Source organism: Fructobacillus tropaeoli (genome assembly GCF_001047135.2).
GTDB lineage: Bacteria > Bacillota > Bacilli > Lactobacillales > Lactobacillaceae > Fructobacillus > Fructobacillus tropaeoli.
In genome coordinates this window covers 73,678-127,645 of sequence record NZ_DF968079.1, presented here as the reverse complement: position 1 = coordinate 127,645, position 53,968 = coordinate 73,678, and the positions used below count along the sequence as shown (strand labels likewise).

Sequence of the window (53,968 nt, the reverse complement as noted above, 5' to 3'; positions counted from 1 at the left end):
CCCTTTTGGTTTGTCTTATATTAGCAGTTATCAACGTGGATCGACCAATATGTTAAATGCACCGAGAGGGAGTCGAACCCACGACCTGCCGGGTAGAAACCGGCTGCTCTATCCAGCTGAGCTACCGATGCAAAAGATAGAAAACTAACACTATTAAGAATAGCAAAAAATAGACAAAATTACTATTAAAAATTTGTGGCAACAAAGAAGTTGGGGAAAGCCCGTTCGCCTATTGTTACAAGGAAATCCTTGTTATCTAGAGGTTCATCACTGATAATTGTGGGTACAGACATAAAAGGAGATAGAAATGTTAACTTATTTTTATTTGGCCGTGGCCATTATCGCTGAAACGACTGGTACGACTTTGATTGGCAGTACGGCTGGTTTTACAAAATTGTTACCAACAATTTTGACTCTTAGCTGCTATGCCCTATCCTTCTACCTTTTGGCGCTTGTCGTCAAATCGATGCCCGTTTACCTCGCTTATGCAATCTGGTCTGCAAGTGGTATACTAGTTGTCACGTGCTTAAGTGTTGTCTTGTTCAACGTGCATTTGAACTGGCAAACAATCGTTGGCCTGACCTTTTTGGTCCTAGGGGTGGTTTTGGTTAACATCTTTGGCAACGTACATTAAAAATGTTCGGGGAAGACTGTCCCTGAGCCGTTGGAGGAGATTTATGAGTAACGAACAATCGACGTCTGGTTATACTTGGCAGGACGTAAAGACGAACATGAAACAGATTTTCACCTGGTCTTATTATAAAGAGGGATTTTCTGGTTGGGATAAGCAATCTTACATCTGGTTGGAAATTGGTCTAGTAGTCATCTTGGCTACCGGTTTCCCACATGGCTTGGAAACTTTGTCGATTTTGTCCATGATTGGTGGAGCAATCGGTTTCGCTTGTACTTTGGCTATTACGGCCAACAAGCGAATTAACGGCCTGCTTGGTTTTATCTCAGCAATTTTGATCTCTATTGTCGCCTTTCACTCAAAAAACTACTCTGATATCGTGATGCAGATGGTTTATGTGGTGTCATTGGATTTGAATTTCATGTTTTTTGGTAACGCTTGGCAAAATCGGAAGATTAAGGCAATGAACACGAACGGTTGGCTTTTGGCTTTGGTAACGTTCGTAGTGGCGTTCTTCTTGCTCTTCATGATGGATACGCACTTGCTGATTTCCCCACGGCCATGGCTTGATGCTTTCACTGCTGCGATTGGTGTAACAGGGGCTGCATTAACAATTGCTAAGTTCCACTCACAGTATTGGATGTGGACACTGCAAGGCTTAATGTCAGTGACTCTTTGGGGAGTAACGGCATTGCAGGGGGACGCCAACTGGGTCTTGTTTGCAACTTATATCCTTTATTTAGGAAACGATGTGATTGGCTTGTTCTTCTCGCCATGGTCACGAGCTACAAAGGCAGCTGATGCTAAATAAGGCTTGGTAGCGGTCATATTTTTACCAACGAAAAAGGTCGATAATTGTCGTTTAGGACAATTATTCGACCTTTTGTGTTAATCTGCTTGATATTTAAGTCAATTTAATTCTTTGTTGTTATAATCAAGACAAGTTGAATCGCTTTATCCTTTTAAAGATTGGAGAAGTTACATGACTAAGAAGTTAACGGATGCTCGTGTCTTACGTTCAAGGCAGGTTCTTCGTTCAGCAGCGATTGAATTATTATCAAGAACAGATCGTTTCTCAATTGCCGAATTACTGTTGAAGGGTCGCGTGACTCGCGGAACCTTTTACCGACACTATAATAATAAGGCGGACTTGATCAATGATGTCAATCGGGAACTTATTCGTCAGTTTACGGAAAAGACTGAAGGAAAGTTTCGTGTACGTGAAGTGTTGGAAGTTATTTCAGAGCAAGGAATATTCTATAATGCCGTTTTGAATAACGGTCAGGATAAGTCTTTAATGGTTGATTTAATGGCTGCACTACGCGAACAACGTGATCGAGCCTTGGCTGATGTAAGTGATGAAAAATTAAAGAAACACTTGATTTATCAATGGGAAATCATTGTCGCTGGTTTTTGGGCTTGTGTGTCTTTGTGGCTACAAGATTCGATGGCGCTGACCTATGATGAAATTCTCGAAGAATTTCGTGAAATTTGGCGGGTAACGATGACAAGGACGAAAAAGACGGGACTATTACTTTTTGATTTTGACGTTTAGTTGCTAATGATGCAAAATTAAGCAAATCTAAATTAGTGGAGTCGCATTGGAATCATTGCTTCGATTATGCGTCAAAACGGCTAAAAATAAAGATTTCCTTGATAAAACGAGGGAACTTTGATAAACTTAATTAGTTGTTAGCGCAGCTACAACCACACATCTCAGGTTCAAGAAGCTAGCGATAGCCGCCTCGAGATGGTGAGTCTAAGTATAAAAGGAGAATTCAATAATGGCCTACGCAATTATTGTTACTGGCGGCAAGCAATACAAAGTCGCTGAAGGCGATACCATCTTTGTTGAAAAGTTGGACGCACAAGAAGGGGACAAGGTTTTTTTCGACCAAGTCGTCTTGACTGACTCAAAGATCGGTACCCCATTTGTTGATGGTGCTAAGGTTTCTGGAACTGTTGAAAAGCAGGGTAAGGAAAAGAAGGTTGTTACTTTCAAGTACCGTCCTAAGAAGCATTCCCACACAAAGCAGGGACACCGCCAACCATATACACGCGTGAAGATTGATTCCATCGCGTAATCATCACTGTTAAAGGAGAATAGACTTATGTTGATGAATCAAGATAACTTGCAACTCTTTGCCCACCACAAGGGGGGTGGATCATCTGCCAACGGTCGTGACTCAGCTGGTCGTCGTTTAGGTACGAAGGTCGCTGATGGACAAGCCTTGACTGCTGGTTCAATCATTTACCGCCAACGTGGAACGCACATCTACCCAGGTCAAAACGTTAAAAAGGGTGGCGATGACACACTTTTTGCTTTGACTGACGGTGTTGTTAAGTTCGAACGCAAGGGTCGCGACAAGCGCCAAGTTTCCGTTTATACTCGGGAAGAATACAATCAGTTACTTGCTAACGCCTAACTAATTGGGAAAAACAGCTTCGGCTGTTTTTTTTTGCCCAAATTTTGCTTTATTCGGTCTTTTGAAACATTGGACGAGCATTTTGTATTTCTTAAAATAAAATGAGAACTTTCTTTTAGAGAGCTTCAAACTTATGGTACAATAACCGCAAGATATATTAAAATTTGGAGGGTCATACCGTGGGATTTTATGAAGAACGTTTGAACAAGTTTCAAAAGCTGTTGAAGAAGTTGGACTTGCAGGGAATGATTATTTCCAATGCCTCGAACTTGAACTACCTGATTGGTTTTGGTGGGGTTCCTGGTGACGGTGTCTTGGTTGTATCATTGGCCGATGCCGCTTTCATTACCGATGCTCGTTACGAAAACGAGTATGTTGGTACGTTACCACAGGGTGTTTCACTGAAGGTTACGCGTCAATACTACGAAAAGGCTGTGGAAGTTGTTCGCGAATTCGGGATTGAGAAGCTCGGCTTCGAATCTGATTTGCCATATGCTTTCTATGAAGAGTTGGATGACTTGTTACCAGCCAATGTAAGTTTTGACGCCGTTCCAGGTGCTGTTGAAGCGTTGCGTGAAACAAAGGATGACCAAGAAGCTGATGCCTTGCGTAAGGCTGCTCAAGCATCAATCAAGGCCTTCAATGCTTTGTTGAAGGAAGTTAAGGTTGGGATGACTGAAAAGGAAGTTGCCAACCGTTTGGATGTCTTGCAAAAGGAATTTGGGGCGGAAAAGCCTTCCTTTGAAACGATTGTCGCTTCTGGCTACCGTTCAGCGATGCCACACGGAATGGCCAGCGATAAGAAGTTGGAAGCTGGTGAATTGGTCACTGTTGACTTCGGTTACTACGTTTATGGCTATACTTCTGACGTTACCCGGACGTTTGCCTTGGGCGAAGTTGATCCTGAATTGAAGAAGATTTATGAAATCGTCAAGGAAGCCAACGAAAACACGATTGATGTTTTGAAGGCTGGCATTTCAGCTTCTGAAGTTGACCGCGTTGCCCGTGACTTTATCACGGAAAAGGGGTACGGCGAAGAATTCCAACACTCAACTGGCCACGGTGCTGGTTTGGATATTCACGAAGGTCCTTACCTTTCATCACGGTCAAGTGATGAAGTTCAGGTTGGTAACCTTTTGACGGTTGAACCTGGAATTTATTTGGCCGGCAAGGGTGGTGTCCGGATTGAAGACGATGTCTTGATTACAAAGGATGGCCATGAAGTTTTGACTGCTGATTTGCCAAAGGACTTGATTGTTTTACCAGTTGACTAATTGTATAAGTGATTTCAATAAAGACCGAACTCGGATGTGTTCGGCCTTTTTAATTTTGGAAAATAACTTAGTGATTTAATTCGACTAGGCGATGAGGTTATTTAATTTTTATCAAAGAAGGCGTTTTGCTATTCGACGATTTAGACCTTATTTTTTGTGGATACTTTTTTAATAAAAGCTTTCTGAAAAACGTCCTTTAATGATAAGATAAGATGAACGGGGGTAAGCTATGGAAGCCATACAATTACGACACACCAATGATTTGCATTCGCACTTTGAGGCCTGGCCACGCATACATCGCTTTTTGCTAGCTGAAAAGACTGCGGATACAACTTTTAACTTCGATATTGGTGATGCTATTGACCGCTTTCATCCGCTAACCGACGCTACTTTGGGCAAGGCGAATGTCGACTTGATGAATGCTGCTCATTATGACGCTGTTACGATTGGTAATAATGAAGGTTTGGGCATGGCCCATGCTGATTTGAATCATTTATATAATCAAGCAAATTATCCGGTGACTCTGGCGAACTTGAAGGAATTGCCAGGGGGAAATCAGCCTGCCTGGGCAGAACCTTACAAGATATTGACCACTAACAATCAAACGAAGGTGGCTGTTATTGGTTTGACGGCTCCCTATCAAATGACTTACCGGTCACTGGACTGGCAACCGCTACCGGTTGAAGACGTTTTGGACGACTTGGTACCAAAACTGCGAAAAGTGGCTGACTTGGTGATCTTGCTTTCGCACTTGGGCTTACCAACCGACCGTGATTTGGCTGAAAAATACGATTTAGACGTGATTATTGGGGCACATACGCACCATGTTTTGCCTGATGGTGAAATGAATCACGGTACGTTGTTGGCGGCTGCAGGACGTTACGGTGACTATGCTGGCCAAATTGATTTGGTTGTAGACGACCAGCATCATGTGGTTTCGAAACAGGCACGAGCCATTCCGCTCGGTGAATTAGCAACCGAACCTGGTGATTTAGCCGAGATTCAGGCTCTTCATGATCAAGGGGCAGAACTGGAAGAAGAAAAGAAAATTGTTCATTTTAACCAGGAACAAACAGTTTTTGATCAGGGACAGGCCTGTTTGGCTGCCTTGAAGGAGACGACGGGCTTGCCCGTTGCCTTTTGTTCTTCTGGCCTGTTCTTACAGGATTTGCCGGAAGGAACGGATACGGCTGAAGACTTCCTAGAATCCATGCCACATGCGATTCACCCAATGGTGACGACTTTAACTGGGGCGGAATTGATGGCCTTGGCCGCTGAGTTCCAAGAGCGGCGCACTGATTTGGTCGATCAAAAGATGAAGGGGTCTGGTTTCCGCGGTAAGGTCTTTGGCCACCTATTGATTGATGGCCTTGACCGTAATGATGACGGCCAATTGCGGTATGCGGGTCGGGTAGTTGAACCGGAAAAAGCTTATCAAATTGCAACCTTGGACCATTATCGCTGGATTAACTTTTTTCAAGTGTTGGATGAGGCGCCCGCTAAAATCAATCAAAAAATCTTTCTGCGAGAATTACTCGCACAATATTATCAAAAACATGCCCAGTAGATTGAAGAGCTACTAGTGGCTGAAGAGGAATTATGGACCACGAAAGTCTTAAAGAACGGACAATTACCCAACAAGCTGAGCGTGAAAAAGAATTTCAGGTCAGCGTTTTTGGGGATGAAATTACTATTGATGGCTTGAAATTGACTTTGCAGGAAAACTTCAAGGATGCCTTTGATGCGAGCAAATTAGCAATCCGCTATACCCCACTTTTAAAGCAGTATGACTACATTGTTGGTGACATTTCAGCCGACCAACTGCGTCTGCGTGGTTTTTACCAAGAAGACCGGGAAGTGACTGCTGACCAAAAAATCAGTGCCTTGGCTGATTATCTGTATGAATATGTTAATTTCGGTGCCCCTTACTTTGTCTTATCGAATGCTGCTCCGGCCTTCCGTCCCGTTAGGGTTCATGATTTCTTAGCCGACTGGGAGGCTGCTAACCCTAAGAAGCCGGCACGCAAGCCATCAAGTCCAAAGAAACCCACTAATGGCCGTAAAACTGCTAAGGTTTCTAATGGTCGTAACCAACGCCCAAGTAACAGGGATGGACAGGATAGTGACCAAAGAAAGAATAGCAGTGGTTCGGCTAAGCGTGGTCAAAACGGAAACGGCTCAAGGCGGAATAATAATCAACATCGCTTTAAAAAAATTGAGCGGAATACTAATAAGGCGGTTCAAGAATCATCTAATCAGAAGCAGGGGGGAGAAACTGCTAGTCAAGACTTGGCTAAGAAGGAGTCGACAGTTAATAACCGTCACCGCAATCAACAGCAGAAGGCCAACCAGGCCGGTGGACCAAAACGCCGGCGTCAAGGAACGAAGGGCGGTCAAGGTAGCGGTCAACGCCAAAAGTCGAAGACTCAAGGTCAAAACCGTCAGGATGGATTCAACCAGAAGAACACTCGCCAAGGTCAAAGTACCAAGGCGGGCCAGGCTGGTAAGAATTCAAAGTTGCAACGGGCAAAGCAAGGCAATAACATGTCACCTAATTCGCCAAAGCAAACTTCTGTCCCTTCAAAGGGTAAAAATACACAATCTCGGGCAAAATCAGCCAATAATAAGCGTTCCTTTACGATTAAGGAACGGCAATAATAAGTATAAAATCAGTAATCGATTACGATTACTGGTTTTATTTTGACAATCGAAGTATTTCTTGCTAATATTTTAGTTACCTAGTCGAATTAAATAGGGTTACTAAAAAAGAGGAGCATGTTGATGACAACAACATCACGTTTACAAGACTTAACGAAAGGCGCTGTTTTTGTTGCGCTATTAATTGTTTTTGCAATGATTCCAGGAATTCCGCTAGGCTTCCTACCGGTACCAATCGTACTCCAGAACTTAGCCGTTATGCTGGTGGTCCTTATCTTAGGGCCGAAACGAGGAACGATGGTAATGACCGTTTTCTTGCTTTTGGCAGCAGTCGGTTTGCCTGTCCTTTCCGGTGGTCGAGGTGGTTTAGCTGTCTTGATTGGTCCAACAGCTGGTTATATCTGGGCTTGGTTGCTTTTCCCGGCCGTTTACTGGGGTTTGAATCGCTTGGTTTTTGGTCATCGAAACTTAGCCCAACCGGCTTGGTGGCAGAGTGTTATTTTACTAATCATCGTTGATTTGATTTTGGACTTTGGCATGGGAGCCGCTTGGCTGCACTTTAACCAGGGGCTTGGCTTCTGGTCTGCCTACTGGGCAAACATGGCCTTTGTACCTGGTGATTTACTGAAAATTGCTCTAGCAGTCTTCTTAGAACAGGCTCTTTGGCAGGCGAGTCAGCATTAAGGTTTTAGCGGTTGCGATGAGGCTGCTTTGCGGCCGTACTAGTCGGTGACGATTGGAAGGAAGACTTGATGAAGAAACAGGAATTCAGTACCAAAAATCGAGTTTTAGCTATTTTATTAACGCAACCTGGTGTTTATTTTTCTGGCGACAGCTTGGCCCAGTCCTTGGATTTATCACGTGAATCAATCTGGAAGGCCGTGCGGTCGTTAAAGGCTGACGGCCATCAAATTGCGAGTCGCAAGAAGGCTGGCTATGCTTACTTACGCAGTCAGCAAGTGGATGCTCTCGTGCTAAATCAGTGGCTGCATCTTTTGGGTTCTGATTTGGTTGAAAATCAGCAGCCAGAGGTGCAAGTTTTTGAACAAATTGATTCTACCCAGGCCTATGCTAAGGACATGGTTGCCAAGCAGCCGTTGATAAGACCGGCCTTGTTGGTGGCTAGAGAGCAAAGTGGTGGCTATGGTCGCCAGGGTAGAACGTTTTATTCGCCAAAGGACCGCGGGTTATACGTTTCGTTAGCAATGCCTGTACCGGTTGGCACACAATTAGCACCGAGTCTCTTAACGACATCAGCAGCCGTTGCCCTCGTTCAGGGGTTGCAAACTTTTTTCCCGAATGCCCCTTTCCAACTAAAATGGGTCAACGACCTGATTTTACATGACCATAAAATTGGTGGCGTGATTACGGAGGGGATTTTTGACTTTGAGAGCCAACAATATTCGGCTGTGATCCTTGGCTTTGCCATTAACCTAATGCCAGGTGCTTTTCCAGATGGACTCGAGTCCAAGGCGGGGACAGTACTGGCAGATGGCGAAGCTGATTTGGACTTAAATGTGATTTTGGCTCAATTGATTGTTAACCTCATAAAAATGACGGATACCTACCAAAGTGGTGCGTATCTGCCGGCGTATCGAGAGCTTTCCTTATTGATTGGTCACACTATAACTGTTAAGGTTGGTACAGATGAAAAAACTGGGATAGTGACCGGTATTAGCGACCAGGGTGGTTTAATCATGGTCGAGGATGCTACGGGTCAACAGCAGACGCTTTATGCGGGTGAGGTGACCAAGGTTAAACTCCTGGAAAACTTAAATTTGTAGGAAAGAGAACTGCCGACATGGACTTTGTATTTGCTTCGAATAATTCTGCTAAGACTAAGGAAATGGCCGTTTTGGCTCAAGAAATGGGTCATAGCGTGACCAATTATCGAGATATTTTGGGAAAAGAATTGGCTTTTCCGGAGGAAACGACCGATTCACAGTTAGAGAATGCAAAGGCCAAAGCAACTTTTATTCACCAGTATTTACCGGATGATTGGATTTTAGCCGATGACACCGGTCTATACTTGCATGCTTTTCCCGACCGTTTTGGTGTGACCTCTTCGCGTGAATTTAAGAGCTTGAATGTGATTGGTAAGGAAGCCGAGATCGACTATATTTTGAGCCTTTATGATCAAGGGCAGGATCGGTCGGCCTACCTTTTGGCTGTTTTGGCCGCTTGCAGCCCGTCCGGTCAACTGTATACTGGTGCCGGCAAGGGTGGCGTTAAGATTGCTACGGAGGCACGACGTGGGGACTTAATTGGCGGATTGGATGACATTATGGAGGCCGAAAATGGGCTGACTTTGTCCGAAATGACCCTGTCCGAATTAGTTACCTATCACGACCGTGCCCGAGCTTTGGCTCAGGTTTTACAGGAAATTAAAACGGCAGAATAACCGAACTCTTTTTAAAAATCAGAAAGTAACACTGGACCGATTGCCACTGTGTTGATACGAACGATGAAATTTGATGAACAAGTTTCGGAAGTCATATCTATGGTGGTGTCGGTTTTTTCTTTTGGTAGATTTCGTGGAAGATTTTCATTGAAGACCTCGATTTTTGAAAAAGACAGCTAATCATGCTAAAATAGTAAGGTTGATTTTACTGGGCTTTTAAAAAGCCGAAAGGAGGGCTTATGACAACTGCTAAGAGTGCATTTTGGCAAAAGATTGTAGATGAAGCCAAAGATGAAAACGGGAACAAGCGACCATTCTTTTCAATGGCACCAATGGAAGCGGTCACGGATACAATTTTCCGTCGCGTGGTTGCCAAAGCTGGTGGGCCGGATGTGTATTATACGGAGTTCACGAACGCTGCCTCAATGGTTCACCCTGAGGCAAAGTTTTCCGTTCAGGGTCGGTTAGCGGTTGCGCCGGGCGAAAAAATGCCGATTGCTCAAATCTGGGGTTCAAAGCCAGAAGTGATTGCTGGAGCAGCTAAGTTGCTCCCTGAAATGGGTTATGAGGCCGTTGATTTAAACATGGGCTGTCCAGATGGCACGGTTATCAAGAACGATGCCGGGTCTGATTTGATCCGCCATCCGGACCGAGCTAAGGCCTTGATTGCTGCAGCTAAGGAAAGTGGTTTGCCCGTATCTGTGAAGACGCGGTTAGGCTTTTATAAAGTCGAGGAGTACCACGACTGGTTGACGATGATTTTCGAACAAGATGTTCAAGTTCTGACGATTCATTTACGGACTCGAAAGGAAATGTCAAAGGTTGATGCTCACTTTGAGTTAATTGATGACATTATTGCCATGCGTGATCGGTTGGCACCGGATACACTTCTCCAAATCAATGGGGATGTCAAGGACTACGAGCACGGTTTGACTTTGGCAGCCGAACATCCTGGTATTGATGGGGTGATGATTGGACGTGGCGTCTTAAACGACCCATACGCCTTTGAACCAGGCCATCAGGACCACACATTGGCAGAATCAATTGCTCTTTTGGAATTGCAATTGGACTTGTTTGATGAAGTGAATAAGACGGCTTCTATCAAGAACTTTGAAGCATTGAAGCGTTACTTTAAGATTTACCTGCGGGGCTTCCCTCATGCTTCTCAGCTGCGCCAATTGCTGATGGAAACTCACGCAACGGACCAAGTACGTGCTCTATTGGCGGAACACGTTGGTGATCTCTTGCAGACACCTGCACGTTAAGCGATGTCATCATTGTGATTGGTTAACGTGCGTTGAGATAAACCAACAAATTAAGACGTATTATTTGAATAAATCAAAAGGACTGATAACCGATATTTTTCGGTGTCAGTCCTTTTAAGTTGCTTTTAAATTGTGGTAGTGAATTCATTTTTGATGGACTCATTAGGTGTGGTAAATCGGTGCCTTTTTATTTTTGTATGGTATTGAATAAATTGATTATAAATGTCTAAAAATAGCTTTATATCAATGCTTTCGGGGATTTTATGCTATAGTATTTGTATAGCAAACAAGCGTGGATGGTGGCTATCCTTTTTCAAAGGAGGTGGTGCGTATGGTGTCAAAACCAACAATCACATTCTAAGAAAGGAGATGCCAAGGTGTCGGTGACGACTGCCTTACAGTTAATGCTGGCTTTCGGAACTTTTGTTCTGATATTGCTGGGATTAGTGATTGAGCTTATTAAATTAAGCCAAAAAAAATAACCATCACAGCTTTGACACGCTGATGGTTATTTATAACTAATCAGATAGCCACCGTTTTACGGGTTTGCTAGAAGGCGCTGTAGTTGCTGCTACAGCGCTTTTTCTACACCGTCATTATAACACCAAGATGTCCGAGTGCCAACAGGGAGGTTGGGATGCTTGTTAAAATGCACCTGGACACAATGAGTGACTTGAACCCTTGTGTTAGTTGACGATGGGAACACCTGCAATGGTTTAATTATCTGCTCGTTAAGTTTGATTATTAAATTAAGCCAAAAAAATAACCATCACAGCTTTGACACGCTGATGGTTATTTACAATAACTAAAGGTAGCCACCGTTTTACGGGTTTGCTAGAAAGCGTTGGAGTTGCTGCTACAGCGCTTTTTCTACACCATCATTATAACACCAAGATGTCCGAGTGCCAACAGGGAGGTTGGGATGCTTGTTCAAATACACCTGGACGTGGTGATTGATTTGAGTTCTTGTTTTAATTAATGCTATAATAACAGTACTGAATAAAAATTTTGGTTGAGGTCATACTCAAGGCGGAGCCTAACGGGGGAGTTAGGTTCACTTGGAGTGGGCCTTTTTTCTTTGCTCATTTCAAGCTGATCTGGATATAAATGGGGAGGAAGAAAATGACGATTTGGACATTTGGATTGACTTTGTTCGGGGCCTTGACGATGTCTTGGTTAGCGGAGCGCTTGCGCCTGCCAACTGTTGTTGGTCAAATTGGTGCGGGAATTATTTGGGGACCGGCAGGTTCCCACCTGCTGTCTGCTAATCACAGTTTGGCCACGTGGGCAGAGGTCGGGGTTTTGCTCTTGATGTTTTTGGCCGGCATCGAATCTGATTTGGGGCTGTTAAAGCGTCATGCCCGGCAGGCGGTAACGGTCGCTTTAGCCGGAGTGGTCACACCCTTTGTGGTCTTTTTGGTTTTGGGACTGGCCCTGGGGATGACGGATGAAAAGTCTCTTTTTTGGGCGGTGCTCTTCTCGGCCACATCCGTTTCAATTACGGCGCAAATTTTAACTGAGTATCATCAGGTCAAATCAGACGCCGGAGCGACCATCTTGGGAGCAGCCGTTTTAGATGACATTTTGGCGATTTTGATGTGGACGGTCTACCAGACGGTCTTTGGAATTGGCGAGGAGACTCAGCGCCTCCTATGGTTTACCATTTTATTGATGGTCATGTTTTTGCTTGTGTTAGTGGCGATTTTGCTTTACGTATTACCAAAAATATTGCCGGCAATCGGTCGTTTATCACTGCCGGGTGCTGTTTTGACCTTTGCGCTGGACATTGTTTTGCTTAGTGCCACTTTGTCAGAAAAAATTGGCCTTTCAGGAGCCATCGTGGCCTTTGTTGTCGGCGTGCTCTTTTCTCGGCAGAAATCAGCCGCGGCGATTGAACACGGCGTCACTTTAATTGGTCAAACCGTCTTTATTCCGATTTTCTTTGTTAATATCGGGTTAAAGGTTACGCTAGTTGGCCAGTTAGCTAATCTGCCGTTGATTGCACTTTTGACAGTCTTCGCGATTTTGACGAAGTTCTTTGGGGCTTACTTTGGAGCCCGGCTGGTCAAAGTGCCGGTTCGCGATGCTCGGGTTGTCGGTGTTGGGATGGTCTCACGTGGTGAGATGGCCATTGTGATTGCTGATTTGGCACTGTCAGCTCATGCGTTGAGTTCGGGTCATTATGCGATGTTGACGCTCGTCATTTTGTTAACGACAATTTTCACGCCAATCGCCTTAAAATCGGTATTAAGAAAATAAGTGGACTGATAATAAAGACGTCCTTTAATTTATGGGGTTTGAAGTTAGCGAAAACGAAATAAGTTAACTGATAGAAAAAGGTAGGCCCCCCATCTTAGTAATGTAACTGCCAGAAAATGGCTGCATATAAGACCGAGTTTTCTCGGTTTTTTTTGCTAAAAAAGGCTTGGTTTCAGTCTTTTTAAAGGTTCGCTTTTTGTTGGCCTATGCTATAATGAGTCTATGCGATTAACTAGACAAGATGTAACAAAAATTTTACAAAAACACGACCTGCTCGTCAGTGAACCAACTGATGATTTGGTCTTTGACCACCTTCACTATGATACCCGTCAGGTCCAGGACCAGACGCTCTTTGTTGTCAAAGGGGCCTTTAAGGCGGAATACCTTGCCGGGGTCGATGGTGTGACGGCCTTGGTAGCCGACCATGATTTGGGTACTGATTTACCCCAGTGGTTGGTGACTGATAGTCAAAAGGCTTTATCAGTGTTGGCAATGGCCTACTTTGATTACCCGCAAGACCAGCTTTGGATTGGCGCTTTTACGGGAACCAAAGGGAAGACAACGGCTGCCTACTTTGCCTATACGATGCTGAAAGAAGCAACTGCGGGGAAGACGGCGCTGTTTTCAACGGTCGATCGGATTGTTGGCCCAAATCCAGCAGATAAGAAAAAATCAGATTTGACCACGCCCGAATCTTTTGAACTCTTTAAAGACATGCGCCGTGCGGTCGACAATGGGATGACCCACTTGGTGATGGAAGTTTCCTCACAGGCATACTTGCGCAACCGTGTTTATGGTTTGCGCTTTAACGTTGGGGCCTTTTTGAATATTTCACCGGACCATATCGGACCAAACGAGCATCCAACTTTTGCTGATTATTTGGCACATAAGGAAATGCTATTGGATAATTCCGACCACGTGATTTTAAACGCGGGAATGGATCATTACCAAGAAATCTTTGACCGTGCTGCTAGTCGGCATGACCGCGTGTTGACATATGGTCGCGCCGGAACGATGCCTGCAAATGGTCAGCAACCATTAGTGACCTTTACGAGTCAAGAGTCTGCTTTGCATGAGTCACACTTTACGGTGACAGCTGGCACGGCGGTGCCTGATTTACAAGCGATTAGTGGTGGCTACCGCTTGAACCTTCCCGGCGACTTCAACGAGGAAAACGCCGTGGCATCACTGATGATGGTTGGGTTAGCTGGATCTGACCATCAGTCAATGGTGAAGGGGCTGGATGAGGTCACGATTCCAGGCCGGATGCTTTCATTAAAGTTGCCTGGTCATGGGGTCGCCTTTGTCGATTACGCTCACAACTACGTTTCCTTACTATCGCTTTTGGCCTTTGCCAAAGCACAGTCCCCAGATGGACAAGTCATTGTTGTTCTGGGTGCACCAGGAAATAAGGGTGTTTCTCGCCGAGCTGATTTTGCCAAGGTCTTGTCACAAAAGGCTGACCAAGTCTTCTTGACGGCTGACGACCCCCAGTACGAAAGCCCATTGACAATTGCTCAAACGATTGCTGATGGTATCACGAATGACCATGTCCAAGTTCACTTTGAGATGGACCGGATTACCGCTATTCACCAGGCGATTGATTTGGCTGGCGAAAATGACTTGGTTGTGGTTGCCGGCAAGGGTGAGGACCCTTACCAAAAGGTCGATGGCGTTGATACACCCTACATCGGTGACTATGCCGCTGTGAAGCAATGCCAGCAGGCCCTTTTGGCCGGCCAGGGATTACTCGTGGAGGATTAGCCATGACAGCTTTTTACCAAGATAAAAACGTCCTCTTAGCCGTAACGGGCGGCGTCGCAGCCTATAAGGCAGCCGAATTAACGCGGCTATTGATTAAGGCTGGGGCGAACGTCAAAGTGGTGATGACTGATGCGGCTCAAGAATTTTTACCGGCTAAGACTTTGGCGGTGCTTTCGACGCGTCCCGTTTTGACTGATGCAAGTTGGCAAGGCCCTAGCAGCGCTGTTGACCACGTTCACTTAGCGAAGTGGGCTGACTTGATTGTGCTGGCACCTTTGACGGCCAATACCCTGGCTAAATTAGCTTCGGGACTTGCCGACAACGTGTTAACGGCAACGGTCATGGCTAGCGCAGCCCATAAGGTGGCTGTACCCGCGATGAATGACGTGATGTGGAGTAATCCCGCGGTGCAGCGAAATGTTGACCAACTAAAGCAAGACGGTTTTGACTTTATCGGACCGGCTAGTGGTTTCTTGGCCGAAGGCTATGAAGCCAAGGGCAGAATGGTGGAACCAGCTGAAATCGTGAAGGCCGTTGCTGATTTACACTCTGACGACTTCCAAGATGCTGTTTTTGAGGAAAAGCCCCTAGCCGGCAAAAAAGTTGTGATTACCGCGGGTGGAACGCGGGAACCAATTGATCCGGTGCGCTATTTGACCAATAAGTCTTCTGGTAAAATGGGTTATGCCCTAGCCGAAGCGGCCCGCGCAGCTGGTGCGACCGTCACATTGGTGGCGGCCACCTCACGGCAGGTAAGCTCAGCCATTCAGGTTATTTTGGTTGGTGACACGAGAGAGATGTTGGCAGCCGTTCAAAAAGAAATGGCCACAGCTGATGTTTACATCGGCGCTGCAGCGGTATCTGATTTCCGAGTGGCTGAAGTAGCTGATCACAAGGTCAAGAAGCATGGTGATGAGCACATGATTTTAGATTTGGTGCAAAATCCCGACATCTTAAAGACCGTTGGTGAGACGAAAAAGCCGGGACAGGTCGTCGTTGGCTTTGCGGCCGAGACTGAAAATCTGGTCGAAAATGCCCAGGCTAAATTAGTCAAAAAGCATGCCGATTTGATTGTGGCCAATAATGTTTTGGAGGCAGGCGCTGGCTTCAATAAGGACACAAACAAGGTGACGTTGGTCACCGCTGACCAGGAGCCAATCCAGGTAGCGGCCAAATTGAAGACAGAAGTTGCCGAAGACATTATCGCCTTGGTAGCTGATTTACTAACATCTTAAAACTTTATGGTATAATAGTGACCTATATGAAAGTAAGCAGGAGGCTGTGATGAGCAAGGAAGACGAAAAGCAAGAATCCAAGTATCACGTGGGGGATGAGTTGCTCGCCCCAGCATACGGGAACCTTGAAAACCCCTTTACCGGTAAGGTTGAAAAGGTTTACGAAAATGCATTGTTGGTCGAAATCATCGAAAATGATCCAGCCGACCAACCAGCCGTCAATGAAATGAACCACCGCGCTGTTGTTCGAATGGCCGATGTGGAAGTCATCAAGGCAGCACCCCAGGACGAAAAGTCTGAATAAGACATCCTGGTTGTAATTGAAAAAGATAGAAGGCAGGTGCCCAGCTTTGCAGTGACCTTAACGTTAGTGTGAGTTAAGGGCTGGCCCTGGCCCGCGCGGCTTTTTCTGCTCAAAATTTGATAACAAAGTGGCCAGCATGGCTATTAGAGTGGTACCGCGGGCAGGGCTCGTCTCTTTGGTTAATAAGAGACGAGTCCTCTTTTGCAAGATAGTGAAATTTTTAATAAAAGGATAATACAATGGCAACGAATCAAGCAGTGACTTCCGCCTTACAGGCGGTCCTACCTGACATGACAGCTGAAGAAATCGCAAGCAAGGTGGAAGCGCCCAAGGATACTAAGATGGGTGACTTGGCCTTTCCAACTTTTACTTTGGCAAAGGTCTTAAAGAAGGCCCCACAGCAAATTGCGGCCGACCTTGTCGAACAAATCGACCAAAGTGGCTTTGAAAAGGTTGTCGCAACTGGCCCTTACATCAACTTCTTCTTGGATAAGAAGGCGATGACACAAGAGACATTGACCGCTGTTTTGACTGCTGGCGACCAATACGGAAAGAATGACCGAGGTCAGGGGCGAAACATCGCTTTGGATATGTCATCACCAAACATTGCTAAGCCAATGTCAATGGGACACTTGCGTTCAACAGTGATTGGCAATGCTTTGGCGAACTTAGCTGAAGAAAATGGTTACCAGCCAGTTAAAATTAATCATCTTGGTGACTGGGGAACCCAGTTTGGTAAGCTGATTTACGCTTATAAGACATGGGGATCGGAAGAAGAAGTTAAGGCCGACCCAATTGCTACTCTTTTGAAGTACTATGTGGAATTCCACGATAAGGCGAAGGAAGACCCATCATTGGATGATGAGGGTCGTGCTTGGTTTAAAAAGCTTGAAGATGGCGACCCAGAGGCGAAGCGCTTATGGGCCTGGTTCCGTGAGGAATCATTGAAGGAATTTACGGAAATTTATGACCGTTTGGGTATCGAATTTGATTCCTTTAATGGGGAAGCTTTCTACAATGACAAGATGGATAAGGTTGTTGATATGTTGGAAGCAAAGAACCTCTTGCAGGAATCACAAGGGGCGCAAATCGTTGACTTGTCCTCAATCAATGAGAACTTGACCCCAGCGATGATTAAGCGAACTGATGGTGCTACTTTGTACATGACTCGTGATTTGGCAGCGGCCATTTACCGTAAGGAAACTTATGATTTTGCGAAGTCTTTGTATGTCGTTGGTGGCGAACAGCGTGAGCACTTTGTCCAGTTGAAGGCTGTTTTGACTTTGCTTGGCCTACCATGGGCAGATGATGTTGAACACATTTCCTTTGGTTTGATTACCTTTAACGGTAAGAAGATGTCAACTCGTAAGGGTGACGTTGTCTTGCTAAAGGATGTTTTGGATGATGCCCACGAGCTTGCTCTTTCACAAATTAACGAAAAAAATCCTGATTTGGCCAATAAAGACCAGGTTGCCGAAGAAGTCGGTGCTGGAGCGGTGGTCTTCCACGATTTGATGAATGACCGGACCAACAACTTTGACTTTAACCTTGGTGAAGTCGTTCGCTTTGAAGGGGATACCGGACCATACGTGCAGTATACGAATGCACGGGCCCAATCAATCCTCCGGAAGGCTGGCGTTGCCGTTGACGAAGGACAAATCAGCCTTGATGATCCGCAAACATGGGACATTGTCACGACTTTGGCGAACTTCCCTGATACTGTTGCGCGGGCCTTTGACCACCGCGAACCATCAGTGATTGCTAAATATGCATTAACGCTGGCTCGCTCGTTCAATAAGTACTATGCTAATTCTAAGATTTTGGCAGAAGATGAAAACTTGAATGGTCGTCTCGCTTTGGTTAAGGCCGTATCCACGACTTTGACAATTGCACTCTCAATTCTTGGTGTGCAAGCACCAAAGGAAATGTAAAAACTCTTTTTATCGGTGACCACCTGTGCGTTATGCGGCAGGCATGAGCCCTGTTGGTTAAAGGAAAACGGATGAAAGCAAAATTTTCACTTAAAAATACAGCCTTTTGGAAACGAACGGCCCCGACTTGGAACCGCTATCAAATCGGTCGACTTCTGATTCTGATTTTTATGTCGCTGTTCTTAGTGACCTCAGTCTACTTAGTGACGATGGCCAAGACGACGCATGTACAAAAGCTAGAATCATCACTGTCACAAACGACGAATATCTACGATAGTTCGAATAACTACGCTGGGTCGTTGTACTCGCAAAAGGGTACGTATGTTAAATATGATCAGATTTCACAGAACATGCGCGATGCCGTTTTGTCGATTGAAGATCGTAACTTTTATAAGGAACACGGGTTCTCCGTTTCTGGCCTTGGTCGAGCAGCATACTTGTTTGTTCGTAACCGCTTGACCGGTTCACATGTCATCTCTGGTGGTGGGTCAACGATCACTCAGCAACTGGTAAAAAATGCCTATTTGACTCAAGAGCAAACCTTCACTCGAAAGGCCAAAGAAATTTTCTTGTCCATGCAAGTTGAACAGGTTTATTCGAAAAATCAGATTTTGACGATGTACCTGAATAATGCATGGTTTGGTCATGGTGTTTGGGGGGTTGAAGATGCTTCAGAGAAGTACTTCGGTGTTCACGCCAAGGACTTGACAACCGAACAGGCAGCTACTTTGGCCGGTATGCTGACGAATCCATCTGGCTTTAACCCAATCGATAATCCAGATCGATCGAAGGCTCGAAGAAATTTGGTTTTGCAGACAATGTATGAAAACAAGAAGTTGACTAAGGAGCAGGAAAAGGCTGCCCAGGCAACTGACATTGTGCTGCATGACAACTATACGGGTGATGAGTCGTATCATTATCCATGGTTCTTTGATGCCGTGATTAACGAAGCCGTCAATAAGTATGGTTTGGACGAAAAAGACATCATGAACCGGGGGTATAAAATCTATACAACCCTGAACCAAAAAGACCAGGAAAACATGCAAAACGATTTCCAAAAGAGTAGTCTCTTTGGAAATCAGTCACAGTCACAGGCGGCTTCGATTGTCTTAGATGCTAAGACAGGTGGTGTTCGAGCCGTTATTGGTGGCCGTGAAACCCAACATACTTTCCGTGGCTTTAACCGTGCCACTCAGTCACAATTGCAGCCCGGATCCATTATTAAGCCTTTGGTTGTTTACGCGCCAGCATTGGAAGCTGGTTACAGTATTAATACCAAGTTACCTAATAAGAAGATGACTTTTGGTACGAATAATTATTCGCCAAATAATGCGCTGAATGTCGAAACGGCCGATGTACCAATGTACGTGGCCTTAGAGCATTCTTACAATATTCCAGCTGTTTATTTGCTGAATAAGTTAGGTGTAAATGTTGGTTGGGACTCTGGTAAGAAGTTTGGCTTGCCACTGGTTGATGCAGATAAAAACTATGCTTTGGCCCTTGGTGGTTTGACGACTGGTGTGTCACCATCTCAAATGGCGTCCGCCTATACGGCTTTTGCAAACGGTGGAACGATGTCACAAGCCCACTATATTACCAAAATTGTTGATTCTTCTGGCAAGGTGATTGTGGCTCAGCCAAAGGTAACTCAAAAGCAAGTGATTTCAAAATCAGTTGCGGATAATATGACAAAAATGATGCTTGGTACCTATACCAGCGGAACTGGAACGGGTGCAGCACCATCTGGTTATAAGATTGCCGGTAAAACTGGAACTACTGAAAATCCTAATGATTCAAACAATGCGAACTCCTCAAAGGATTCATGGGCTGTGGCTTATACCAAGGATATCGTTCAAGTTTCTTGGGAAGGTTTGGAAGGCGACAATACAAGTTCTCTACCAATCGGCTTGATGGGGACAATTGGTTACTTCGTGAAGACTTCATTGGGTCAAATTTTACCAAATACGACAGGTGATAACTTTAGTGTTTCAGACGCTAGTCAAACGAACACTAGCAATACTAATACTTCATCATCTTCATCATCAAATTGGTTCACGAACGCAGCAAATAACTTTAGTAACGGTGTGAATACCACAGTTGCTGGTGCGGCTAAAGTATGGGATACTATTACAGGAGCATTTAAATAGAAATTATTAGTGATTTCACTACTCCGATTTGCATTTGAAAGGGATAATAATGACAGTTAACATTTACGATAACGCAAACGAAATGGCTAAGGTTTTGGTCGAAACTGATCAATATAAGTCATGGCAAACTGCCTTTGACGCAGTTCAAGGCGATGATGCTGCGAAGGATTTGTTTAAGCAATTCCAGGCAATCCAAATGACTGTGCAACAAATGATGCAAGCACAGCAACAACCTACTCCTGACCAAGAAAAGGAATGGGATGCTGTCGCTAAGCAAGTCCAAGAAAACGACAAGATTAAGGACTTGATGGCCGCAGAACAGATTTTGAACACGTTGTTGGGTGAAATCAACGAAATCGTTACAAAGCCTGTGTCTGAGTCATACGCCAAAGTACAACAAGCTTAATTTGTTCGAATAAATCAGAAAAAGGCTGAATGGTTTAACCGTTCGGCCTTTTTCTATTAGAAGCCAAACTTACCAAAGGTTTTGGCTTCTTTTTTGTGTGATTTGCAAACCTTAACCGTCTAATTTAACCGAGGGCAAAAAAAAGCAAGACCATCGTGGTGCAATGGTCTTGCCTAAACTAATTTTGATTTAAAAGATGTTGTGATAAATGGCTTTGACCGCGTTATCAACGTCCTTGGATTCGACACCAAGCATAATTGAAATTTCAGAAGCACCTTGGTTCACCATCTGCAACGAAATACCGGCGTCCTTTAGTGGTGTAACGATTTCGGTAAAGGCACCAACACGGTTAATCATTCCTTGACCGACAACCATGATAATGGCAAAGTCATCATGCCAAGCCATTGTATCGGGGGACAATTCACGCTCAATATCTGTTTGGATTTGTTCGATTTGTTCCTTATTGAGGCTCTTTTTGTTGAAGATAATCGTTAAATCATCAATTCCAGAAGGCATGTGTTCGTAAGGAACGCCATGCCGGTCTAAAATTTTTAGAATGCGCATGGTAAAGCCGATTTCCTTGTTTAACAGGTATCGGTGCAGGTAAAGGGCACAGAAATTGTCTGAAGCGGCAATTCCTGTTACACGGCGTTCCGGTTTATTTTGTTCGGCTGGGCCAATCCAAGTACCAGGAGCAGTTGGGTCATTGGTATTTTTGACGTTAATTGGTACCTGAGCTTGAATAGCTGGGATAATGGCTTCATCGTGGAAGACGGCAAAGCCAGCGTAGGATAATTCTCGCATTTCACTATAAGACATGTTCTTAATAGCTGCTGGGTGGCTGACCAACCGGGGGTTGACGGCGTAAATAGCAGAGACGTCTGTAAAGTTTTCATAGACTTCTGCCATTAAGCCGCGAGCTAAAATCGCACCGGTGATGTCGGAACCACCACGAGAAAAGGTAACCATCTCGCCACGGTCATTGTAACCAAAGAAACCGGGGAAAATATAACGGGTATCATCTTTGATTTCAAAGGCACCAAGGTCTCGATAAGTGGCTTCTTCATTTAGAGTTGCGGTTGTCGCATCGGTTTCCATATGAAGCTGTTTTGGATCGACGAAGACTGCCTTTTCACCTTTAGCTTGCAGAATCAAGGCTAGTAATTGCGCGTTTAAATACTCGCCATGGGCGGCAAAGGCAGCTCGCAAATAAGAGTAGGAGCGATAATGATGATTTGCCAATTGATCAAGTTGGTCAGGAATCGTTTGGAAAACCTCCTGGTCGAGGTTAAAGTGGTCGGCAATGGTCTGATAGCGTTCCTTTAACGCTAAGACCGTTTCAGTAGCATCCTCATCGTTGATAGTTTCGTTGGCATAGCGAATCAAGAGGTCGGTAACCTTGATTGGAAATTCTTTTGCCTTACCAGGGGCGGAGGTCACAACGACCTGACGGCCTTCATCCTGATTTAAAATATCGATGACGCGTTCAAACTGGGCTCCAGTTGCTAAAGAGGAACCGCCGAATTTTGTTACTTTCATAATACTGCCGGTAAGAAACCGGCACTCCTTTCATAAATCAAAACAGAATGTGTGCCTTTAGTCCAATGAACCTGTGAGGGTGGCACCGGTGTGTTGGACAGCTAAAATGGTTGCTGTGCCATTCAGCTTGAGACCATTAATGGCTTCAAGTAACTGGTCAGCGTTTTCTTGCTCAACAAGTGAGACAACTGTCGGTCCAGCTCCCGACAGGTATGTTCCCGCTAAGCCAAGGCTGTGTGCTAAAGCACGAATTTGTAAAAATTCCGGTGCCAAATCAGCCCGGTAGGGCTCATGCATTTGATCTTCTTCTACCAAATTCATCAACCGCTTTTGGTCACCTAAGTAGCAAGCAGCAACCAAGTTCGCCAGGTGTTGGCTTTGGTGAACAGCTGTTTTGAGTGGTAAGGTCGCAGGCAAAGCTGCTCTTGCTTCTGCCGTTTTTAATGGGTAGTCTGGGATGAAGGTTACCGCTACTAAGTTTTTGGGCAGTGGAAGGGCAGTGGCATTTACACCGGCTTGCTCATCGTCCGTTAATTGTAGGCTACCTAAAATAGTTGGCGCTACATTATCAGGGTGGCCTTCAAGGGCTGCTGCTTCTTGCAGAATCTGATTGCGATCAATCGTTTGATCGACTAAGTAGTGCCCCAAGAAAAGGCCGGCCACTAATGCTGATGAGGAAGATCCAAGACCACGAGCCAGTGGAATGTCACTTTTAACGATTAGTTGGTGAGGTGTAATATCTGGATCAACGAGTCGAGCAGTTTGAACAATGAGATTGGTTTCATCGTTTGGAATATCTGCGCCAAATGGGTGATCCACTTGCCAAGTATCAGTTTTTGGACCAACGGTTACGGTTAAATTAAGGTTTAATGCAAGTCCAAGACAATCAAAGCCAAGACCAAGATTGGCAGAACTTGCGGGTACAGTGATGGTTAGCATGGATAAATCACAAACTCCTTTGCTAATGTCCGATTAGTTGTTAAGGCGTCAAGAAGGGCGTCATGCTGATCTTTGGACATTTCTTTGGTATAAAGGACGAGCTGAGAACCAAGCCGGTTATTTTCGTGGCTGGCTTGACGAACAATCAATGAACGGAGTTCGTCCTTGGTGTCTTGGCTAACATTGTTTGCACCAGTTGTATTCAGAATCCAGCAATAGGCTTGAGCTCGTTCGCCAGCTAATGTCATTTCCCTTTCTGGCAACGGTTGCTTAGCGTCCTTTGGTGCCGTTGCGGCAGCCAAAATATCGGCTAAGACGGCTTGGGCCGTTGGGCGTGCACCAGCCCCAGGGCCATAGAAAAGCGTTTGACCGAGGTTATCACTGTTCACTGCAATAGCATTATTCTCATTGTGGACCTGTGACAGAGGCGATTGTGGTAGTACAACCTGGGGAGCAGCGATAACGGCCACTGAATCGGCACTGATTTGATCGATGCGGAAAAGAAGCTTGAGTTGGCCACCAAGTGTTTTAACGGCAGCGATGTCCTCATCCGTAATCTTTTGAATACCGGTAATTTGAATGTCCTTTAATCCGGCCTCCAATCCAAAGACCAGACGGGCCAAGATAATGGCCTTGTAAGCGGCATCGTAGCCAGCGACATCATTTGTGGGATCCGCTTCGGCAAAGCCAAGGTCTTGTGCTTGCTTTAAGGCCTTTTCGTAGGATAGATCATTATCGGCCATTTGAGTTAACATGTAGTTGGTTGTACCATTCACAATCCCCGCTAATGAGCGAATGGTATCGGTACGGAAATATTCGCGTAGCGTACCGATAATTGGAATTCCACCGGCAACGGCTGCTTCATATAAGAGGGGCACCTGCGCTTTGTTTGCTAAGTCAAGGAGCTCTTCTCCAGCGGTCGCAATCAGGTCCTTATTGGCCGTAATAACCGGCTTTTTACTTGCCAAAGCGGACTTAATCCAGTTTTTAGCGGAGCCAGTACCACCGGCAACTTCGACAACCAAATCAATTTCTGGATCATCTAAGATGTCCTTTGGGTCGGTGGTCAGTTGGATGGTGGAGCTTAAACCAGGGCGGTCCTTGGTTAAAGAAGAGACCATCGCGGTTTTTACGGTCAGGTCTAAACCAGTATTTTCACTGATTTTTTCTTTTTGTTCCTCTAAGATGGTTAACAAGCCCATCCCAACTGTTCCTAAGCCAAAAAGGCCAATCTTAACTTCCATGATGACTCCTTCTATCGTTTTTTACTGTCAAGTAAGGATAATTTCCTATTAACTTTACCATTTTCCCGCCTAAAAAGGAATGTTTTTGTTATAATATCATTAGAAATCAATGAGATTGAAGGAGTACGTCATGGAATATGTCTCGACCCGGGGAGAAGCCCCTGCTGTTTCTGCCGCCCAGGCCATCCTCCAGGGCTTAGCACCGGATGGTGGTTTGTACGTGCCAAATCAGTGGCCGACTTTGAACTTGGATTTAAAGACCATTGGTCAACAATCCTACCAGGATTTGGCGACTGAAATTTTTGCTGCTTTTTTGCCAGATTTTACAAAAGCAGAGATTCAAGCCGTTGTACAGGCAGCTTATGGTAGCCAATGGGATACCGATAAAATTGTGCCGGTCAAAGATGCTGGGAACAATTTGCACTATTTGGAGCTTTTTCATGGTCCGACATTGGCCTTCAAAGATATTGCCCTTCAGGCCCTGCCTCACTTAGTGATTGCGGCGGCTAAGAAGGAAGGCCTTGATAAGGAGATTGCCATCTTAACGGCGACCTCCGGTGATACTGGTACGGCAGCGATGGCTGGATTTGCAGATGTACCTGGTACAAAAATTGCAGTTTTGTACCCACAAGTCGGAGTTTCGGACATTCAGCGTCAGCAGATGGTTTCTGAACCTGGAAAGAACACTTATGTTTACGGGATAGAGGGCAATTTTGATGATGCTCAGCAGGCGGTTAAGCGCCTTTTGGGTGATTTAGATTTTGCTGCTTTCTTAAAGGAAGAAGATATTCAAATTTCTTCAGCGAACTCAATTAATATCGGTCGTTTGGTTCCACAAATCGTCTATTATTTTTACGGTTATGGCCAATTGGTTGAAAAAGGTCAGATTAAGCCTGGTGAAGAAATTGACGTGCTTGTCCCAACTGGTAACTTCGGGAACATGTTAGCAGCTTATTATGCTAGTCAAATTGGTTTGCCGGTGGCTGATTTTACGGTCGCTTCGAACGAAAATCATGTTTTAACAGAATTATTCCAAACAGGGGTATATAATAAAAACCGTGACTTCAAGGTGACGAACGCACCGGCTATGGATATTTTGGTGTCGTCAAACTTAGAGCGCCTGTTGTACTTTGCTGGCGGGCAGGATGCTGATTTGATCAAAAAAGATATGGCAGACTTGCGAAGTCAAGGCCAGTATCAATTGGCAGAAAAAACGAGATCTGGTTTAGCGAAGTTTTCTGCTGGTTGGACCAATCAAGAACAGGTAGAAGAAACGATACGAAAGACGTTCCTTTCTTCTGGTTATTTGATTGATCCTCATACGGCTGTAGCCGTTTATCAATACAACGACGATGGTCATCAAACCCTTTTGGCCGCAACTGCTAGCCCCTATAAGTTCCCACAAACGGTTCTTGAGGCACTTGGCGAAGAAGTTGTTGGTGGTGAAGGGGGCTTGACTGCTTTGGCAGTAGCAACCAAAACACAAGTTCCTGACCAAGTGAAGGATTTGTTCCAGCGACCTGTTCGTCATCGGACGTTTATCCAGGCAGCTGATATTCAAAAGCAGATTGAAAGCGCCTTGAAGACAGACTGATTTTCTTCTGTTGTTTATTATGTCATTTAAAAAGAAAGAGAGAATTTTTTTATGGTAGCAAAGACAGCCTATAATGTAGCAGTGCTCGGTGCAACGGGTGCTGTTGGACGTCGAATTTTGGACCAGTTGGCCCAGTCAACAATTCCGGTTGGTGAAGTCAAGGCCTTAGCTTCTGCTCGTTCAGCCGGTCAAAAAATCAGCTTTAAGGACCAAGAATTAACGGTCGAAGAAGCAACTGAAGATTCCTTTGCAGGTGTTGATATTGTTTTGGCCTCAGCCGGTGGATCTACCTCAAAGGCTTTGGCTCCGGCTGCCGTTAAGGCTGGTGCTGTTGTGGTCGATAACTCTTCATACTGGCGAATGAACGATCAGGTGCCATTGGTTGTGCCTGAAGTTAACGCCGCTGCTCTAAAGGATCATCAAGGAATCATTGCCAATCCTAATTGCTCAACGACGCAATTGGTGATGGCGCTTGACCCAGTTTACCGAGAATTCGGCTTGAACCAGGTGATTATTTCCACTTATCAAGCGGCTTCTGGTGCTGGAAAGGCAGCGATGGACGAAGTTTTGGCTGAAGCTCAGGCGCGTTTGTTGGGTGACGACATGGCAGAATTGGCCCATGTCCTGCCGGTGAAGGGTGATAAAAAGCATTTTCCATTAGCCTTTAACTTGTTGCCACAGATTGATGTCTTCGAAGAAGAAGGTTACACACACGAAGAATACAAGATGATCCACGAAACGAAGAAGATTATCTTGGGTGACAAGAATGCTAAGGCCATCAAAGTGACTGGTACGGCTGTTCGTGTGCCAGTCATGATTGGTCACGGTGAAAGTGTTTATATCGATACTGGCGATGAGAAGGTCACAACTGATCAGATTCGTCAGGCAATCGGTGCCGTTGATAATGTGATTATTGAGGATGACCCAGCTACACAAACTTACCCACAACCTCTTTTGGCTGAAGGTAAGCGTGAAACATTTGTGGGCCGCATTCGTCCTGATTTGGAAAATCCGGGTGCCTTCCACTTGTGGGTTGTTTCAGACAACTTGCTGAAGGGTGCTGCCTGGAACACGGTTGAAATTGCCCAAACACTGGTTGAAATGGACTTGGTTCGCGTACCAGCTGACTCAACTTTTGCATAAATAGTTTTGAAAAAGCCACCAACGAACGAATTGGTGGCTTTTTTAGTGTTCTTATTTTGCTAATAAAAAAGGCCCTACTACAAAAATGTAGTAGGGCCTTTAGGCAAGTTTGTTTTTAGTAAATCGCGTCGCGGTAAAGGGAAACAACTTTTCCCAAAATGGAAACAGATTCCAAGATGATGGGAGCCATTGTATCGTTTTCTGGCTGAAGGCGGTAGTGACCACCTTCTTGGAAGAAACGCTTAACCGTGGCTTCGTTGTCCTCGTTCATGGCCACAACGATATCGCCGTTGTCGGCATTTTGTTGACGACGGACGATTACTTTGTCGCCATCCAAAATACCGATGTTAATCATGGATTCACCACGAACATTCAGCATAAAGAGGTCACCATCATAGGGAATCAGATTTTCTGGAATGGGGAAGAACTCGGTTGCTTCTTGTTCGACGGCTAAAATCGGTTGACCGGCTGTTACCAGTCCTAAGACCGGAATCTTACCGGAAGTGGCCGAAATGCCAAGGATTTCAAAGCCGGCTGGTGTTACTTCAATAGCACGTGCCTTGGTCCCTTCTCCTTTTTTCTCGAGGTAGCCATTTTTAATCAAACGGGCAATGTGACCGTGGATGGTTGAAGAAGAAGATAGGCCGACTGCTTCACCAATTTCCCGAATGGTGGGTGGGAAACCGTTTTTACCTTGATAGTCATGAATAAATCTCAAGACTTGAATTTGTTTTGAATCAGAACTTGCCATATGTACTTTCCTACCTGTATTTACTACGTTTATCTTAGCGAATTTTAACCTGAAAAGCAAACAAATGTTCGCGAAAAAACCTTAAGAAATATTAAATTTTATTACAAAATGGGGATTAAATTTAAAATAGTGGATAAAGAAACATTTTGTTCAAGTTATCGACCTGTTTTCCACTGTTTTTGTAAAAAGATACTGTCTTGCTTGCCTTTATGCTATAATATCTTATAGATTTTCGTAGTTAAAGGAGACCAATAATGGTTGTATTAGTTGGAATTTTGGCTTTGGTCGTTGGTTTGGTTGGGGGATTTTTCTTGGCCCGCTTTACGATGAAGTCATACTTGGCAAAGAACCCACCCATTTCAGAAGAAATGATGAAGTCCATGATGATGTCAATGGGCCAGAAGCCATCACAAAAGAAGTTGAATCAGATGATGGCTCAAATGAAGGCACAAAACGCCAAAGCACAAAAAAAATAAGCCAAGCGGCTTATTTTTTTTGTGCTTTTGGATCGATGTAAACCCAGTTGGGATCGATTTCTTTGTCCAAGGCATCAAAGGATTCTTGAATCTTCTGATTGTATTCGGCAATTTTTTCGTCCGTCAAGCGGGCCTTAGGGTCAATCACAATTGGTTCACCAAAATTAATTGTGGTATTATTGCGTTTAAATAGGTGTGAAAACTTCACGGGACCTTGATAAACTGCTGGAACAATCGGCTTCTTTGAAAGCTTGGCAATCAGGATTGATCCTGATTTTAACTTTTGAGAATGTCGTGATCCAGTTGGAAACATGATGAGTGAGCGATTGCCGTTCTTTAACTCGTTGACGGGATATTTGATAGTATCGGTACCGACATTGCGCCGATCAACTGGAAAGGCCCCCAAAGTGGTAATCAAGGCGCGCAAAGCAGGATTTTTGAAAAGCTCCTTCTTGGCCATAAAGATGAAGCGCTTTGGATAGGCCGCCATGGCATACCAAACGGGATCCCACCAAGAACGGTGTGGTCCGACCAAAACGTAGTTTTCGTTTTTTGGTAGGCGCTCCTTGTGAAGATAGGTAACGCGACCATTAATAATGGCCACAAAGGTCACTGTAAAGACCCGGATAAAGCGATAGAATAACATCTGCTTGTCCCTTTCTAATTGACTTAACAGAATAATTTTACTTACTTTAAAGAAAGATTGCAACAGACTATGGAAGCAGAAGAATTACGAGCAGGTGAACGACTCGACGGCTTGCCATCACAACAGATTCAAATTATCCAAAATCCAGATATGTTCTCTTACTCGTTGGATGCAGTATTGTTGGCATATTTTGCTAAACCCAAACAAAAGGGGCGAGGACTATCGGTCGACTTAGGGGCAGGAACGGGAGCGATTGGCCTCTTTTATGCCGCCAAGGTCACTGGCCAGGTAAAACTAGTCGAGCTGCAGCAAGACTTAGCGGAAATGGCACAACGCTCGGTTGTTTTAAACCACTTGGAAGACCGCGTGAGTGTGATTCAGTCCGATATGCAGGAAATTTTTGCGGATATTAAGCCTGGTTCAGTGGACACTGTTTTGTCCAATCCACCTTATTTTTCCGTGAATGAAAAGACAAAGCAAAACCTTGATGAGCACTACCAGCTGGCCCGGCATGAAATCGCCATCGATTTGCCTCGTTTAGCGCAAGTTGCCAATAAGTTGTTAAAGAATAACGGTAAATTTTATTTGGTTCATCGACCAGACCGGTTGGAGGACATTATGTCTGCCCTTTCTGCCCGAAAATTAGCGGTCAAACGGATTCAGTTTGTATATGGCAAGGCCGACCGCGAGGCAAACATGGTCTTGGTAGAAGCGATTAAGGCGGGGAAGCCGGGTGGTGTTCGGATTTTGCCACCAATTATTGCCTATACAGCAAACGACGAATACACGCCCCAGGTCCAAGAAATTTTGTACGGGCAACCTTGGCAGTTGTAAGCCAATTATTGGTGGTTACGCGAGGAGGGGATTTTGATAACCTTCGAGGAGGGAGATGGGAATCATGACGGATGTTCATGACAAAACTTATGATTTTTATGTGCTCTACACGGCAGACGGCTATTTCTATGGTGGCTTTTCCGATGATGCCCACCGCCGTTTTTTAGTCCATCAGGCGGGGAAGGGAGCTAAATTTACTCGAGTGAAGTCCAGACATCCATTACAGCTGATTTACCAAGAAACATTTGCTAATAAGCACGATGCCCTTTCGGCCGAGGCTAAATTTAAGCACCTGAGCCGCCCACAAAAAGAAGCCTTTCTAATAGAACGAGAAGTAGATTCGACAATTTGGCAAAAATAGGTAGAGGGACTTTATGAGACCCTTAATTCATGATAAAATGGGATAAATCATTTGAATTGAAGGTGGCAAATAATGATTACTACTTTTGAATTAAACAATATTATTGGGCGCCAAGTGTCTTTTAAAGACTGTGACCCAAGAGAGAAGTTAGTGAAGGTTATTGGCAATTTTTATCACTATGATTTAGCTTCAGGGACTAATGTGGTCCCAGAAGAAACCTATGTGATTAAGCGTGCCGAGGGGAACGTCTTAATCCTCCAGAAAAAGTAAGGACGGTATTTATGTCGATTTTGGTGATTGTCATCATTGTTGTGAGCGTTTTGGCCCTGGTTTCCTTTAAGATTGTGCCACAAAATAGTGTTGGCCTTTTGGAAACGTTGGGTAAGTATTCTTCGACAAGGCAGACAGGTTTGAATTTCCGTTTGCCTTTGGTACAAAAAATCAGGACTGTTTCCTTGGCCTTGCAGCCATTGAAGTTGGCTGGTTATTCAGTTATTACCAAGGATAACGCTGATATTGGGGCTACGGTGACGCTGAACTTCCATATCACAGACCCTGTGAAATATTCATATGAAAACACGAATTCGATTGAATCGATGCAACAATTGGTTCGAGGCCACTTGCGCGACATCATTGGCCGGATGGAATTGAATGAGGCCCTGGGGTCAACGAGTCAAATCAATAAGGATTTGGCCGAGGCAATCGGTGATTTAACGAATACCTATGGTATTAACGTTGATCGGATTAATATTGATGAATTGAAGCCCAGTGCAGCTATCCAGTCTTCAATGGATACGCAACTGAAGGCAGATCGAGAACGAGTGGCAGCTATTTCGCAAGCGGAAGGTGAGGCCAAGTCCATCGAACTGCGCGCAAAGGCTAATAACGAGGCTTTGATTGCCACTGCTAAGGCCAACGCCGAGGCGACGCGAACAAAGGCGGATGCCGAAAGTTACCGGATTGATAAAGTTCAGGCCGCTTTGAAGAACGCGGACCAAAACTATTTCAATAACCAGTCGATTAATGCTTTCGAGACTTTGGCTAAGTCAGATGCCAACTTGATTGTCACGAATGGTGCGGATTTGGACCAAACTGGGCAAAGTGCTGTTTTGGCCAAAACTTTGGGTCAAGAATTAGCTAAAGAACAAGATTAAGAATATTTGCCAGCCAGTTATGGCTGGCTTTTTCTTTGGACTGATTTTCACTAGTTAAAAATCAGAAAAATCCTTGCTTTTCGGTCAAAACCTTAGTAAACTAATATCTGTTGTGAATACAACGAAAATACACACGGTAAACGAGAACGTGCAGGTGCAAGTGATTCATCATTTGTCAGCACGGACCAAGAATTTACCGGAGGTTAAACCTAGGAGGCCACTATGGCAGTTATTACAATGAAGGAACTCCTCGAAGCAGGGGTTCACTTTGGACACCAAACTCGTCGTTGGAACCCAAAGATGGCACCATACATCTTTACGGAACGTAACGGCATTCACATCATCGACTTGCAAAAGACTGTTAAGTTGATTGACGAAGCTTACAACTTTATTCGTAACGCTTCAGCTGATGGCGCTAACATCTTGTTTGTTGGTACTAAGAAGCAAGCATCTGATGCAATCGCTGAAGAAGCAACGCGTGCGGGTCAATTCTACATCAACCACCGTTGGTTGGGTGGAACTTTGACTAACTGGAACACAATCAAGACACGTGTTCAACGTTTGAAGGACTTGAAGGCAATGGCCGAAGACGGTACTTTCGAACAACTTCCTAAGAAGGAAGTTGTCTTGTTGAACAAGCAACGTGAAAAGTTGGAAAAGTTCTTGGGTGGAATCGAAGACATGCAAGACTTGCCAGATGTTTTGTTTGTTGTTGATCCTAAGAAGGAAGAAATCGCCGTTAAGGAAGCCAACATGCTCAACATTCCTGTTGTTGCTATGATTGACACAAACGCCGATCCTGACGATGTTGATGTTAAGATTCCTGCAAACGATGACGCTATCCGTGCCATCCGTTTGATCACTGCTAAGATGGCTGATGCCGTTATCGAAGGCCGTCAAGGTCAAGACAACGCTGCTGAAGATGCTTTCATCGAAGGTGACGAAAACACGGAATCAATCGAAGAAATCACAACAATCGTTGAAAAAGACAACTAAGTTGAAATTAGTTTATTGATTTGCCGTTCCGGTGGACCTGCTTGGGACGCTGAACGGCTTTTTTTATGCTATACTAGAGACTGTTAAAAGACAATAAAGAAGCTAAAGGAGCATTTGCATGGCTGTTACTGCAAAGTTAGTGAAGGAATTACGTGATAAGACATCTGTTGGAATGATGGATGCCAAGAAGGCTTTGGTTGAAGCTGAAGGCGACATCGAAAAGGCAATCGACTTGTTGCGTGAAAAGGGAATGGCAAAGGCCGCTAAGAAGGGTGACCGTGTTGCTGCCGAAGGTATGACTTACGTGATGACTGAAGGCAACAAGGCTGCCATCATCGAATTGAACTCAGAAACTGATTTCGTTGCTGGTAACAAGGAATTTAATGACTTGTTAGTTGCTGTTACTAAGACAATCTTGGAAAAGCAACCTGCAGACGTTGAAGCTGCTTTGGCTTTGCCAGTTGCTGGTGAAGAAGACCGGACTGTTAACGACAAGATCATCAACGTTTCTCAGATTACTGGTGAAAAGATTACTTTGCGTCGTTTCGCTACTGCTGAAAAGACTGACGGTGAAGTCTTCGGTGCTTACTCACACATGGGTGGTTCAATCTCTGCTTTGGCAGTTTTGACTGGTTCAAACGAAGAAGCAGCCCGTGACGTAGCCATGCACATCGCCGCTATTGCTCCACAGTACGTTTCTGATGACCAAGTTCCTGCAGATGTTGTTGCTAAGGAAAAGGAAGTTCAATTGGCTTCTGAAGACTTGAATGGCAAGCCTGACAACATCAAGGAAAAGATGGTTGAAGGACGGATCAAGAAGTTCTTGGCTGACATCACTTTGTTGGATCAAGACTTTGTTAAGAATGGTGACCAAAAGGTTGCTGATTTCGTTAAGCAAAACGACATGACGGTTAAGTCATTCGTTCGCTACCAAGTTGGTGAAGGTATCGAAAAGCAAACAACAAACTTGGCTGAAGAAGTTGCTAAGCAAATCAACAACTAAGTTCTTCCAAAAAGTATCCCAAGATTTGGGTGCTTTTTTTTTGGAATTGATGACTACATTTTTGCTATAATAGATAGCGATAAGAAAGAGGAAAACCATGACGGATACAAAGTATAAAAGAGTTTTAATGAAGCTGTCAGGCGAAGCCTTGGCTGGTGCTAAGGGTCAGGGGATTGACCTGGAGACAGTCGCCCAAATTGCCAAGGAAATCAAGGCAGTCCATGATATGGGCACTCAAATTGCCATCGTTGTTGGTGGCGGTAACCTATGGCGTGGCGAACCCGCTGCCCGTGTTGGGATGGAGCGGTCACGCGCCGATTATACCGGAATGCTTGGAACGACCATGAATGCTTTGGTCCTTCAAGATGCCTTGGAACGTGCCGGTGTTGACACTCGCGTTCAAACGGCGATTACGATGCAACAGATTGCGGAACCTTACATCCGTGGCCGCGCCATTCGTCACCTTGAAAAGGGTCGGATTGTGATCTTTGCTGCAGGAACTGGTTCACCATACTTCTCAACGGACACAACGGCTGCTTTACGGGCAAACGAAATTAATGCCGATGCAATTTTGATGGCAAAGAACGGTGTTGATGGTGTCTATGATTCAGATCCAAATACAAACCCAGATGCCCAGAAGTTTACAACTTTGACGCACTTGGATATCATTCAAAAGGGCTTGAAGGTTATGGATTCAACCGCTTCATCCCTCTCAATGGAAAACAACATGCCACTTGTTGTCTTTAACTTGAACCAACCTGGTAACATCGAACGGGTCATCAAGGGTGAGGCAATCGGAACCACAGTGACTGGAGAAAAATAATGGCTTTTGATTTTACAAGTACAAAAGAACGGATGCAGGGCGCTCAAGAAGCTTTGCGTCGTGAATTAGCAGAAATTCGGACGGGCCGGGCAAATCCCCGAATTTTGGACCGAGTAGAAGTAGAATATTACGGTGCGATGGTACCGTTGAACCAAGTTGCTTCAATTTCAGTGCCAGAAGCACGCTTGCTTTTGATCACACCATTTGACAAGAATGCCTTGGAAGCCATCGTGACGGCGATTAACGTTTCTGATTTAGGCTTGAACCCAGCTTCTGACGGTAATATTGTCCGTTTGGCCATTCCACAGATGACGGAAGAACGTCGTAAGGAATTGGCTAAGGACGTGAAGGCCGAAGCCGAAAAGGCGAAGGTTGCCGTTCGTAACGTTCGTCGTGATGCCATGGATGCCATCAAGAAGGACAAGGATATGACCGAAGATCAAGTTCACGATGCCGAAGACCAGGCTCAAAAGTTAACGGACGAAAACACCAAGGCAATCGATGAAATTGCTGCGGAAAAAGAAAAAGAATTGTTGAAGATCTAAGGACTGTTAGGTCAAAGATGATTGCTGTAAAGGCTTGCAAGTCATTTGGCTGGTGGGCTTTTTCTGTTTTTAACGAGTTTTTTCTTGACCTTTTTCAGAAAAATCGGCATAATATGGATAGATTAGTTTAAGGCTTTGACCCGGTTTGGCACCCGGTGAGCTGAGAACCGTGAAAGTGTCAACGACTGAGCAATTGGCCGTTGGAAATCAGGTGGAACCGCGCGTTAGCGTCCTGATGTCAAATTTTGACATTGGGGCTGTTAACCGCGGTTTTTTTGTCGGATAAGGAGGACTTTATGGCAAAGCTGAAGTATCATTTGGAGTCGGACACGGTTTTGGTTTTAAACGAGGACGGCCATGCCGGTGATACCCTGGATTTGAAAGACGAACTCCAAGTTGATACGAGTCAACTGGGAGTGGCTGTGCAAACGGCCATTGATGAAAAATTAGCTCAGGAAAAGGTCGATTGGGAAAAGAGTCAGCAAGACCTGGTCAAAGCACAAATTGACCAGGAAAAGCAGAAGGCTGATTTAGCACTGGAGAAGGCCAAGCAGGCTGAAAAAGACGCGGCCCAAAAGGAACAAAACCAACTGCATGATCAATTGACCCAGCTGCAAGCGCAGTTGGACCAGGAAAAACAGAAGGCTGATTTTACACTGGAAAAGGCCAAGCAGGCTGAAAAGGATGCGGCACAGAAGGAACAAAATCAGCTGCATGACCAATTATTACAGCTACAGGCACAGTTGGACCAGGAAAAGCAAAAATCTGATTTAGCGCTGGAAAAAGCTAAGCAAGCCGAGAAGGATGCGGCCCAAAAAGAAAAGACGGAGCTGCAAGAGCAACTGACGCAGTTACGTTCACAGCTGGATGCGTTTAAGGACCAAGAAGCTGCTAACAAGGCACTGGCGCTGGCTGAACAAAAGGAAAACCTGCAGAGCACCTACCAGGCTGAGAAGGACCAGGCCGGTCAGAATCGACAGGAGCTAGAAAAGCAACTGGATGATTTGAAAAATCAGGTTGAAAATCAGGGTCGCGACCAAGAACTAGCCTTGGCGAAGGTGAAGTCGGACTACGATGCGCAATTGCAGGCGGCTCAGGAGCAGGTCGAGTTCTATAAGGACTTTAAGGCTCGGCAGTCAACCAAGGAGATTGGCGAAAGCCTGGAAGTTTACGCTCACCAGGAATTTAATAAAATTCGCCCTTACGCCTTTCCCAATGCTTACTTTGAGAAGGACAACGAGGTTTCAAAACAATCCGGCTCGAAGGGTGATTTTATCTTTCGTGATTATCAAGATGATGTTGAATTTATTTCCATCATGTTTGATATGAAAAATGAGGCGGATGCGACTGAGCAGAAGCATAAGAACGCTGATTTCTTTAAAGAACTGGATAAGGACCGCAGAGAAAAGAAAACGGAATATGCCGTTTTGGTTTCGATGCTGGAAGCCGATAACGAGTACTATAACACCGGAATTGTTCAGGTGCCGGACTACGAGAAAATGTACGTTATCCGTCCACAATTCTTTGTCCATTTTATCGGTCTCTTGCGCAACGCGGCTTTGGATTCCCTCCAATATCGGCGAGCGCTGATTGAAGAACGAAATCAAAACATTGATATTACGAACTTTGAAGACAATATCACGGCTTTCAAAGACCGCTTTGCTAAAAATTATAATTCTTACGCGAATAACTTCCAAAAGGCAATCGAACAGATTGACCGAGCGATTAGCCAGATGGAAAACGTGAAAAAGAGTCTGACGACTTCTGAAAATCAGATTCGTCTTGCTAACAATAAGTTGGAGGATTTGACCGTCAAAAAATTGACCAAGAATAATCCAACCATGACGACGAAGTTTGCTGATTTAAAAGCGGACCAAGACGGTGAAGGAAAGCCGTAAATTCGTCACAGCGTTTTAAAATTTTAATGATGAAAGAATAAAGGAAAGACTTATGTCCAGTGAAAAATTATCAGTACAAGACATTATTTTGACACTGCAAGAGTTTTGGGCCGAAAAGGGTGCCAACTTGATGCAGGCTTATGACAACGAGGTTGGGGCAGGAACTCAAAGTCCTTACACCTTCCTGCGCGCTAACGGTCCAGAACCTTGGCGAGCAGCCTATGTTCAGCCTTCACGGCGACCAGCCGATGGTCGCTATGGTGACAACCCTAACCGTCTGTTCCAACACCACCAATTCCAGGTGGTAATGAAGCCTTCACCTGATAACATTCAGGAATTATACCTCGCTTCTTTGGAAGCCTTGGGCATTAAGCCCTTGGAACACGACATTCGTTTCGTTGAAGATAACTGGGAAAACCCTTCGATGGGTGCTGCCGGAATTGGTTGGGAAGTTTGGTTGGATGGGATGGAAGTGACTCAGTTCACTTATTTCCAACAGGTTGGTGGAATCGAAGTTGATTCTGTTACTGCTGAAATCACCTATGGTTTGGAACGATTAGCTTCTTACATTCAAGACGTGCCAACGGTTTATGATTTGGAATGGGGTCACGGCGTTTTGTATGGTGATATTTTCAAAGAGCCAGAATACGAACACTCAAAGTATGCCTTTGAGGAGTCAAATCAGGAAATGTTGCTCCAACACTTTGATGATTATGAAAAGGAAGCACAGCATAATTTGGAATTAGGCTTGGTTCACCCAGCCTATGACTATATTTTGAAGTCTTCTCATACCTTTAACCTGTTGGATGCGCGGGGAACGGTTTCCGTTACGGAACGAGCTGGTTATTTGCACCGAATTCGGACAATGGCTCGAAAGGTTTCAAAGGTCTTTATCGAAGAACGAGCTAAGCTTGGCTTCCCATTGTTGAAGGATGAGGCATTACGTGAAAAGTACTTGGGCGCTAAGGGAAAGTACGCCAAGAAGGAGGATCAGGACTAATGGCAGATTTTATTTTAGAAATTGGTTTGGAAGAAATGCCAGCCCACTTGGTAACGAGCTCTGAAAAGCAGCTGGTCGACCGAGTTTCTGATTTCTTAGACGAACACCGACTCGATTATGAAGCAATGAAGCCATTCTCAACGCCACGGCGTTTGGCTGTTGAATTGACTGGTTTGGCAGCCGGTTCAAAGGCTGTTGAAGAAGAGAAGCGTGGACCAGCCGTTGATCGTGCTAAGGACGAAAACGGTGACTGGTCAAAGGCTGCTCAAGGATTTGCTCGTGGACAGAAGACCACACCAGAAGCCTTGATTGAAAAAGACGGCTACTTGTGGGCCAAAACTGAAATTGCTGGTGTGCCAGCTGCTGAAATTTTGGCAAAGTTGGGCGCTGAGGTTGTTGAAAAAATGACCTTCTCAACTTATATGAAGTGGGGTAACCATAGCTTCTCTTACATCCGTCCAATCCGCTGGTTAGTGGCTCTTTTGGACCAGGATGTAGTTGATTTTTCTGTTTTGGACGTTCAAACAGGTCAAACAACTCGTGGTCACCGTTTCCTATCAACGGAAAACGTGACGATTGCGAGTGCCACTGATTACGAGCAGACGTTGCAAGATGCCTTTGTTATGGCTGATGCAGCTAAGCGTAAGGCAACCATTCAAGCACAGTTGGAAAAGATTGCCCAGGACCAAAACTGGCACTTGGATTTGACGACTGATCAGGCACAAGACCTTTTGGAAGAAGTTAACAACATCGTTGAATGGCCAACGGCCTTTGCCGGTAACTTTGACCAAAAGTACTTGGATTTGCCAAAGGAAGTCTTGGTAACCTCGATGCGTGACCATCAACGCTTCTTCTTTGTGACGGATGATCAGGGTGACTTGTTGCCACACTTTCTTTCTGTCCGCAATGGAAACGAAGAAAACTTAGCTAACGTTGTGGCCGGAAACGAAAAGGTCTTGGTTGCTCGTTTGGAAGACGCCGTCTTCTTCTACCAAGAAGACCAACAAAAGTCGATTGACGATTACATGGACCGCGTGAAGAAGCTGGTCTTCCATGAGAAGATTGGTACTGTCTACGAACACATGGTTCGCGTACGGGCTTTGGCTGCCCAATTAGGCCAGGCGCTGGGGCTGTCGTACGAAGAGTTGTCTGATTTGAACCGGGCTACTGAAATTTATAAGTTCGATTTGATGACTGGCATGGTCGGCGAATTTGACGAATTGCAGGGTGTGATGGGTGAACATTACGCCAAGCTCTTTGGTGAAAATGATGTTGTTGCCCATGCGATTTTGGAGCATTATTTGCCAACTTCAGCTACTGGTGAAGTCGCTGATTCAAAAATTGGAGCGGTATTAGCCGTTGCCGATAAGCTCGATTCTATCGTGACCTTCTTTGCGGCCGATTTGATTCCATCTGGTGCCAACGACCCTTATGGTTTGCGTCGAGCAGCAACTGGGGTGGTGCGGACACTTGAAGCGCATGATTGGCACTTAGATCTTTTGTCCGTCTTGACCAACTTCAAGGACCAAAACAAGGACGTAGCCGATGCTGATTTGGCACAGGTCATTACCTTCTTGACGGACCGTGTCAAGAAGCAGGCCGCCGATGCCGGCGTTCGTTCGGACATTGTTTCTGCTGGAACGGCCAACGTGGTCACTGGTGATTTGGTTTACGTGGCTGATCGAACAGAGGTCTTGGCAAAGCACGCAAAGGATGCTAACTTCCGCGATGTGATGGAAGCCTTGTCTCGGGTAAGTCGCTTGGCAAGTAAGGAACGAATTGAGGCTGCCGTTAAGCCTGACTTGCTTGAGAACGACCAAGAAAAGGCTTTGTACGAAGTAAGCAAGGATTTGAACTTGGCTGAATTGGAAAATCAGGGTGCGGAAGCATTGTATCAAGCGTTGGCTACATTGCAAGAACCAATCGCTGCTTACTTTGAAAACACATTGGTTAACGATAAGAAAAAGGCAATTAAGAACAACCGTTATGCCCAGTTGAATGCCTTGGACAAGTTGATTGCTGGTCTGGGTGATATTGAACAAATTGTGATTAAATAAGTAAACTTATAAGTTTACTTTACAAATAAAAAGGAACCCTAATGGGGTTCCTTTTTATTTGATTGTAAAAGATGAAGTTTATTTTAAGATTAGTTTTAGTGAAAAAATTAGTAATCATAGCAATTAAAATATTTAAGCACAGAAACCTCGTTATTTTTTCTAATTGATTAATTATATTTCTGCATCATTGCTATGATGCGCCATATATTGCAATATTAATTACAAAGATACAATTTACTTTACGAGGGAGTCGCTATGAAGAGTATGGTTAATGAAAAGCAACACATCAAAATGTTTAAAAGTGGTAAATTTTGGCTTTTTTCAGCCATTACCAGTTTTGCGATTTTTGGAGGAGTATCGAACAATGATTTGATCCACGGCAGTGGTTTACTATCACCACTGACAGCGGTAGCTGACGACGTTTCGAATCAGAATTCATTGGCATCCACTAAAACTGATTTGTTACAAAAATTGCAGACACTAAAGCAGCAAGAATATAGTCAGGCGAGAGGTGTTGGCGATTATTCAACTGCTGTTCAGCAGGCTGTCATCATTAATGAAATTAATGCGCAAACGGCAAAGGTGAACGCTGCTGATTCAGTTGGGGATGCTAATGCTGCTTACGCCAGTGCGGTTGCTAACTTACAGGGTTTATCGGTATATAAGCAAACAGCAGAAAATAATATCAGGAGTGCAATTAATAATTATGAGAATTCATTACCTGATTTTGCCTCCCAATACTCGAGTGCCCAACGTTTACGCACTATGTTTCTCGAAGTTGAATTCAATTATTTGTGCTACTTAATTGATGGAGCACAAAATCGTTCTGGTGTTGACCAGGTTGTGAGTACAATGCCTTTTTATGATGATGTCAAAAAAGCAGTGACGGGAGCAACACCAGATGAACCGTATAATCAATTACAAACACTGCTTGATCAGTCTATGGATTTGTCGTTCAAAATGTGGTCTGAAGTGACGAATGATAGTAATGTTTTTGACAGTAATGCAAAAGCAGACATGATTACTGCAACTACGAACGGTATTGATAATGCAAAGAAAATTGTTCAAGATTATGCCAACGATTTAAAACAGATGTTTGATAAACTATATGACCAATCTTTTATATTGCCAATCCAATTGGAATATAAATATATCAGTGAATCTGCGTCAACGAGTGATCAGTCTGCACAAAGTGGTTCGACGAGTACTAGTACGATACCAACAAGTAGCAATTCAACAAATGAGAGTAGTGGTAGCACTGTTTTGACTGGACGAAGCGTTGCCAATGGTCCGCAAAATTTGGTGACTCCAGCGGTGACTGCAAATCAGTATGGTTCGAGAACAGATGCTGATAGTGGTGATGTTGTATTACCTCGTACTGCTACAACTCGTGTCGAACTGTTTGATCAAGAATTAGCGGGCGGTGTTATCGCCGCTATTTCAGGATTCTTCCTGTTGGCCTCTCGGAAGCGACGCCAAAAGTAATATTACAGAATCATAATACAAAAGGGAGGCACACGGCGATTTTGCGGGCCTTCCTTTTATATTCTGTAGCAAAAATATGATTGCGGAATCTGTTCGAATGGGCTAAAACCAGAATAACTCTTTGTTTCATCAGGGTTTTCCTGTAAAATGAATGGTAAGTACAGACTCTAAAAAAGCAGGATATTCATGGCAGATTTTACTTTAGAAGAATTAAAAGAACGGCAAAAGCGTATTCGAAACTTTTCCATTGTGGCCCATATCGACCACGGAAAGTCGACGATTGCTGACCGAATTTTGGAACAAACCCAAACGGTGGCCGAACGTGATATGCAAAACCAGCTGCTGGATACCATGGATTTGGAACGGGAGCGCGGGATTACCATCAAGTTAAATGCGGTCGAGGTTCATTACAAGGCCAATGATGGCGAAACTTATATCTTTCATTTGATTGATACACCGGGGCACGTGGACTTCTCTTATGAAGTTTCACGGTCTTTGGCGGCGGCGGAAGGGGCCATCTTAGTGGTCGATGCGGCCCAGGGAGTGGAAGCTCAAACATTAGCGAACGTTTATTTGGCGATTGATAACGATCTTGAGATTTTACCGGTTATCAATAAAATCGATTTGCCTGCTGCTGACCCAGAAAAGGTCAAGGGCGAAATTGAAGATGTGATTGGTCTCGATGCCTCTGATGCCGTTTTAGTTTCGGCTAAGCAGGGAATCGGCATTCCTGAACTCTTGGAACGGATTGTTTCTGATTTTCCAGCACCGGATGGTGACCTTGAAGCGCCATTACGGGCTTTGATTTTTGACTCACAGTACGATGCTTATCGTGGCGTTGTGGTCAATTTGCGAGTTCGTGAAGGGGTTGTCAAGCCTGGTGATCGAGTGAAGATGATGAACACTGGGGCGGAATACGAAGTGACGGAAGTCGGTGTCATGTCACCAAATGCTCAAAAGCGTGATTACTTGATGGCTGGTGATGTTGGCTATTTGACGGCATCCATTAAGGACATTCAGACCACGCATTCAGGAGATACGGTGACGTTGGTCGACAATCCGGCTGATGAGCCACTCCCTGGTTATCAGCCAATGACACCCATGGTTTATTCGGGATTATATCCTTCGGATAATGCCAAGTACGGTGATTTACGAGAGGCGTTGGAAAAGTTGCAGTTAAACGATGCTGCGTTGACTTTTGAACCCGAAACGTCCCAAGCCTTGGGCTTTGGGTACCGAGTTGGTTTCCTTGGTCTCTTGCACATGGACGTTATCCAAGAACGATTGGAACGTGAGTTTGATTTGGACTTGGTGACAACGGCACCATCCGTTACCTACCGGGTGACAACGGTTGACGGTGAAGTCTTGATGATTGAAAACCCATCTGAATTACCCGAAAGTCAACAAATCAAAATGATTGAAGAACCATTTATTCATGGCAATATCATGGTGCCAAACGAATATGTTGGGGCGGTGATGGAACTAGCCCAACGCAAGCGTGGGGAATTCGATACGATGGAGTACCTGGATGAAAACCGGGTCAACGTTAAGTATTACTTGCCATTGTCTGAAATTATCTTTAATTTCTTTGATAAGCTGAAATCATCCACGCGTGGCTATGCTTCCTTGGATTATGAAATCGATGGCTATCGCCCAGCTGATTTGGTCAAGATTGATATTCTTTTGAATTCAGAAAAGGTCGATGCCTTGTCCTTTATTGTTCACCGTGATTTTGCGGCAGAACGTGGTCGCGTGATTACTTCGAAATTGAAGGAAATCATTCCACGACAAAACTTTGAAATTCCAGTCCAAGCCGCAATTGGAAACAAGATTTTGGCCCGAACAAACATTAAGGCTTACCGCAAGGATGTTACCTCAAAGATTCATACGGGTGATCCTGATCGTCGAGCCAAGCTTTTGGATAAGCAAAAGCGTGGTAAGGCCCGGATGAAAGCTGTGGGAACGGTTACTGTTCCTCAAGAGGCATTCATGGCTGTTTTGCAGACGGACGATGATGAAAAGTATGCCCGCGGTAATTAATTTCTGGTACCTTCTGAGTGGTCTTGTTTGAAAAAATCAGAAATCCAGTTTAAAATGACGGTACAAGCGATTCGAAGGAGAGCGTAGCTGAATGTCTTTAAAAACTGTATTTCAAAAAGTAACCAACTACTTTCAACCTAAAATGATTGCAATTGGTATTACTCATAATGGGTCTTTAGAAGCAGCAGATGCTTTTGTTGAACGGCAAGTGCGCAAACCAACGCCGGACGACCGTGAGGTTTTGGTTCGGATTTTGGCAACGGCGGTTAACCCTGTCGACACGAAGATGCGGGCTGGTTATCGCCAGGACGGTGTTTTTCGCGTTTTTGGGCTTGATGTTGTTGGTGTGATTGAAGAGGTCGGTAAGGACGTGACTGACTTTTCTGTTGGCGACCGCGTCTTTTATGCTGGTAAGCAACACGCCTTTGGTGCCGATACCGAGTTTCAAGTGATTGAGGCCGACATGATTGCGTTGGCACCAAAGAATTTGGATAATGTCGATGCGGCAGCCATGCCCTTGACATCCATCACGGCTCACGATGTTTTGCACCATGGTTTTCATTTGCCGGTGGCGCAGAATAGTGCCCAGGGAAAATCAGTACTCATTATCAATGGTGCTGGTGGTGTTGGTTCGGTCTTGGTTCAGATGGCCAAGTATCTTGGATTGACAGTGATTGCCACGGCGGGAACGACCGAATCCAAAAATTGGGTCCGAGAGTTAGGGGCTGATTTTGTCCTTGATTATCATGAAGACTTGCAAAAACAGTTGGCAGCGATTCATTTCCCTCAAGTTGACTATATTGCCAACTTGCAGGATACGACGGCTTATTGGGATTTGATGGCGGCGGTCATTAAGCCCTATGGTGAAATTGCAGCGATTGTTGAAACGACATTACCAGTTGATTTAGGTGATTTAAAGAGTAAAGCTGCTTCGTTTTCTTGGACCTTTATGTTGGCACGCGGCAATGAAAACTTTAACCTTGCTGAGCAAGGCCAAATTTTGCGTGATGTTGCTAGCCTTTTGGACCAGGGGGTCATTCGCCCAACCGTTACCAAGGTCTACCAGGGATTATCAGTTGAAAACGTGCGTCATGCTAACCAGGATGTTACTAGCCACCATACGATGGGGAAAGTTGTTATCGATTATATGGCCGAAGAAGAGGCCAATAATAAGGTTGAACAGACGGTTGCTAATAATGTAGCACCAGTTGAAGTAACAATGGCAGATGCTAATAATTAACACGATTTGGGACGGGGACCAAGCGGTCCTCGTTTTTATTTGAGTCGTTGCAGGAATAATAAACGAGGAAAAAGATGATTACGTATCAAAAGGTTGTCTGGCAGGTACCGGCTGAAAATCAGGATGTAGTGATTGCGACCTTGGTAGCGCTCGGGGCAGAAGGTGCCGAGCAGGGGATAGACACGGTCACTATTTACCAGGATGTTAATCAAGAAGGTTTTGAAAATCAGATTGCGACCTACATTGCTGGTTTAACGGCCCTCGCCGAGCGAGGGCTGGCGATTAATAGCCAGCCAATTTCACAGGAACGATTGGATTCATCAACCTTTGAAAACGAATGGAAGAACTACTACCATGCCAGTCGCGTGACCAATCAGTTTACGGTGGTGCCTGCTTGGGAAGACTATCAAAAAGTTCAGGACCAGGAAAAATTAATCGTGATGGATCCCGACCAGGCTTTTGGTACTGGTACTCATCCAACCACTTCGTTGATGATTCAAGCTTTGGAAGCCGTTGTTCGTGGCGGAGAAAAAACGATTGACGTTGGGACTGGATCGGGTGTTTTAGCAGTCGCTGCCAAACACCTGGGTGTTGGTTCGGTATTGGCGACCGATATTGACGAAGAGGCAGTGGCGACGGCTCAAGCTAATTTGGCATTGAACCCTGTTGCTAGTGATGTCACCGTGATTGCGTCGGATTTGATGCAGGATGTGCCACAAGAGTGGAATCAGTCTGATTTAATCATGGCGAACATTTTGGCTGATGTGATTACGCCGCTGATTCCTCAAGTAGTACCGATGCTGACGGCTGACGGTTACTTCTTGGTTTCAGGAATTTATGATGATGTGGAACCCGCGATTGAAGAGGCCTTGGAAAGCCACGGACTAACCATCGTCCAGCACTTAAACCAAGGAACCTGGCATGCCTTTATTACCAAAAAGGCAGATGACTTAATCAACGACTGATTTTTTAGGAAGAGAAATCGATGCAACGTTACTTTTTAGAAGAACCCATTCAAAATCACATCGTCTTGACTGCTGATATGCCAGCTTTTAAGCACCTGGTGAAGGTTTTACGCGCCAAGGTTGGGACGAAAGCGGAATTTTTTGATGGTCAATCGCGTTTGGTGCTTGGCCAAGTCGAAGAAATCAGCCAAGACCAGGCCACCATTACGGTGCTGGCCGACATTGACCAGCAGGTTGAATTGCCTGTCGAGGTTACGCTGGTTGTTTCACCGATTAAAAAAGACCGTAACGAATGGTTGGCTGAGAAGGCAACCGAATTGGGTGCGAGTCGTTTACTTTTCGTGCCGATGGAACGGTCGGTCGTTTCCTGGAATGAAAAACAGGAAGCAAAGCAATTAGAGCGACTGCGAGCCAAAGCGGTTGGTGCTGCCGAACAATCCCACCGCCTGAAAGTGCCGGAAATTCGCTTTGCTGATTTTGCTGAAGTTTTGGCACTGGAAAAGGATCAGGGATTGGTCGCTTGGGAAGAATCTGCCAAGCAGGGCGAAAAGGCGGCTTTGGTTGATTTAGCGCAGGCCAGCCAGCCCGGCCAACACTTTGTGGCTGTCTTTGGCCCAGAGGGTGGTTTGACCGAAGAAGAGATTAATACCTTGCAAGAGGCCGGCTATCGTCCAGGCGGTTTGGGCCCACGAATCTTGCGGGCGGAAACGGCGCCGCTATATACATTAGCCGCTTTATCGACATTATTAGAATTAGAAAAATAACAGAAAAATGAGTCGGGGTTGTCAAAAACCTTGCCCTCATCGGCTAAACAGCCTATAATTTGTTATAACAATTTCACTGTGAATGAGGTTTTTACATGCGTAATTTTTTAAATAAATTACACCACTCAGCTTGGTTTTATAACTTATTGGTCATGATTTTCGTGGCAGTCTTGTTGCCATTTGTGGCCGACAAATTTGACTGGTCAGATATTAATCTGGTCTTTTGGCTCTGCTTTGTCTTAAATGGGGGCTTTGCTTTGTACTTTGGCGCTCAAATTCGCAAGCACGGTCTGCGTTTTTACTGGATTTTTGTGCAGCCACTGCTTTTTGGCGTGGTGACTACCTGGTACTTTGACTGGGTTGATACTGAATATGGTTATTATTTGGCCGGTTTGTACCTGGTTTTGACGATTTTTACTTTTTGGTCTGATACGCGGTCTGACCCTGATGAAGATTTATTGCCAATTGATGGCGGTTATGAAGATCTTTAAATAATCGAAGAAAGCGCCCCCCAAAAGGGGGCGTTTTTCTGTTAAAATACTAAGAGAATAATTTTTTACTTTTTACCCCCTTGGAGGAAGCATTCGTGATTACTGTTGCAGACATGTCATTTTCATTTTCTGGTAAGAAACTTTACCAGGACGTTAACTTAAAGTTGGTCCCCGGCCATACGTACGGCATTATCGGAGCCAATGGTGCCGGTAAGTCAACCTTTTTGAAATTGCTTCAGGGGGAATTGGAACCGACTGAGGGTGTCATCAGCATTAGCGATAACGACCGAATGTCATCTCTACAACAGGATCACTTCGCCTTTGATGACTTTACGGTGATGGATACGGTTATCCAGGGACACGAACGCCTCTACCAGGTTAAGACCGAAATGGATGCCATCTATGCCAAGCCTGATTTTTCAGATGAAGACGGGGTACGCGTGGGCGACTTATCTGCCGAATTCGAAGAGTTAGACGGTTGGAACGCCGAAACTGAAGCAGCACAACTGCTGACTAAGTTGGGCATCGACGAATCAATGCAACAAAGCATGATGGGCGACTTGACTGAAAACGATAAGGTGAAGGTCTTGTTGGCTCAGGCTTTGTTTGGCAACCCAGATATCTTGGTTTTGGATGAGCCGACTAACGGATTGGATGTGCAAACGATTGCTTGGTTGGAAGACTTTTTGGCCGACTTTGAAAACCTCGTGATTGTTGTTTCGCACGATCGTCACTTCTTGAACGTTGTTTCAACGAATATCTTGGATGTCGACTACGGTAAGATTACGCCGTTCGTTGGAAACTACGATTTCTGGCGTGAATCAGCTGAATTGGCCCAACGCTTGGCCTCACAGCAAAATGCTAAGAAGGAAGAGCAAATTAAGCAGCTGCAAGAATTCGTGGCAAGGTTCTCAGCCAATGCCTCAAAGTCAAAGCAGGCAACGGCTCGTAAGAAGCAGTTGGATAAGATTACTTTGGATGATATCAAGCCTTCATCTCGTAAGTACCCTTACATTTCCTTCCCATTGAACCGTGAATTAGGAAATGACTTAGTTCGCGTTGAAGGAGTTTCCAAGACGATTGATGGCGAAAAGGTTTTGGACAACATTACCTTTACTGGCCGTCCTGGCGATAAGATTGCCATCTTGTCCCGGTCTGATTTGGCAACGACCACGTTGATGCAAATCCTGGCCGGTACGATGGAACCCGATACTGGTTCTGTCACTTGGGGGGTCACGACCACCCAATCATACTTGGCTAAGGATTTGAACGATAACTTCGATGACCAGGAAAAGGTCATCTTGGATTGGTTGCGTGATTTTGCCGAAGAAGAACAGAAGGACAACACGTCATTGCGTGGTATGCTCGGTCAAATGCTCTTCAAGGGTGATGACGCCTTGAAGCAGATTAAGGTTTTGTCCGGTGGTGAAAAGGTTCGAATCGTTTTGGCTAAGTTGATGCTGTTGAAGGCTAACGTTTTGTTGCTTGACGATCCAACAAACCACTTGGATTTGGAATCAATTCAGTCATTGAACGATGCAGTTGCAGACTTTAAGGGTTCTGTTATCATGACTTCTCATGACCACGAATTCTTGGAAACAACGGCAAATCATATCGTTGAAGTTTCAGCCAAGGGCGTGGTTGACCGTTTGGATACCACTTATGATGACTTTATTAACACGGACAGTATTCAAGCCAAGGTGAAGGCTTTGTACGATTAATTCATGAGCTGATGGTGAGAACTATCAAGGAGCGCTTTCGAGCGCTTTTTTGCTTAAGTAAAAAGGAGATTTTTTAATGGCTGCAGGTATTGATAAATTAGCTTTCTACACGCCAGGACTAGCACTTGATATGGTCGAATTGGCAAAAGCCAGAGGCGATGAACCTGACAAGTATACGATTGGGATTGGCCAGTCGGTTCAATCTGTCGTGCCGAACTATGAAGACGTGGTGACGATGGGGGTTAATGCCGCCAAGAAAATCTTGACCGCTGATGATATTGCGGCGATTGATATGCTGATTTTTGCTACCGAGTCCGGGGTTGATAATTCCAAATCAGCAGCCGTTTTTGCGCAGAAGTTGTTGGGCCTATCGCCTTATATTCGGACAATTGAAATGAAGCAGGCTTGTTATGCCGGAACCTTTGGTCTGATGCAAGCTAAGGACTACGTGAACGTTCACCCTGACAAAAAAGTTCTGGTGATTGCGGCTGATATCGCTCGCTATGGGTTGAAGACAGCTGGAGAGGTCACACAAGGAGCCGGTGCGATTGCGATGGTGGTGAGCGCTAATCCGGCCATTGCTGAAATCGAAGATGATTCCGTCTATATGAGCCAGGACGTTCCTGATTTTTGGCGACCAGTGGCTTCCACAACTGCCTTGGTCGATGGCCATCTGTCAACGGATATTTACAAGGAAATGTTTTTGACACTTTGGACTCGGTATACAGAACAGCAAAAGTTGTCATTGGCCGACTTTGCTGGTTTTGCCTTCCATCTGCCATACACAAAGATGGGCAAGAAGGCGTTGGATCAAATCTTGGACCAAGCCACGCCTGAGCAGCAGCAATTCCTCCAAGAACAACTGGCGGCCTCACAGGTTTATAACCGTCAGGTTGGAAACCTCTACACGGGGTCAGTCTATCTCGCACTACTTTCCCTATTGCAGAGGGGACAAATCGCTGCTGGTCAACGGTTGGCTGTCTTTTCATATGGTTCAGGTGCGGAGGCCGAGCTCTTTTCACTAAAGGTCCAAGAAAACTTCCAGTCTGCTGTTGCTAGCCAGGATGTTGATGGCATGTTGGCCGACCGTCGTCAGCTTTCAGTCAGTGAGTACGAGGACGTCTTCAATTCGCAGTTGTTTGACTATCGAGTTGATGTGACGACGGCGGGTCCTGAGAACGCGGGCTTGTGCCAATTTGTTGGTTGGCAAAATGGTCACCGTCAATACAAGATGAGCTAAAGACAAACATTTGAGACAAAGCGTGCTAAACGTTCTATTTTTGTCCTATTTTTCATTTAGAATGTTATCCCGTTGCAACTTGCTTTTGGTAAACTAAGAGAATAGGTAAACAGGTAAGTAAAGGAGAATTACCCATGGCAAAGCGGATTTATTTGGCTGGACCATTTTTTTCAGAAACACAGATTAAGAAGGCTGAGCGCCTCGAAAAGGTCTTAGAAGAACACGACCAAGTTGGTCATGTTTTTTCACCCCGAAAGCATCAGCATGCTGAGTATGAACTTTTTTCAGAGCCATGGCGTCACGCCGCCTACGGGTCTGATGTTGAAGCCATCGACAATTGTGATGTGATGGTAGCGTTGGCTGATTTTGACCGGGCTGATACCGATTCAGGTACTGCTTGGGAAATCGGTTATGCGAAGGCCAAGGGAATTCCCGTTGTCGTCATCAAAGAGGAAGCGGATATTACGTTGAACTTAATGATTGCTATGTCATTAACGGTATACTTCGACAAGATTGAAGATGTCGCTTCGTATGATTTAGAAGCTTTGCCAGCAAAGCCATATGATGGCGAGGTCATCTAAAAATCAGCAAAGCCAAGCCTGACAAAAATTGCAGGCTTTGAACCATTAATTAGAGGAGAAAATCATGATTAAAGCAGTTGTCACCGTTGTTGGCCAAGACCAAACAGGAATCGTTGCAGGAATTGCCACTACCTTGTCAGAACATGGGGTCAACATTTTGGATATGTCTCAGACCATTATGTCGAAGACTTTTACCATGTCAATGTTAGTAGCAATCGATGCTGCTGCTGATTTTGATGAAGTCTATGCCTCTGTTAAAGAGGAAGGCGCTCGCTTAGGCGTGACTGTACACGTCCAACGAGAAGAAATTTTTGATACGATGTCCCACATCTAATTTTGAAAAAATTAGTGCGAACAAAGACGAAGAAAAGAAGCAAATAATGGATACAACACAAATTCGAGAAACAATTCAGATGGTCAAAGAAGATAACTTTGACATCCGGACGATTACGATGGGCATTTCTTTGCTGGACACTGTTGGTGGTTCAGTTGAAGAAACGGCGAAGAACGTTTATCAAAAGGTGACAACCTATGCCAAGAACTTGGTGGCGGTTGGTCAACAAATTGAACGTGAATATGGTGTACCCATTACGAATAAGCGGATTTCGGTCACGCCGGTTTCTTTGATTGCTGGTAATGCCGATGAAAAGGAAATCCTTGTTTTGGCGCATGCCTTAGATGATGCTGCCAAAGAAGTTGGCGTTGATTTTATTGGTGGTTATTCCGCTTTGGTCCAAAAGGGCTTTTCACATGGTGATTTGGCGTTGATTAAGTCATTGCCAAATGCTTTGACGGAAACGGACGTTGTGATGTCATCCATTAACGTTGGTTCATCAAAGGCTGGGACCAACCTTGATGCTGTCAAGTTGATGGGTGAAACGATTAAGGCCATTACGGACAAGTCTGATACAGCAAATTCAAAGATGGTGGTCTTTGCCAATGCCGTTGAAGATAATCCCTTTATGGCTGGCGCCTTCCACGGTGTTTCAGAACCAGACGTTGTGATTAACGTCGGTGTTTCAGGCCCTGGTGTTGTTAAGCGCGCCTTGGAACAGGTGAAGGGTGAGTCGATTACTGTGGTTGCCGAAACCATCAAGAAGACGGCCTTCAAGATTACCCGTGTTGGTCAGTTAGTTGGAACGATTGCAGCGGAACGCCTTGGCGTACCGTTTGGAATTGTTGATTTGTCCTTAGCACCAACACCAGCTCGTGGTGATTCTGTGGCCGAAGTCTTGGAAGAAATCGGTTTGGAACAAGTTGGGACGCATGGAACGACTGCTGCTTTGATGCTCTTGAACGATGCCGTTAAAAAGGGTGGCGTGATGGCCTCACAAGGTGTTGGTGGTTTGTCAGGTGCCTTTATCCCTGTTTCAGAAGATGCAGGCATGATTGATGCCGTCCAGGACGGAACGTTGTCATTGGCCAAGTTAGAGGCGATGACATCTGTTTGTTCTGTTGGGTTGGATATGATTGCCATCCCAGGTGATACACCAGCGACAACCATTTCAGCAATGATTGCTGATGAAGCGGCGATTGGTGTGCAAAACAATAAGACGACGGCTGTGCGAATTTTGCCAACGAATGGTACAAAGGTTGGCGACATGGTCGACTATGGTGGTTTGTTGGGAACTGCCCCAGTGATGCCAGTGGTTGATAAGTCTTCTGCTGATTTTATTAATCGTGGTGGGCACGTGCCTGCACCAATTCATTCCTTTAAGAATTAAAAAAGAAAAAATGAGTCCTCGACCAGGTTTGGTTTGGGCTCATTTTTTGTTGGCGTTGATATTTGGCATGGTAAATGATGATAAGAAAAAGGCCCACTTTGCAGTGGGCCTTTCATGCGTATTAGTTAAAATCATTGTGTTGACGGTGAGCGCGTCGACCATAAGAGTAGCGGTCGTTTTCAGCAACAACCCGCTTATTGAGTAAATCTTTGGCCTCATGATGGGTCGGTGTGAAGGCCGTCCCGTTTTTCCATGCTTCTCGTTGGTCACGGTGATTTAAAATGTTATCACGGATGCTCAAGAAGAAGGCATTGACCTTGACCCGCTTCAACCCAAAAATGTGGCGTAAATAACTTCTGGTCGAATTAACTGGTAGATTCATGACGAAATCCTCCGTATCGTTTCTGTAATTAGTATTACTATACAATGCCATTCGTCTAATTACTGTCACATAGGTCAAGGTTAGTGGAATCCTAACTATCTTAAGTTCTTCTTAATATTTGTCTTTGTATAATGGAAATATGGAAATCAATGCTGTACAACAATACCAACAATACTTGCGGGCAGAACGTGGTTATTCGCTTCAAACTGTGAAAGCGTATCGAACCGATATTGACGAATTTGTGAACTATTTGACCGATAATGGGGGCTTCACTGGCTTTACCAGCATTAAAAGCTTAGATGTTCGAGTTTACTTAGCCAGTCTTTATGATCAAATGCTCGCGCGAACAACGATTGCCCGTAAGGTTTCGAGTCTGAAAAATTTCTATGCTTATTTGGTGAGTGAGAATTTAGCCGTTGATAATCCCTTTGATGGGGTGGCGCTGCGGAAGCACCAGGCACATTTACCGGAATTTTTTTATGATAATGAGATGCTGGAACTCTTTCAGGTTGCCTATGACCAAAATGACCATCCCCTCTGGCGCCGAGATGCCTCTTTGTTGGAATTCTTATTCGCCACAGGAACCCGAGTTTCTGAATTTGCGGGACTGACATTGGACCAAATTGATTTAAATCAGCGTCTGGTGCTGATTCACGGAAAAGGGAATAAGGACCGTTTTGTGCCTTTTGGTTCATATGCCAAGAAAGCCTTGGAAGACTATTTAGACAATTGCCGGCCGATGTTAATGGCTAAAAGTCACCGTTTAGATCAAAAAGATGTCGTCTTCTTAAATGCCAATGGTGGCCCAATCACTACTGCCGGTGTGACTTATATTCTCAACCAGTTGATGCAAAAAACGACCCTAACGGGTAAGATTCATCCGCACATGCTACGGCATAGCTTTGCGACTGCTTTGTTAAACCGAGGAGCAGATATGCGGACTGTTCAGGAACTATTGGGACACGCAAATCTTTCAACGACTCAAATCTATACTCATGTTTCGAAAGCGATGCTCCAGGATTCGTATCAAAATTTCTTTCCACGGGCCAAAAAAGCGGGTGAAGGACACACAAAAAGAGGGGGATGATTTTTATCCAACAGTTTTTTTAAAGTGCGGGCCAATTAAATTGTCATTCTTAAGAATAGATAGTAAAATAAAGTTATGATAATTCTGGAGAATGACAAATTAAAGGTACAAATCAGCGAGCATGGTGCGGAGCTGATTTCAGCGTGGAATAAGGAAGCCGAACTAGAGTATATCTGGTATGGGGATCCCATGTATTGGGGTCGGCATGCGCCTAACCTTTTTCCTATTGTTGGTCGCCTTCAAGGTGATCAGTATGAACTGGCTGGTCAAACTTATTATATGAACCAGCATGGTTTTGCTCGAAATATGGATTTTTTGATTGTCAGTGAGCAGGATGACGCTGTTCGTTTGCGGTTGGAGGATTCCGAATCGACACGGCGAATTTATCCGTTCGCCTTTATTTTTGATGTTATCTTTACCCTGAATGGTTCATCATTGAAAGTTGAGTACGAGGTTAAAAATCCAGCGAGTCATGATTCACTGTTCTTCTCCGTTGGAGGGCATCCGGCCTTTAACCTCCCACTTGATGGTGGTAAATTTTCGG

Annotated in this window: 52 protein-coding genes, 1 tRNA gene, 1 pseudogene and 1 other annotated feature (1 of these 55 cut by a window edge); of the genes and pseudogenes, 47 read left to right on the top strand and 7 right to left on the bottom strand. The window is 44.9% G+C overall.

Annotated features, from left to right (window positions below):
- Positions 1-57 precede the first annotated feature (57 nt).
- Positions 58-131 (bottom strand) — tRNA-Arg (locus tag AOQ32_RS02440).
- Positions 132-307: 176 nt separating this feature from the next.
- On the opposite strand from AOQ32_RS02440, the gene AOQ32_RS02435 reads away from it, so the two are divergent.
- The 20 genes and pseudogenes from AOQ32_RS02435 (at position 308) to AOQ32_RS02340 (ending at position 20,701) form a co-directional block, all read left to right on the top strand.
- Entirely contained in the window at positions 308-634 is a 327-nt protein-coding gene (locus AOQ32_RS02435; protein ID WP_059393431.1) for a DMT family transporter, read from the top strand.
- 43 nt (positions 635-677) lie between these two features.
- Positions 678-1,442: a nicotinamide riboside transporter PnuC gene (gene pnuC, locus AOQ32_RS02430; RefSeq protein WP_059393430.1), complete on the top strand. Its 765-nt coding sequence runs from the start codon at positions 678-680 to the stop codon at positions 1,440-1,442.
- 171 nt (positions 1,443-1,613) lie between these two features.
- A complete protein-coding gene (locus AOQ32_RS02425; protein WP_059393429.1) occupies positions 1,614-2,186 on the top strand; it encodes a TetR/AcrR family transcriptional regulator in 573 nt (190 codons plus the stop codon).
- Positions 2,187-2,326: 140 nt separating this feature from the next.
- Positions 2,327-2,402: a sequence feature (ribosomal protein L21 leader region), on the top strand.
- 13 nt (positions 2,403-2,415) lie between these two features.
- The gene (rplU, locus tag AOQ32_RS02420) at positions 2,416-2,715 is read left to right on the top strand and encodes a 50S ribosomal protein L21 (protein ID WP_059393428.1); all 300 of its coding nucleotides are present in this window, start codon (positions 2,416-2,418) and stop codon (positions 2,713-2,715) included.
- 27 nt (positions 2,716-2,742) lie between these two features.
- The gene (gene rpmA / locus AOQ32_RS02415) at positions 2,743-3,057 is read left to right on the top strand and encodes a 50S ribosomal protein L27 (RefSeq protein ID WP_047975143.1); all 315 of its coding nucleotides are present in this window, start codon (positions 2,743-2,745) and stop codon (positions 3,055-3,057) included.
- A 179-nt stretch (positions 3,058-3,236) separates the two neighbouring features.
- Positions 3,237-4,331, top strand: coding sequence for a M24 family metallopeptidase (locus AOQ32_RS02410; RefSeq protein WP_059393427.1), 1,095 nt, complete (start codon positions 3,237-3,239; stop codon positions 4,329-4,331).
- Positions 4,332-4,560: 229 nt separating this feature from the next.
- Entirely contained in the window at positions 4,561-5,898 is a 1,338-nt protein-coding gene (locus AOQ32_RS02405) for a bifunctional metallophosphatase/5'-nucleotidase (RefSeq protein ID WP_059393426.1), read from the top strand.
- A gap of 32 nt (positions 5,899-5,930) precedes the next feature.
- Positions 5,931-6,284, top strand: a pseudogene (locus tag AOQ32_RS08970) (YutD family protein); the annotation flags it as partial.
- An 828-nt stretch (positions 6,285-7,112) separates the two neighbouring features.
- Positions 7,113-7,673: a biotin transporter BioY gene (locus AOQ32_RS02395; protein WP_059393425.1), complete on the top strand. Its 561-nt coding sequence runs from the start codon at positions 7,113-7,115 to the stop codon at positions 7,671-7,673.
- 68 nt (positions 7,674-7,741) lie between these two features.
- Positions 7,742-8,773, top strand: a complete 1,032-nt coding sequence (locus tag AOQ32_RS02390; protein WP_059393424.1) for a biotin--[acetyl-CoA-carboxylase] ligase — start codon at positions 7,742-7,744, stop codon at positions 8,771-8,773.
- Between the two features lie 17 nt (positions 8,774-8,790).
- Positions 8,791-9,390 carry a non-canonical purine NTP pyrophosphatase gene (locus AOQ32_RS02385; RefSeq protein ID WP_059393423.1) on the top strand — a complete coding sequence of 200 codons (600 nt, stop codon included), beginning with the start codon at positions 8,791-8,793 and terminating at the stop codon, positions 9,388-9,390.
- 239 nt (positions 9,391-9,629) lie between these two features.
- On the top strand, positions 9,630-10,655 hold the full coding sequence (locus AOQ32_RS02380) for a tRNA dihydrouridine synthase (protein ID WP_059393422.1): 1,026 nt from the start codon (positions 9,630-9,632) through the stop codon (positions 10,653-10,655).
- A 296-nt stretch (positions 10,656-10,951) separates the two neighbouring features.
- Entirely contained in the window at positions 10,952-11,137 is a 186-nt protein-coding gene (locus AOQ32_RS09140; protein ID WP_083994356.1) for a putative holin-like toxin, read from the top strand.
- Positions 11,138-11,777: 640 nt separating this feature from the next.
- A complete protein-coding gene (locus tag AOQ32_RS02370; RefSeq protein WP_059393420.1) occupies positions 11,778-12,914 on the top strand; it encodes a cation:proton antiporter in 1,137 nt (378 codons plus the stop codon).
- A gap of 222 nt (positions 12,915-13,136) precedes the next feature.
- Positions 13,137-14,678 carry a UDP-N-acetylmuramyl-tripeptide synthetase gene (murE, locus tag AOQ32_RS02365; protein WP_059393419.1) on the top strand — a complete coding sequence of 514 codons (1,542 nt, stop codon included), beginning with the start codon at positions 13,137-13,139 and terminating at the stop codon, positions 14,676-14,678.
- 2 nt (positions 14,679-14,680) lie between these two features.
- A complete protein-coding gene (gene coaBC / locus AOQ32_RS02360; protein WP_059393418.1) occupies positions 14,681-15,913 on the top strand; it encodes a bifunctional phosphopantothenoylcysteine decarboxylase/phosphopantothenate--cysteine ligase CoaBC in 1,233 nt (410 codons plus the stop codon).
- Between the two features lie 49 nt (positions 15,914-15,962).
- Positions 15,963-16,217, top strand: a complete 255-nt coding sequence (locus AOQ32_RS02355; protein WP_059393417.1) for a hypothetical protein — start codon at positions 15,963-15,965, stop codon at positions 16,215-16,217.
- A gap of 239 nt (positions 16,218-16,456) precedes the next feature.
- A complete protein-coding gene (gene argS, locus AOQ32_RS02350; RefSeq protein WP_059393416.1) occupies positions 16,457-18,148 on the top strand; it encodes an arginine--tRNA ligase in 1,692 nt (563 codons plus the stop codon).
- A gap of 71 nt (positions 18,149-18,219) precedes the next feature.
- A complete protein-coding gene (locus AOQ32_RS02345; protein WP_059393415.1) occupies positions 18,220-20,295 on the top strand; it encodes a PBP1A family penicillin-binding protein in 2,076 nt (691 codons plus the stop codon).
- 49 nt (positions 20,296-20,344) lie between these two features.
- Positions 20,345-20,701, top strand: a complete 357-nt coding sequence (locus AOQ32_RS02340; protein ID WP_059393414.1) for a YlbF family regulator — start codon at positions 20,345-20,347, stop codon at positions 20,699-20,701.
- A gap of 189 nt (positions 20,702-20,890) precedes the next feature.
- Here AOQ32_RS02340 and AOQ32_RS02335 read toward each other — a convergent pair whose 3' ends face one another.
- The 3 genes from AOQ32_RS02335 to AOQ32_RS02325 are packed head-to-tail and all read right to left on the bottom strand — an operon-like array spanning position 20,891 to position 24,423.
- Positions 20,891-22,240, bottom strand: a complete 1,350-nt coding sequence (locus tag AOQ32_RS02335; RefSeq protein WP_059393413.1) for an aspartate kinase — start codon at positions 22,238-22,240, stop codon at positions 20,891-20,893.
- 57 nt (positions 22,241-22,297) lie between these two features.
- Entirely contained in the window at positions 22,298-23,179 is an 882-nt protein-coding gene (gene thrB, locus AOQ32_RS02330) for a homoserine kinase (protein WP_059393412.1), read from the bottom strand.
- On the bottom strand, positions 23,173-24,423 hold the full coding sequence (locus tag AOQ32_RS02325; protein ID WP_059393411.1) for a homoserine dehydrogenase: 1,251 nt from the start codon (positions 24,421-24,423) through the stop codon (positions 23,173-23,175). The genes thrB and AOQ32_RS02325 overlap by 7 nt, the downstream gene beginning before the upstream one ends.
- 130 nt (positions 24,424-24,553) lie before the next feature.
- Between AOQ32_RS02325 and thrC the strand changes: the two genes are divergently transcribed.
- Complete coding sequence (gene thrC, locus AOQ32_RS02320; protein ID WP_059393410.1) at positions 24,554-26,017, top strand: threonine synthase; 1,464 nt, start codon at positions 24,554-24,556, stop codon at positions 26,015-26,017.
- Between the two features lie 51 nt (positions 26,018-26,068).
- A complete protein-coding gene (locus AOQ32_RS02315) occupies positions 26,069-27,160 on the top strand; it encodes an aspartate-semialdehyde dehydrogenase (RefSeq protein ID WP_059393409.1) in 1,092 nt (363 codons plus the stop codon).
- A gap of 115 nt (positions 27,161-27,275) precedes the next feature.
- Here AOQ32_RS02315 and lexA read toward each other — a convergent pair whose 3' ends face one another.
- Entirely contained in the window at positions 27,276-27,911 is a 636-nt protein-coding gene (gene lexA, locus AOQ32_RS02310; protein ID WP_059393408.1) for a transcriptional repressor LexA, read from the bottom strand.
- 254 nt (positions 27,912-28,165) lie between these two features.
- On the opposite strand from lexA, the gene AOQ32_RS02305 reads away from it, so the two are divergent.
- Entirely contained in the window at positions 28,166-28,387 is a 222-nt protein-coding gene (locus AOQ32_RS02305) for a YneF family protein (RefSeq protein WP_047974479.1), read from the top strand.
- 10 nt (positions 28,388-28,397) lie between these two features.
- Here the strand turns inward: AOQ32_RS02305 and AOQ32_RS02300 are convergent, their stop codons facing one another.
- Positions 28,398-29,033, bottom strand: coding sequence for a lysophospholipid acyltransferase family protein (locus AOQ32_RS02300; RefSeq protein WP_059393407.1), 636 nt, complete (start codon positions 29,031-29,033; stop codon positions 28,398-28,400).
- 69 nt (positions 29,034-29,102) lie between these two features.
- Between AOQ32_RS02300 and AOQ32_RS02295 the strand changes: the two genes are divergently transcribed.
- From AOQ32_RS02295 to AOQ32_RS02190, 22 genes are all read left to right on the top strand, one after another.
- Positions 29,103-29,867, top strand: coding sequence for a tRNA1(Val) (adenine(37)-N6)-methyltransferase (locus tag AOQ32_RS02295; RefSeq protein WP_059393406.1), 765 nt, complete (start codon positions 29,103-29,105; stop codon positions 29,865-29,867).
- Positions 29,868-29,931: 64 nt separating this feature from the next.
- Positions 29,932-30,228 carry a GIY-YIG nuclease family protein gene (locus AOQ32_RS02290; RefSeq protein ID WP_059393435.1) on the top strand — a complete coding sequence of 99 codons (297 nt, stop codon included), beginning with the start codon at positions 29,932-29,934 and terminating at the stop codon, positions 30,226-30,228.
- A 72-nt stretch (positions 30,229-30,300) separates the two neighbouring features.
- Positions 30,301-30,498: a hypothetical protein gene (locus tag AOQ32_RS02285; RefSeq protein WP_047974476.1), complete on the top strand. Its 198-nt coding sequence runs from the start codon at positions 30,301-30,303 to the stop codon at positions 30,496-30,498.
- 56 nt (positions 30,499-30,554) lie between these two features.
- On the top strand, positions 30,555-31,382 hold the full coding sequence (locus AOQ32_RS02280; RefSeq protein WP_059393434.1) for an SPFH domain-containing protein: 828 nt from the start codon (positions 30,555-30,557) through the stop codon (positions 31,380-31,382).
- A gap of 222 nt (positions 31,383-31,604) precedes the next feature.
- Complete coding sequence (gene rpsB / locus AOQ32_RS02275; protein ID WP_047974475.1) at positions 31,605-32,378, top strand: 30S ribosomal protein S2; 774 nt, start codon at positions 31,605-31,607, stop codon at positions 32,376-32,378.
- Positions 32,379-32,496: 118 nt separating this feature from the next.
- Positions 32,497-33,381, top strand: coding sequence for a translation elongation factor Ts (tsf, locus tag AOQ32_RS02270; protein WP_059393405.1), 885 nt, complete (start codon positions 32,497-32,499; stop codon positions 33,379-33,381).
- Positions 33,382-33,478: 97 nt separating this feature from the next.
- The gene (gene pyrH / locus AOQ32_RS02265) at positions 33,479-34,204 is read left to right on the top strand and encodes a UMP kinase (protein ID WP_047974473.1); all 726 of its coding nucleotides are present in this window, start codon (positions 33,479-33,481) and stop codon (positions 34,202-34,204) included.
- Positions 34,204-34,749, top strand: a complete 546-nt coding sequence (gene frr / locus AOQ32_RS02260; protein ID WP_059393404.1) for a ribosome recycling factor — start codon at positions 34,204-34,206, stop codon at positions 34,747-34,749. The genes pyrH and frr overlap by 1 nt, the downstream gene beginning before the upstream one ends.
- Positions 34,750-35,045: 296 nt before the next feature.
- Complete coding sequence (locus AOQ32_RS02255; protein ID WP_059393403.1) at positions 35,046-36,647, top strand: DUF2130 domain-containing protein; 1,602 nt, start codon at positions 35,046-35,048, stop codon at positions 36,645-36,647.
- Between the two features lie 52 nt (positions 36,648-36,699).
- Complete coding sequence (gene glyQ / locus AOQ32_RS02250; protein WP_059393402.1) at positions 36,700-37,647, top strand: glycine--tRNA ligase subunit alpha; 948 nt, start codon at positions 36,700-36,702, stop codon at positions 37,645-37,647.
- Positions 37,647-39,704 carry a glycine--tRNA ligase subunit beta gene (gene glyS / locus AOQ32_RS02245; RefSeq protein ID WP_059393401.1) on the top strand — a complete coding sequence of 686 codons (2,058 nt, stop codon included), beginning with the start codon at positions 37,647-37,649 and terminating at the stop codon, positions 39,702-39,704. Before glyQ ends, glyS begins: the two co-directional genes overlap by 1 nt.
- A 255-nt stretch (positions 39,705-39,959) precedes the next feature.
- Complete coding sequence (locus AOQ32_RS02240; RefSeq protein WP_059393400.1) at positions 39,960-41,189, top strand: KxYKxGKxW signal peptide domain-containing protein; 1,230 nt, start codon at positions 39,960-39,962, stop codon at positions 41,187-41,189.
- Positions 41,190-41,375: 186 nt separating this feature from the next.
- Positions 41,376-43,229 (top strand): translation elongation factor 4, encoded by a 1,854-nt coding sequence (lepA, locus tag AOQ32_RS02235; RefSeq protein WP_059393399.1) that lies wholly within the window; start codon positions 41,376-41,378, stop codon positions 43,227-43,229.
- A 91-nt stretch (positions 43,230-43,320) separates the two neighbouring features.
- Complete coding sequence (locus AOQ32_RS02230) at positions 43,321-44,469, top strand: zinc-binding alcohol dehydrogenase family protein (RefSeq protein ID WP_083994352.1); 1,149 nt, start codon at positions 43,321-43,323, stop codon at positions 44,467-44,469.
- A gap of 74 nt (positions 44,470-44,543) precedes the next feature.
- Positions 44,544-45,434, top strand: coding sequence for a 50S ribosomal protein L11 methyltransferase (prmA, locus tag AOQ32_RS02225; protein WP_059393398.1), 891 nt, complete (start codon positions 44,544-44,546; stop codon positions 45,432-45,434).
- Between the two features lie 20 nt (positions 45,435-45,454).
- Positions 45,455-46,198: an RsmE family RNA methyltransferase gene (locus tag AOQ32_RS02220; RefSeq protein ID WP_059393397.1), complete on the top strand. Its 744-nt coding sequence runs from the start codon at positions 45,455-45,457 to the stop codon at positions 46,196-46,198.
- A gap of 95 nt (positions 46,199-46,293) precedes the next feature.
- Entirely contained in the window at positions 46,294-46,689 is a 396-nt protein-coding gene (locus AOQ32_RS02215; protein ID WP_059393396.1) for a hypothetical protein, read from the top strand.
- A gap of 95 nt (positions 46,690-46,784) precedes the next feature.
- Positions 46,785-48,410, top strand: coding sequence for an ABC-F family ATP-binding cassette domain-containing protein (locus AOQ32_RS02210; RefSeq protein ID WP_047974465.1), 1,626 nt, complete (start codon positions 46,785-46,787; stop codon positions 48,408-48,410).
- 76 nt (positions 48,411-48,486) lie between these two features.
- Entirely contained in the window at positions 48,487-49,650 is a 1,164-nt protein-coding gene (locus AOQ32_RS02205) for a hydroxymethylglutaryl-CoA synthase (protein WP_059393395.1), read from the top strand.
- Positions 49,651-49,784: 134 nt separating this feature from the next.
- A complete protein-coding gene (locus AOQ32_RS02200) occupies positions 49,785-50,231 on the top strand; it encodes a nucleoside 2-deoxyribosyltransferase (protein WP_059393394.1) in 447 nt (148 codons plus the stop codon).
- A 64-nt stretch (positions 50,232-50,295) separates the two neighbouring features.
- On the top strand, positions 50,296-50,565 hold the full coding sequence (locus tag AOQ32_RS02195) for an ACT domain-containing protein (protein ID WP_047974462.1): 270 nt from the start codon (positions 50,296-50,298) through the stop codon (positions 50,563-50,565).
- A gap of 46 nt (positions 50,566-50,611) precedes the next feature.
- Positions 50,612-51,955, top strand: a complete 1,344-nt coding sequence (locus AOQ32_RS02190) for a PFL family protein (protein ID WP_059393393.1) — start codon at positions 50,612-50,614, stop codon at positions 51,953-51,955.
- 121 nt (positions 51,956-52,076) lie between these two features.
- On the opposite strand, the gene AOQ32_RS02185 is transcribed toward AOQ32_RS02190, so the two are convergent.
- Positions 52,077-52,337 (bottom strand): hypothetical protein, encoded by a 261-nt coding sequence (locus tag AOQ32_RS02185; protein WP_059393392.1) that lies wholly within the window; start codon positions 52,335-52,337, stop codon positions 52,077-52,079.
- A gap of 139 nt (positions 52,338-52,476) precedes the next feature.
- On the opposite strand from AOQ32_RS02185, the gene xerC reads away from it, so the two are divergent.
- Together xerC and AOQ32_RS02175 are read left to right on the top strand one after the other, a co-directional pair.
- Positions 52,477-53,424, top strand: a complete 948-nt coding sequence (xerC, locus tag AOQ32_RS02180; protein WP_059393391.1) for a tyrosine recombinase XerC — start codon at positions 52,477-52,479, stop codon at positions 53,422-53,424.
- Positions 53,425-53,499: 75 nt separating this feature from the next.
- Positions 53,500-53,968: the 5' portion of an aldose 1-epimerase family protein gene (locus tag AOQ32_RS02175; protein ID WP_047974458.1), read on the top strand. 407 nt of this gene lie beyond the right edge of the window; only the first 469 of its 876 coding nucleotides appear in the window; it begins with the start codon at positions 53,500-53,502; its stop codon lies beyond the right edge, outside the window.

Coding starts and splice junctions, on each gene's coding strand:
- AOQ32_RS02305 (WP_047974479.1), top strand. CDS start 28,166: ATGGTTGTATTAGTTGGAATTTTGGCTTTGGTCGTTGGTTTGGTTGGG.
- xerC (WP_059393391.1), top strand. CDS start 52,477: ATGGAAATCAATGCTGTACAACAATACCAACAATACTTGCGGGCAGAA.
- AOQ32_RS02220 (WP_059393397.1), top strand. CDS start 45,455: ATGCAACGTTACTTTTTAGAAGAACCCATTCAAAATCACATCGTCTTG.
- AOQ32_RS02435 (WP_059393431.1), top strand. CDS start 308: ATGTTAACTTATTTTTATTTGGCCGTGGCCATTATCGCTGAAACGACT.
- prmA (WP_059393398.1), top strand. CDS start 44,544: ATGATTACGTATCAAAAGGTTGTCTGGCAGGTACCGGCTGAAAATCAG.
- thrC (WP_059393410.1), top strand. CDS start 24,554: ATGGAATATGTCTCGACCCGGGGAGAAGCCCCTGCTGTTTCTGCCGCC.
- AOQ32_RS02290 (WP_059393435.1), top strand. CDS start 29,932: ATGACGGATGTTCATGACAAAACTTATGATTTTTATGTGCTCTACACG.
- AOQ32_RS02215 (WP_059393396.1), top strand. CDS start 46,294: ATGCGTAATTTTTTAAATAAATTACACCACTCAGCTTGGTTTTATAAC.
- coaBC (WP_059393418.1), top strand. CDS start 14,681: ATGACAGCTTTTTACCAAGATAAAAACGTCCTCTTAGCCGTAACGGGC.
- AOQ32_RS09140 (WP_083994356.1), top strand. CDS start 10,952: ATGGTGGCTATCCTTTTTCAAAGGAGGTGGTGCGTATGGTGTCAAAAC.
- AOQ32_RS02205 (WP_059393395.1), top strand. CDS start 48,487: ATGGCTGCAGGTATTGATAAATTAGCTTTCTACACGCCAGGACTAGCA.
- argS (WP_059393416.1), top strand. CDS start 16,457: ATGGCAACGAATCAAGCAGTGACTTCCGCCTTACAGGCGGTCCTACCT.
- AOQ32_RS02315 (WP_059393409.1), top strand. CDS start 26,069: ATGGTAGCAAAGACAGCCTATAATGTAGCAGTGCTCGGTGCAACGGGT.
- AOQ32_RS02390 (WP_059393424.1), top strand. CDS start 7,742: ATGAAGAAACAGGAATTCAGTACCAAAAATCGAGTTTTAGCTATTTTA.
- AOQ32_RS02195 (WP_047974462.1), top strand. CDS start 50,296: ATGATTAAAGCAGTTGTCACCGTTGTTGGCCAAGACCAAACAGGAATC.
- AOQ32_RS02405 (WP_059393426.1), top strand. CDS start 4,561: ATGGAAGCCATACAATTACGACACACCAATGATTTGCATTCGCACTTT.
- AOQ32_RS02345 (WP_059393415.1), top strand. CDS start 18,220: ATGAAAGCAAAATTTTCACTTAAAAATACAGCCTTTTGGAAACGAACG.
- AOQ32_RS02255 (WP_059393403.1), top strand. CDS start 35,046: ATGGCAAAGCTGAAGTATCATTTGGAGTCGGACACGGTTTTGGTTTTA.
- AOQ32_RS02200 (WP_059393394.1), top strand. CDS start 49,785: ATGGCAAAGCGGATTTATTTGGCTGGACCATTTTTTTCAGAAACACAG.
- rpsB (WP_047974475.1), top strand. CDS start 31,605: ATGGCAGTTATTACAATGAAGGAACTCCTCGAAGCAGGGGTTCACTTT.
- lepA (WP_059393399.1), top strand. CDS start 41,376: ATGGCAGATTTTACTTTAGAAGAATTAAAAGAACGGCAAAAGCGTATT.
- murE (WP_059393419.1), top strand. CDS start 13,137: ATGCGATTAACTAGACAAGATGTAACAAAAATTTTACAAAAACACGAC.
- AOQ32_RS02230 (WP_083994352.1), top strand. CDS start 43,321: ATGTCTTTAAAAACTGTATTTCAAAAAGTAACCAACTACTTTCAACCT.
- AOQ32_RS02370 (WP_059393420.1), top strand. CDS start 11,778: ATGACGATTTGGACATTTGGATTGACTTTGTTCGGGGCCTTGACGATG.
- AOQ32_RS02385 (WP_059393423.1), top strand. CDS start 8,791: ATGGACTTTGTATTTGCTTCGAATAATTCTGCTAAGACTAAGGAAATG.
- lexA (WP_059393408.1), bottom strand. CDS start 27,911: ATGGCAAGTTCTGATTCAAAACAAATTCAAGTCTTGAGATTTATTCAT.
- AOQ32_RS02395 (WP_059393425.1), top strand. CDS start 7,113: ATGACAACAACATCACGTTTACAAGACTTAACGAAAGGCGCTGTTTTT.
- AOQ32_RS02340 (WP_059393414.1), top strand. CDS start 20,345: ATGACAGTTAACATTTACGATAACGCAAACGAAATGGCTAAGGTTTTG.
- thrB (WP_059393412.1), bottom strand. CDS start 23,179: ATGCTAACCATCACTGTACCCGCAAGTTCTGCCAATCTTGGTCTTGGC.
- AOQ32_RS02380 (WP_059393422.1), top strand. CDS start 9,630: ATGACAACTGCTAAGAGTGCATTTTGGCAAAAGATTGTAGATGAAGCC.
- AOQ32_RS02335 (WP_059393413.1), bottom strand. CDS start 22,240: ATGAAAGTAACAAAATTCGGCGGTTCCTCTTTAGCAACTGGAGCCCAG.
- glyQ (WP_059393402.1), top strand. CDS start 36,700: ATGTCCAGTGAAAAATTATCAGTACAAGACATTATTTTGACACTGCAA.
- AOQ32_RS02295 (WP_059393406.1), top strand. CDS start 29,103: ATGGAAGCAGAAGAATTACGAGCAGGTGAACGACTCGACGGCTTGCCA.
- tsf (WP_059393405.1), top strand. CDS start 32,497: ATGGCTGTTACTGCAAAGTTAGTGAAGGAATTACGTGATAAGACATCT.
- glyS (WP_059393401.1), top strand. CDS start 37,647: ATGGCAGATTTTATTTTAGAAATTGGTTTGGAAGAAATGCCAGCCCAC.
- pnuC (WP_059393430.1), top strand. CDS start 678: ATGAGTAACGAACAATCGACGTCTGGTTATACTTGGCAGGACGTAAAG.
- AOQ32_RS02285 (WP_047974476.1), top strand. CDS start 30,301: ATGATTACTACTTTTGAATTAAACAATATTATTGGGCGCCAAGTGTCT.
- pyrH (WP_047974473.1), top strand. CDS start 33,479: ATGACGGATACAAAGTATAAAAGAGTTTTAATGAAGCTGTCAGGCGAA.
- rplU (WP_059393428.1), top strand. CDS start 2,416: ATGGCCTACGCAATTATTGTTACTGGCGGCAAGCAATACAAAGTCGCT.
- frr (WP_059393404.1), top strand. CDS start 34,204: ATGGCTTTTGATTTTACAAGTACAAAAGAACGGATGCAGGGCGCTCAA.
- rpmA (WP_047975143.1), top strand. CDS start 2,743: ATGTTGATGAATCAAGATAACTTGCAACTCTTTGCCCACCACAAGGGG.
- AOQ32_RS02185 (WP_059393392.1), bottom strand. CDS start 52,337: ATGAATCTACCAGTTAATTCGACCAGAAGTTATTTACGCCACATTTTT.
- AOQ32_RS02355 (WP_059393417.1), top strand. CDS start 15,963: ATGAGCAAGGAAGACGAAAAGCAAGAATCCAAGTATCACGTGGGGGAT.
- AOQ32_RS02190 (WP_059393393.1), top strand. CDS start 50,612: ATGGATACAACACAAATTCGAGAAACAATTCAGATGGTCAAAGAAGAT.
- AOQ32_RS02240 (WP_059393400.1), top strand. CDS start 39,960: ATGAAGAGTATGGTTAATGAAAAGCAACACATCAAAATGTTTAAAAGT.
- AOQ32_RS02300 (WP_059393407.1), bottom strand. CDS start 29,033: ATGTTATTCTATCGCTTTATCCGGGTCTTTACAGTGACCTTTGTGGCC.
- AOQ32_RS02325 (WP_059393411.1), bottom strand. CDS start 24,423: ATGGAAGTTAAGATTGGCCTTTTTGGCTTAGGAACAGTTGGGATGGGC.
- AOQ32_RS02425 (WP_059393429.1), top strand. CDS start 1,614: ATGACTAAGAAGTTAACGGATGCTCGTGTCTTACGTTCAAGGCAGGTT.